Genomic DNA, 57,671 nt, shown 5'->3' on the forward strand with positions numbered 1-57,671 from the left:
CTACCGGTTATAATAAATATTCACGGCGGACCGGAGGGGCAATCGGACCCTTCATTCAGCTCTACCATTCAATTCTTTGTAAATGAGCTGGGTGCAGCTGTAATCGAGCCGAATGTACGGGGTTCGTCGGGTTATGGGAAAACATATCTCGATCTGGATAACGGCATGCTCCGTGAAAATTCGGTCAAAGATATAGGTGCACTGCTCGACTGGATCGCGTCTCAGCCAGAACTCGATGCTGAGAGGGTGTGTGTAATGGGCGGCTCATACGGCGGTTATATGGTGCTTGCTTCGCTGGTACATTACAGCGATAGAATAAGGTGCGGGATAGACGTTGTCGGGATAAGCAATTTCGTAACATTTTTAAATAACACAAGTGAGTACAGGCAGGACCTTCGCAGAGCGGAATATGGCGATGAGACAGACCCGGAGATGATGAAATTCCTGGAGAGCATCTCTCCAAATAAGCACGTAGATAAGATCACGAGCCCGCTCTTTGTGATACAGGGATTGAATGACCCGCGTGTTCCCGTAACGGAGGCAGAGCAAATGGTGCAGGCTATGAAAGAAAACGGACGGGAGGTGTGGTACCTAATGGCAAAAGACGAAGGTCACGGCTTTAGTAAGAAGTCGAACAGGAATTTTATGATAGCAGCTGAGGTGATGTTTTTGGAGAAGTATCTTTTGGGTAATTAATAATCAGATCGCAGTTTTCTTATTTGTAATATCGTTAATTTTCTTTTCCAGCCATACTTTATCGCCCGTGAGGTTAAGGGTATTTATCCTGTCCAGCAATTCGTCCGCTCTTTCTTTGTCCGGATCATCCTTCAGTTTTATCAGGGAATTTGTGAGATTAATAAAGTTTAACCCTTTTTCGCGTGTTATGTCGGTTACTTCCTTATGGGAGGTGACGAGATGCCTGAATGAGTTAAGCTGTGAAATAACAGCTTCATCGTACCCTAGCTCATAGAACGATTTTACGAGCAGATATTTCATGTCAACTTTGATCATCGAATAGTCTGTTTTGATCGATCGCAGGGCTTCAATGGATTTTTCATACTCACCGCGCTCGAAGTTAATCATAGCCATTCCAAAATCCGCAAGCTCTTTATTTTCCTTATTCAAATACTTTTTATAATTTTTAATATAATCGTACGCCCAGTCTACCTCTCCAACTCGTAATGCTACCAAGACAGTATTTCGGAATCTAAATGACGTAATGATCCTTCCCGGGGCATAATGACCCAGCTTGTATTTTCTCTCGAGGTCATAGAGACCAAAAAGATCTTTGTAAAAACTCCTGTCCCCACGGTTAATTTTATAAGTACAGACAAATTCCAGAGTGCCCATTAATTGTGACACCTCCGCGTTTTTGAGGACGGACATAGTTTTTAGTAACAGATTGTACAAATTGTGGTAATGCTCAGAATCATCCGGATTAAGGATACACATCATTCTATAGTAATAGAGGGTAAAAATACTTCCGTATTTAATATTATTTTGTTCGAGAAAATTGATAAGGTTCTGAAAATCGATCTTTTCAAAAAACACTTTAACAAATTCCCTATCTATATCGGCGTTTAAGGCGTCTTCGTTGATCTTCATGTTTACATAAATGTCATTAAGGCGGATGAGGAAGTAGTAGATAAGATAATTTCCTTCCGATGCAAGTGATTCGAATACTTCCTTTTGTCTATCCCTGTGAAGTTTGAATTGTACGTCTATCTCCTCGAGGGTGTGCAATTGTAAAAACAGCGCTTCATCGAGTTTTTCCTTTTGGAGGATATTTTTCAGGGCTTTTCTTTCCGAAGTAAAAAGCGCATCAAGTCTTCTCATGTTTGCCTCGCTGAGAAAATCCAGAGACTTTCTTATCTCATCGTTATTATACAGATCAATTGCAATAAATTCCTTTGCCAGCTTCAGCAGTTGTGAGCTTAGATTTCTCATGACCTGATCATTGTATTTCTCCCCAGAAAATATCTTATCATAAAGCTTTTCCTTCTTTATCAGATGTTCCGGGAAGTCGGGGTGATACTTCTTTAACTGGGCTGCAAGGCGGACAACACTCTTGTTGGAATTAAAATAAGGGGATGCAGTGAAATCGAGAAACCGTTTCATCTCCTCCTCCGACAGGGTTTTAAGTATTGATATGATCTTACTCTTATACAACCAAGCTGATTACTTTCAAAAAAATCTTAGAAAAGGCAAATAAATATAAAACAAAGATATAGCTTACTCATTGTAAAATATAATCAAAAATAGATTCTTTTTCATGGTTACAAATACAAAATATTTATAAACAATAGTTTAAAGTTACATTTTAAAAACTCTTTCAACAAGAAAAGTGTGTCTACCGGCTCTAAAGGTAAGATTTTCTCATATCCTGCGCGTGTTAAAAGCAAAATCGAGATTACATATCAGGATTCTCTTATTTGAGGCGTGTACCTTTGATGTCTTAGATTTGTATAAGTTCTTTTAACTAAGAAAATTCATGAAGGCAATCCTGGATTTATTTTGCCGGTAAAAAAACGATTCCGCGGAAACAGGGGTAAATAACTTTTAAACTGTTAAGCCTTCGACAGACCTCTTCATCGTTTTAAAGCCGGCTTTAAACTTGAACAGAGTTTAAATAAGAAGGCAGTTCAGGATAAAAAATTTTAAAAAACAAATGTTAAACAAAATCACAACGGAGACAACTTTCAAAATGAAGGCGATCAAATTTTTTTGCTTATTATTATTTATTTGTGTTAGTGGAATTGTAATTCCCGCAAATGCACAGAACAGGGTAGCACCCGACGGCGTTATTGAGTCGGAAATTAGCGATAATGCAATCCCTCCGAGTCCACGAGATCTCGTAAGCGGTGAAAACGCAGATATGATCTCACCCGAGATCACAAAGAATTTTTCTGCGCAGAATAATCAGACCGATGAATACGGCGGTTCTGTCGGAGGTAATTATTATATGCAGGGACTGGGCGCAAATGCTAACTTCCTCGAGATAAACCATGACATTATTTTTAATCAGAACGCCAATGGTTCAATCGATGCCTGGGTATATGTCCAAAGTACCGGTGTACAGATCATTACCGCTAAGGGAGCAACCACTGCAACAGTCAGCTTTTCATTTTTTATTGGGTCGGGCAAATTGGGACTAAGAATGGGTAACAATCTTGTATCCAGCGATGACGCAAATAACTTTCCATTAAATAAATGGACACACGTGGCTGTAACATGGACAAGTAATGGCGGCAATTTTGATGTAAAATTTTATATCGACGGAGCTCAGTCAGGTACGACGCAATTACTTACAGGTCCAATGCCTCTTAACACGGATAAAGTAAGGATCGGAAGTTCGGAATACAATTCGGGATCTTTCTCAGGCTTTATAGATGAAGTAAGGTTCTGGAACCCTGTGATCACACTAGCAATGATAAGAGCAAACCGTTTTATTGGATTAGGTGAAGACCTATTCTCTAATTTTGATGGAAGCAATTACGACGGAAGTTCATCATACACTGGTTTGCTAGCGTCCTACACTTTTAACTCGGCATTGCTTTCACTGGTGTTTGATAATATCGGTGGTCATAATGGTATTTTGAAGGGAGCCGCAAATCTAACTACATCCTCATACGGTAACCCAATGCCATATAACAATGCTCTGTATTTTCCATCATCAGGCGGAAACGACAACATTGTGAATATAAGAGATACGACGACTTTCAATTCCTTTATTACCACTGATGGTACAATCGAAATGTGGGTGAGATTTAATTCTCTGCCGTCAGCGACAACACATTTGATCTCCAAAGGCGGAAGTTCACCAACGAACTCTTTCCTTCTTGGAGTGAATAGTTCGGGCAAATTATTCTTTAATATTGCCGGTAATGCTGTAACTTCGACAGGTCCTTCAATACCTGCATCAGACTGGACCCACGTGGGAGTATCCTGGAACGATCAGGGCAGTAACTTTTTGGTGAAGTTTTTTCTTAACGGTGAATTAAACGATAGCTTGATATTAAATGCTGCAAATCTCCCAACAAATTCGGATCCTATCAGGCTGGGTGTTTCCCAGGCATTTCCCGGCGGATTAAGCCCGGTCAATGCTTACATTGATGCTATCAGGATATGGAATGAAGATCTATCATTAGATAGTTTGAGAAGGTTCGTATTTGCATCATCTTCAGCATTAGAAGAGACTGTTACTAACAGGCTTTTAGCTGCATGGGATTTCGACGGTACATTAGTACCGCGCGGAAGATTTTCTACAATGCGCGGAACATTCACCACCGCTACATCTAATACATGCAGATTCAGCGCATACACCAATGAAGCATCGGTAACCGGTCATGTTTTGGATCTTGATCTTTTTGGACATCCAACAACAATAAAAAGACCGGGAAATTTCGGGTCGGTATTTCCATATGGTTCATATATTCATCCTGTTTTCACAACGCTTCCGGATAACGATCCAAACGGAGTTTCAGATGTTATAACGGTTGGACCGTCTTTCCCTGATGAAAATGTTAATACAGTTGAGCTTTTTCTCTCGCTGGAAGGTACGAGAGTGAGCGATATTTCGGTGACATTAACCGCTCCTAACGGGCAGACAAGAACGGTTGTAAACAATCACGGCGGTACTAACAATAATATCTTAACATTCTTCTTCGATGGCGCTACAGCTAATTTAACGTCACCTGAATTTCCGGCTCCATGGAGTCACGGGGTTAAGCCCTCAGAATCATTCGGCAACTTCGGTAACTCGCAAGCAAGAGGAAACTGGACCATAAAGGTCAGTGACGGATCAGCAGGAGTTGAACATACATTTTTTGGATGGGGTATAAGGCTTAACGGTTTGAGTACAGTTGGCATTCAGCAAACTACATCAAATATACCGGAAAGGTTTGAACTGTCGCAGAACTACCCAAATCCCTTTAATCCATCGACTGCAATAAATTTTGCTCTACCAAAAAGCAGTTTAGTAAAGCTGAAAGTATATGACATAGTGGGGAGGGAAGTAGCAACTCTAGTTAATGAAGAACTGAGCCCAGGAGCATATGAATATACTTTTGACGGATCACAGCTTACCAGTGGAGTATATTTCTACAGAATCGAGGCTGATGGATTTACGGAGATAAAGAAAATGATGCTTGTTAAGTAGAAATTATTTTACATTCCCTTTGTTTCGAAAGCCCCTTAAATGGGGCTTTTTAATTTACAGTAGCTGATCTGCTTTTTCAAGAAGCCATTTACGAGAGGCTATACTCTCCTTTTGGATCTTTCTCTTTATATCCGATACTTTTGACTTTTTGGGGTTTGATTTCTGTTTAGCGAGGTTAGTTACAGCATTAAGAAAGTTAAGATGCGATGCTCTTGTTGATGGAGCAATATTCTCGTTAGAGTTGATAAACTGCCGGAATGAGTTCAGGGCAGAAAGAAGTGTTTCGATATAATCGAGTTCATAGTAAAGCTGGATTGTCAGGACTCGCATGTCAAGCTTAGCGATATACATGTCAGTCGAAAAATCCCTTAGGTTTTCAAGTGCGTTTTCATAATCTTTCTTTGAGAATAATAAATAACTGCGAGCGATATCGGCAATTACTTTACCGTCAGTTGTGAGATGTTTTTTATAATCATTCACGAAATTATCTGCCCAATCATATTCTTCCTCCCTATAAGCACACAGGAAAATATTTCTGAATTTCATTGCCGTAATATGCGACATGCCTCCAAGTAATAGTATCTTATGTTTGATAGCCAATCTATAAGCATCGTACATTTCGGTATTAAACTTCGTTTTGCCCCGGTTTATTTTATTTACACAGTATGTCTCGATAGAAGTAAATATCGTATAGAGTTCTTCATTATTAAGTGTATCCAAACTTTTTTCGAAAAATTCTCTTAGTTTGAAATAATATTCTTCTTTTTCCGGATACATTATACAGAGAATTTTGTAAAAGTAAATACCGGCAATAGAAGCAAACTCAATATTTTTATTATCAACATATTTGCTGATCTTTTCAAGGTTTGTATTTGAAATAAATTCCTCGACCAGATTCACATCGAATCGAGCATTATAGGCATTTTCGTTTACCTTTATATTATTATAAAGAATAGACAGCTGAACAAGGAAGGAGAATATATAATATTCTCCCTGCTTCAATATCACCTCGGGTACTTTTTGCTGTTTATCTCTGGTAAGTATGAAATTAATTCTTTCAAGTTCCATCCTGTACAAATTATAGAACCTCGGATCAGGAACATTATTTGTAGATAAAAATTCTTTTTCAAGTAATTTTAATTCGGATTGATAAATATTATCCAGCTTTTTTAGGCTTAGCTTTCGCAACAGATTGAAGCTCTTTTCATGTTCATTTTCTTCATAGAATTCTATAGAGAGAAAATTTTTCGACAGTTTTAACATCTGTGAACTTAGATTCTTCAATGTTTGCTCATTGTATTTTCCGCTTGGGAAGATCTTTGCAAATATATTTTCCTTCAATAGTCCCGGTGAAGTAAAAGCAGGATAAAAGTTTTTAAGAACATTGAAAAATTTGACCAGGTTTGTTGATTTATTAAAATATGGGGACGATACAAAATCACCGAAGCGTTTCAGCTCGTCACGATCGAGTGTTTTCAGAAAGTCTATTATCTTACTTTTATGCATTTCCGGCTGTTACTTTTCTATTTCAAAAATCTTAAACAAAAGCAAATAAACTACTATACATTAATAGCTTACATTTAGTCCATTCCCAGAAAACCCTGAAATAATTGATTTTGGCGATTACTTTTCCAGATATTTTTACTCTCTGAATATAGTTATTACTTTTCTAAAAAAACCTAATTAAAAATTATCCACATTTTAGAAGCAAAGATAGCATTATTTTCAAAACACTAATAAACCATCCGGTTTTAGCTAGTACTTTCATACTCACTTCATTTTGATTGAGCAGTATAGTCATCCTAGTTTTGTATATAAGTTCTTACAAAAATTTTTTGAAGGCATCCGATATTTATTGTCGGCTAGACGGTACCGCGGAGCAGGGTATGTTCACTAATTGAACATCTGCTTGCCTTCGGCAGAACCTGCAATCGTTTAAGCCGGCTTTAAAGTGAAGGCATCAGGATGAAAAATTTGAAAGTAAAATTAAAATGGAGAAGTCAAAAATGAAGGCAAGTTTTATAATAAGTGTTTTGCTAATGATGTTAATCTTAGGGAATAATGGTTATTCTCAGGATTCATATTTGCCGGACCTTGGAGGTCCAAATTCCGACGGCAGAAAGTCAAACTTATTGCCGGAGGGTAACCTAAATACACCCCGGTTTACTGATCCAATATATTCTAATCTGCCAGAGACAGATGATTTTGGTGCGGATGGATATAATAAATGTCTTACGGGTTTAAACGGTTCTGCTAACTACGTCGAAGTAGATAATCAAGCCGTTTTCCAGCAAACAGTAGATGGTACCATAGAGGCATGGGTTTATATCACCAACTCGACAAATTCCAGCTATATCATGGCAAAGGGCAGTACGCAGGCAACGACTGCATTTTCTTTTTACATACAGGGAAATACATTAAAGCCAGGTTTGCGAATGGGAAACAGTTTGGTATTAGCCGACAGCAGTGTAAAACTCAATGAATGGTGCCATGTATCTGTAACATGGATCGATGTCGGAAGTGATTACCAGATCGAATTTTATATTAATGGTTACGAAGCCGGAAGCCCTTTACTAAACACATCAATGCCGGTAAATACGGATAAAGTAAGGATCGGCGGAGCACAATATGCAAACGGGACATTTTACGGTAAACTGGATGAGGTAAGGTTCTTTTCAAGAAATAAGGATTACACGAGTACTGTAAGAAGGAGATGGCTGGGAATAGGAGACGAGCTGTTATCTAACATTACGGGTTACAATCTAACTTCAGCAAAAGACTATGAAGGACTTGAAGCATCATGGACTTTCAATTCAAGTTTCGGAGTGTTCGTATTTGAAAATATAAGGGGTCTTACCGGTACGATGATTGGAACAGCGGCAACGGAGAAAACTGCTTTTGACCAGCCGCTGCCATATAATTATTCACTAAATTTCCCGCAGGGCAACAGCGACAGCAGCCGAGTAACGATCCGCGATACAACCGAATTCAGCAACTTTATTACTACGGACGGTTCAATAGAGATGTGGGTTCGTGTGCTAGATTTTCCAATGCCGGGATCGGTTCATTTAATTTCAAAGGGTAATACTCCGGCAAACACTTCATTTTTGCTGGGGATTAACACATCGAGGAAACTTTTCTTCAATATTGCAGGAAATGCAGTTGTATCGACAGGGGATTCGCTCCCTACATTTTACTGGACACACATAGCTGTATCATGGAAGAGGAATGGAAGTGCGTATGATGTTACATTCTTTGTTAATGGAAAGCAGACAGATACTCAGACTCTAAACAGCCCCGTGATGCCGATTACAACAAACTTTATTCTTCTCGGCAGATCAATCGCGTTTCCGGGTGGATTTAGTCCCGGTCCTATGGAAATGGATGAGTTAAGGATATGGAACAATGTTTTGAATGAGGAACAGATCAAGAAGCAAATGTTTGCATCCAGCAGGGCGTTGAGCAATAATACCAATCTTTTAGCGGCATGGAGTTTTGATTGTAATTTGAATTGTTACGGCAGATTTAAAACTATGCGTGGAGTATTCGGGCAGGGATATTTAAGCTCATGCTATTTTAAGGGCTATATTAATGACAATACAGCCGGTGGAATAAATGAGCCGAGAGCATCCGTATCAACTACACTGAGAAGAGGTGAAACAATTAATTCTGTTTTTCCGGACGGATTCTATGTTAAGCCGTCATTCAAATTAATTCCCGATAACAATATAACAGGTGTGTCGGATACTATTATTGTTGGAGACAGTTTTCCGGATGTGGATGTAACTTCGGTTGAATTGTTTTTAAATATTTACCATACAAAGATTGGACAGGTAAATGTCAGGCTGGTAGCCCCTGACGGAACGATAAGAGAAGTTCTCGCAGGTGACGGGGGTGACTACATGAATGTGATGACTATCTTCCAGGATAATGCCGAAAACAATCTCAGCGGGGTTAGACCGCCCTGGAGTTCCTCAGTAAAACCGGGACAGGTATTTGGAAATTTTGGTGGCTCACCATGCAGAGGTAAATGGATATTAAAAGTTGTGGATACAACGACACCAATATTCGGTAAGTTACTAGGCTGGGGAATCAGGCTAAACAACCAAACCACCGTTGGGATACAAAACGTCTCGACCGAGATTCCGGGAAAATATGAATTAGGTCAAAACTATCCTAACCCGTTCAATCCATCGACCGCGATCAAATTTAGCTTACCAAAGAACGGGCTTGTTAAACTTAAAGTATATGACATGCTGGGCAGGGAAGTAGCTTCCCTTGTTAATAAGGAGCTGACTGCTGGGTCTTATGAATATACATTCGACGGGGCAAAACTTTCGAGTGGGGTTTATTTCTACAGGATCGATGCAGGAGATTTTTCAGAAGTCAAGAAAATGACTCTTATTAAGTAGATATTACAAGACTCCTGTTGTTTTAAAAAGCCTTCTGCGAAAGTGGAAGGCTTTTATTTTTTGGTAAAGTGTTTACCTGTGAGAATTACAATAAAAGGAACTGCATGCAGGGCAAGAGCAAGGAGAAGAGCTTTGAGTTTAAAATCCCCATGAACATTTAAATAGGTGATGACGCTTAAGGGGATATACAATAGAGCTCCGGTTATCAACCCGGGGAAATATCTATGTAAACGAATTGATGTGAGTACATGCAGTATTCCATTTATTCCGACCAGGAATATTGCCGAAAGAGCTATAATCGGGAGTTCATTATGCCAAATTAAGACAATGAATACTAATGTGAAGAATAGAATATTTATTAGTAGGATCTGTGAATTGGAAATATTAAATCCAAAGGATGAAACCATTGCTTTGAAGTTCTTTGCAAAACCACCCGGGAAGACAAATTCTTCTAAAACATGAAGTATCGCACAAATAGTAAGTATCAAATAAAGATTAGAAAGTATAAAGCTCATAATATTAGCAACTTATGAGAGTTGTGGTGAGCGAAAACCAATTTCTTTTGTTTAAATATAGAATATTGAGCTCACAATTCCATTGCATTTATTTAGTATAACTAGTAATTTACCAATTCGTGTAAAAACGCATTAAGCTTATATTTAACAGAAATGAAGACAGCAATAGCAAATTCAGTCAGAACGACTAAATTTTCAAAAAGGGATGAAAACCCAGAGAATTGGTTTCTTGTCGATGCAGAAGGTAAGACACTTGGAAGGATGGCAAGTGAGATAGCAAAGAGGATCAGAGGAAAGATGAGTCCTAGATTTACTCCTAACAGCGATGCAGGTGATTGGGTTGTAGTTGTAAACGCAGAAAAGGTAAAAGTATCTGTAAAAAGAGAAGAACAAAAGGAATACTTAAGGCATACATTATATCCGGGTGGACAAAAGAGTGTATCATATAAAGAAATGCTGCAAAAGCATCCCGACAGGATAATCAGGCTTGCTGTGAAAAGGATGCTTCCGAAAACAAGACTCGGAAACAAATTAATCAACAAATTAAAAGTTTACAAAGGACCGGAGCATCCGCATAAAGCGCAGAACCCGGTTTCCATAGAGTTATAATAGATATAATACATGGCAACAAATTATACATCAGCAGTAGGACGAAGAAAGACAGCGACCGCGAGAGTTCTTCTCACACCCGGAAGCGGGAAACTTGAGATCAATGGTAAGGAAGCAAAAGACTTTCTGAAGAATGACGGGCTATATGACGACATGCTTGTTCCGTTCAGGGTAACGGATACTCTCGGTTCATTCGACGCAAAGATTATTGTAAACGGCGGAGGAGCAACCGGACAGGTAGGGGCAATCAAGCTGGGCATTTCGAGAGCTCTTGTAAAGAGCAATGAAGAGCTGAAGCCCGCGCTTAAGAAAGAAGATCTTATGACCAGGGACCCGAGAATGGTGGAAAGAAAGAAATACGGACGTCCGAAAGCAAGGAAGAGATTCCAGTTTTCAAAGAGATAATATATCTCTTATATTATATAAGATTTTTTCAAAAAACATATTTCCCGATCCCAGCTTACCCGTGTTCCGGTAGAAACCGGGATGTAAGCGGGAGATGACGGAGATAGAAGCCTGCCCCGATATTGGAGGCGGGAAAAACAAAAGCCTACATCTCAATTAGTTTCCCCATGCTCTGCATACGGCAGGGTGATTTCATACACAGAGATCGGCTTTTATGTAAACAATAAAAACATAATGGCTAAAATTCAAATCGAAGACCTTTTATTAGCCGGGGCTCACTTCGGGCACCTGACTAGAAGATGGAATCCGAAGATGAAGAAGTATATCTTCATGGACAGGAACGGGATCCATATCATTGACCTTAAAAAGACTCTGTCCTTACTGGAAGATGCATATAACTCTATAGTGAGAATATCTTCTGAGGGGAAAAAGATGCTTTTTGTAGGAACAAAGAAGCAAGCGAAAGCTATCATCCGTCAGCAGGCTGAAAGATGCGGAGCATTTTATGTATCTGAAAGATGGCTGGGCGGTATGCTCACTAACTTCAATACGGTTAGGAAAAGCATAAAGAAGCTTTCGAATCTTCAAAAAATGGAAACAGACGGCTCCCTAGACAATTTCGTAAAAAAAGAGCGTCTGATCATGATGAGAGAAAAGGAAAAACTCGAAAGAGTATTAAGCGGTATCTCAGATATGACCAAGCTTCCGGGCGCAATATTCCTTGTTGATGTTAAGAAAGAACATATTGCGATCGATGAGGCAAGGAAGCTGAGAATACCTGTGTACGCGATAGTGGATACAAACGTAGATCCTGATCTTGTGGATTACCCGATCCCTGCGAACGATGACGCAGTAAAATCCATCGAGATAGTAACTCGCGTTATTGCTGATGCGGTTATAGAAGGAACAGAGATTGCTAGGACAAGAAAGATGGATGAGTCTGAAGAGATGAAGGAGAAGATGGAAGTTGCCGGGGCAACAGAAGGCAGTGAAGAATCTGCAGGATAAATTTATTAAAAAACTCTAAATACGAATAATTCTAAATGGCAATTACAGTAGATCAAATTAAGGAATTACGTGCAAAGACAAGCGCGGGAATGGCTGACTGCAAGAAAGCACTCGAAGAGTCAGACGGCGATATGGAAAAAGCTATCGAATATCTTAGAAAGAAAGGCGCGGCACTTGCTACAAAGAGAGCGGATAAAGCGGCAAATGAAGGCGCAATTAAGTCAAAGATAAGCGGTGATAAATCAACAGGTGTTATTATAGAAGTGAACTGCGAAACGGACTTTGTTTCAAAGGGAGATGATTTCCAGAAATTTGCGGAAGACATCGCTCAAGCTGCGCTGGATAATACTCCCGGCTCGGTAGATGAATTATTGAATACGAGCGTAAACGGTCTAACCGTTCAGCAGAAGATAGATGAAATGATGGGTAAGGTTGGCGAGAAGATCGAATTAAAAGATTTTAAGACAGTGAAAGTCGATGGCGGGTTTGTGAGCGAATATATACACTTCGGTAGTAAGCTAGGTTCACTCATTGGAATAAAGGGCCAAGCAACTGATGACGCAGTCGATATCGGCAATAAGATAGCCATGCAGATCGTTGCAATGAACCCAATTGCAATTAATAGAGCGGGAATTACGGATGATGTTATTGCAAAGGAAAAAGAAATCTATACTACTCAATCACAGAACGAAGGCAAACCAGAGAACATTATCGAAAAGATTGTAAACAATAAGGTAGAGAAGTTTTACCAGGACAATACTCTTCTCGAACAGGAATACATACAGGATCCCGACAAGAATGTACAGGGATTACTGGATGAATTTGAGAAGAAGTCAGGCAATAAACTCGAATTGGTCGAGATGGTAAGACTCCAGCTCGGATAATTTTAAAAAAATCTCATTTGGATTTAAAGTATAAGAGAATACTTCTTAAATTAAGCGGTGAAGCACTGCTGGGTACACAGAACTTCGGAATTGATTCCGGTGTTGTGGAGCATATTTCCGATGAGATAGCCGGCATTAAAGAATCAGGCATCGAGATTGGTATAGTGATTGGGGGCGGTAATATTTACCGCGGATTATCAGCAGCACAGCAGGGGGTTGACCGTGTGACGGGTGACCAGATGGGTATGCTGGCGACGGTGATAAATTCACTTGCACTCCAGAATGCACTCGAAATGCGTAATATATATACCAGGGTTCAGTCGGCGATAAAGATGGATGAGATAGCAGAACCTTTCATTCGCAGAAGAGCAATAAGACACCTCGAGAAGAAGAGGGTGGTTATATTCGCGGCAGGGACGGGAAGCCCGTATTTTACTACCGATACCGCGGCGGCACTCAGAGCAATAGAAATAAAGGCAGACGTTATTATTAAGGGAACGAAGGTGGATGGCGTATATGATTCCGATCCTGAGAAGAACAAGGATGCGAGCATGTTCGATACACTTACATATAATGATGTACTTGAGAAGAATCTTCGCGTGATGGACATGACAGCGGTGACCTTATGTAAAGAAAATGACCTTCCCATTCAGGTATTTAATATGAATGGTAAGGGAAACCTTGCTAAGGTCGTATCCGGTGAAAAAATCGGTACAATTATTTCATAATCAAAGAATAGCATTATGATTAAGGATATTTTAAAAGAAGCGAATGCCAGGATGGAAAAGGCAGTGGAGCATGTAAAGGATGAAATGATGAAGATCAGGACAGGTAAGGCGAGCTCCAATATGCTGGATAGTGTAAAGGTAGATTATTACGGGACACCAACACCAATCAGCCAGGTAGCAAACGTTAATACGCCGGACTTTCATACAATTACTGTTCAGCCATGGGATAAAACGGTAATTCCTGCAATAGAGAAAGCGATCATGGCTGCTGACCTGGGACTTAATCCTGCAAATGATGGAAATCTTATCAGGATTCCTATCCCCCCATTGAACGAAGAAAGAAGAAAGGAAATGGTGAAACTTGTTAAAAAAGCAGGTGAAGAGGGGAAGGTTGCAGTAAGAAATATCAGGAGAGATGATATGGAAAAGCTTAAAAAGTCCGAGAAAGAAGACCATGTTTCTGAAGATGAGAGAAAGCATGCTGAGACAGAACTGCAAAAGCTGACCGATAACCATACAAAGGAAATCGATAACCTTGTAGATTCAAAAGAGAAAGAAGTAATGGAGGTTTAAATAAACCCCGTACGCGATGCGCCATTTTTGGTTTATCATTTACAATTCATTCGTGATCCCGGCATTATGGCTGGGGTTTAAGATATACGGGATTTTTAATTCTAAAGTACGAGAAGGTTTTAAAGGAAGAAGGGATCTATTCAGGAAACTGAGTAGATCCCTTTCGCATTTGAACGGAGAAGGAAGACATATACTAATTCATTGTTCATCTTTAGGTGAGTACCAGCAGGCAATTCCACTCATGGAGGAAATGGAGGGGAAGGGCTTTGTTATAACGGTAAGCTTCTTTTCACCGTCCGGATATAAGAATTCTAAGATACCTCACGAGAATATCGTTAAGACGTATCTGCCATTCGATTCGGTTAAAAAGGTTAGAAAATTTCTCGATGCGGGTAAATTTGATGCCATAATATTTATGCGGTATGACCTATGGTACAATCTTGTATATGAAGCGAAGAGAAGGGGGATAAAGCTTATAATCGCCAACGCCAGGCTCGATGAAAAGGATGTGTTTTGGAAACTCCCGGTATTTAAATCCATGAAGAGGGCTCTCTATAATATGATCGACGTAATATTTGTGATTGACGAAGAGGATAGAGACAGCTACTCTAGATATCTGGATACACAGAGGACTGAGATCAGGCTGGTTGGTGACTCTAAATATGAAAGGGTATACGCCGCATCGTTGAACAAACAGTATGATGATGTAATTCCTTCCGAGATAATAAAGGATCGAAAAGTTTTTGTTATAGGAAGCTCATGGAAAGATGATGAGGATGTTATTCTCCCGGTTGTAAACAAAATAATGGAATACGAGAAAGACCTGCTTACATTGCTTGTTCCGCATGAACCCAAAGAGAAGAAGATTGACATCATAGAAAAGACCATCAGGGAAAAGTATGAAAATATTAAAAGTATACGGTACTCTAACATAGAGAATTATAACAATGAGAATCTTATTATTGTGGATAGGATCGGCATATTGATGTCATTATATTCGATAGGATATGTGAGCTATGTAGGAGGTGGACTAAAATCAGGACTTCATAACATATTGGAACCTGCTATATTTAATATGCCGGTGTTTTTTGCCAATAAGGTGAAAAACTCCGATGAGGATGTGATATTGCTTAAAAGCGGATGCGGGAAAGTGGTGGAAGATCAGAGGACTTTTTACAGAAATTTCCGCAATGTACTGAAAGATAAGGAATTGCATGATTCGATGGCCAGGGGATGCAGGTTTGTATTCGAGGGCAGCCTTGGTACCGCAAAGAAAATCGTAGAAAAAATTGTATAATAAAATAAATAGTAATGTTTGACAGAAATAAATTCATAGATGAATCGCTGATTGAAAGTTCAGAAGTGAAAAAGCTTATTCTGGAAAAATGCAAAGATGACATTAATAATGCATGTGATGCCGTGAGAGATGCAATAAAAGACGGCAAAAAGATTCTTTTTTGCGGGAATGGGGGAAGCGCGGCAGATGCCCAGCACCTGGCTACGGAATTCATGATAAGGATGTCGCATGACATTAAGCGTCCGGCGATCGGAGCAATAGCATTAACAACCGATACATCAAATATAACAGCAGGCGGGAATGACATTGGGTTTGAAAATATTTTTGCCAGGAACGTGGAAGGACTTGGAAATGAAGGTGATATTCTGGTAGCCATATCTACAAGCGGTACATCTCCTAATGTGCTGAAGGCAGTCGAGATGGCGAAATCAAAGAACATGACAACAATTGGCTTCCTTGGAAAAGATGGAGGAAGGCTTGCGAATATGGTCGATATACCGATAGTTGTGCCGTCTGAGAATACACAAAGGATACAGGAAGGTCATATTACAATAGGTCACATATTATGTGAAGCTGGCGAGAGGGAAGTCTACGGAAATTAGAATCTGTCTATTTCATCACAACCATTTTTCTAATTTCTGAGGATGCGTTTGCTGTCATTTTATAGAAATAAACTCCGCTGGATAATCCATCCGCATTAATTTTAATTTCGTATACCCCGGGATTTTTATATCCATTAAGCAGAGTCTTCACTTCTCTTCCCGATATATCATATAAAATTATCATTACATCCGAGGCGACAGGTATCGAAAACTTAATATTCGTTTCTGGGTTGAACGGGTTGGGATAATTTTGTCCGAGTGAAAATCCTGCAGGAAGTATACTTCCCGGCTCTATGCCGGATATTGTTGAATCGGTAAAGATGTTCACACCAATAGATCCGCTGATAGAGCCAACGAGGATCTTATTCTGGTAAGTTAAGACAGGTGTGCATGATCCCGTAAGATTAAAATTAGTAAATGAGGTTCCGCCGTTTGTCGATTTGTACGCGCCGCCGTTTCCGGTTAGGTAGATATTCCCTGCAAGATCGAGTGTAACTCCGCGCGTAGCAGAGAGCGCATTACCCAAAGTGCTCCAGGTTAAGCCTTTATTTGTTGACTTATCAACGTTGTAAGGTGATGTAGTCGTTACCATATATAGGGAACCATCTGTATTCTGAAACAGGCTGTAACCGTTCTTACCCGAATTAAGATTCGCGCTGAAAGTCGCTCCGTTATCAGTAGAGCGGTAAAATCCTATACCTGTACCTGTTCCCGAACTTACTCCCACGTAAACTATATTGGAGCTGTCTTTATCGACAAGAACAGGGAGGACATTTAACCCTGTTAACCCGGTTTGTGTGAAATTTGCTCCGGAGTTAGTACTTCTGAAAAATCCCATCGATGTTGATACGAATACATAGCCGTTGGACCCGCATGCAACTCCCTGAGGCTTCTCGCTATTAAAAGCTGTGGTGCTTAAAACAGTGAAATTTGCGCCTCCGTTTGTAGATATCAAAAGCCCATCGGAGTAATTGGCTACAAAGATATTTCCGTTATCATCGAAATCGATTGCCCACATAGTATTGCCTGCACCGGCGTATATTGTGTCCCAGCTATCTCCACCGTTAGAAGATCTCCATATACGTGAATTAGCTCCAGTGAGACCGCCTGCATATATATTGCCCTGATCATCCTTTGTCAATGACCATACGCTTCGTCCGTTTAGTTTTTGTACCCAGGTTTGGGAATTTGCAGTACTTGATATAAGTATGATTGCAAGAAGGGTATATATTAGTCTCATGCCACTTATCTTTATTTCTGAACTGGTAAAATATAATAAAAAAGCTTATACCAATTAAGGTATAAGCTTAAAAATTTGTATGCATAAAGTCTTATTGTCCTGCGGAGTACATATCCTTAGCCCAGTACGGATAGTAAGAGTCGTCTCCGTTAAGGGTTTTAGCGTAGAAATAGTAATCGAACTTACCGGTCATCGGGAGGTTATCCACAGTCGCGCTATATAGACCAGAGTTATTTCCGTCATTCATCGGTTCGATGAGCTCCATAGAAACTTCGGTAAATTCATCACTTCCATCCTGTTTATAATAAAACTTAACACTATTCGGGTCTATTACATCTTTCGATGCGAGGTAAGTTGACATTGTTTTATCAGCATGTGAATACTGAGGCTCATTGCTCCATATCATTCCATAATATAACGCAGCGTCATAAGCATTTATGACACCCCAGCCGGTAATATTATTTGGATTATTGGGGTTACTTGCTGTATTTCTGAGGGCATCACGAACTTGCATCGGGGTCAGCTCAGGATGAACTGATAATATAAGAGCCGCAACTCCTGCTGTTATTGGAGTGGAAAAAGACGTTCCATCTGAGAATCTATAACCGTCCTCTTTTTTATCACTCATAGCTGCAACATATACCCTTACTCCGGGAGCAACGACATCGGGTTTTGTTCGTCCATCGCTTGTTGGACCATTTGATGTGAAGCTTGCTATCTGGCCGTCGGTAGTTACCGCTCCAACAGAAATAATTGAGTCGCCGTCTGCTGCTGACCCAAGTGATGGAATAGCTGTCTGGTAATAATTACCCATTGCATTTACTACAACGATGCCAAGATATGCGGCTCGGTCGCCGGCTATGGTTGTAATGGCAGTATTGCCATCATAGTTTTCGTATTTGTATGTGTTCTTATCATATGGAGGATCGTAATCTTTGTAAATGAGTGAGCTGGTTATAACGTCTACTCCATAGGCTTCAGCCCACTCGGCAGCTTCGAGCCAAAAATCTTCTTCCATCGGAACCTCACTGCTGACGTATTCGGTCTTTGCAAGGAGTATCTGTGAATCAAAGGCAGGACCGATCAATTTACCCGGAGCGTAACCCATCATTGATGAGAGAGTTGCTGTACCATGTCCCCCCTGGTCAAATGAATCTTTATATTTTTGTACTTTTTCTCTTGCTGTGTTTTTATCCTTATTAATAAAATCATATTCATCTATTATAAGCAGGTTCTTCAGTGCCTCGTGTGTTTTCCATTCGAAACCGTCATCGAAGCTTGCTATAAGTACACCTCTGCCTGTAACACCCATGTTATGTAATTTTGGGACGTTTACAGACTCATTTTGTTTTAACGAAGGACCATAATCATATTTATAGAGATTTGTATCAGTTGGCTCAATGTATTCAACGGATCTCAACCCGTCATAATAGGTTTCTTCTGTCATTGAGACGTCCTGCTTTATCATTTTATTTACTATCTGCAGGTGATCTACATAATTTAATTTCTTAATCTTATTTACCTGCGATTCGGTGAGGTATGCGCTTACTCCGTTTAGCCATCTTGACTTAGCAATAATCTCGACACCCATACTCTGGATACCGCTTACATACCGCTGATCAAGAGGAAGATCCATATAATCTATGAGATTGTTTTCGTCGAGAACTTTGAGCCTGCGTTTTATTGCTCTGTCCGAGAGAAGTGATTTCCCGGTTTCATATGCGTCAGATCCGGGCGTGATCTTTTCACCGGGTTTGTATTGCCCCTTATCTTTGAATATTATCCAGTATTTTGCGTCGGGGGTTTCGTCTGCTTGTATATTTGCCGAAAAAAACAGCAAAATAGCAAACAGAACAGTAATTCTTTGGATATATCTCCTCATGATTCTCCGAATTAAAGTTTCTGTTTATACTTATATAAAGAGAAACAGTTCAATAAAAGTTTAAAGAAAAAAAGGGGACATTTCGCGGAGCGAAATTATCCCCTCTATTTTTCCCCTTTGATTTAGCATGCCGCTAAATTACTCTTGTGTGTAGTTCTCTAAGTAATGAGCAATCCTCATCACGAATTGACCGCCGAGCGCTCCGTCAATAAGCCTGTGATCGAAAGATAACGTAAGGTACATCATAGGCCTTATCACGACGAAATCTCCCTCTTCTGTGGAGAGAGCCATAGGGCGTTTTTTGATAGCACCAACTCCCAGAATTGCGACCTGGGGCTGGTTGATTATCATTGTGCCAATTATGTTTCCGAATACGCCGAAATTGGAAATTGTGAATGTACCTCCCTGTATCTCGTCGAGGGTAAGCTTCTTGACGCGAGCTCTTTTTCCGAGATCATTGATGCTTCGTGCAAGCCCAACAAGGTTCTTGCCGTCGGCATCATGAATGACAGGTACTATAAGTCCACCATTTTCCATTGCGACTGCCATACCGAGGTTAATTTTATTTCTCATTATGGCTTTGTACGGCGCGGACGAATCGTCTATAATTGAATTAACAAGCGGGAAGTCCTTCAGAGCTTTTATTACTGCCTCAGCTATGAAAGGCATGTAAGTAAGCTTGAATCCTTCCTTGCCTTCAAACTCTTTGTTCATTTCTTTTCTCACCTTATCGACACGGCTCATATCCACTTCAGCAATTGCATTAACATGAGGTGAGATATTGACCGAAGCAACCATGTGCTCAGCCATTTTTTGCCTTACATTATCAAACTCCATCATGGAAAGACCTTCTTCATTATAATCAACTTCGAACTTTGGAAGTTCAACCTTCTTTTTCTCGGGTGCAGGAGCTTGTTGTTTGACTTCTACTTTCACTTCTTCTTTAGGTGCCGGAGCTTTTACGTCACTTTTCGTTCTTCTTTCGAGGTAATCGAGGATGTCTTTCTTTGATACACGTCCTTCTTTCCCAGTTCCGGGTATGCTTTCAAGTTCTGCAAAACCAATTCCGTTTTCTTTAGCAATATTCATTACGAGAGGTGAGTAGAATCTGCTTCCGGATGAAGCACTCATCTCGACTGGTTCCGGTTTCTTCTCTTCGATGACTTCAATTACTTCTTCTTGTTTAGGTTCTTCTTTGGCTGGCTCTTCCTGTTTTACTTCCTGCTTTTCCTCTTTTTTTGGCGCCTCACCGTTACCTGTATCTATTTTAGCAATAACTTTCCCTACTTCAACTACATCGCCTTCATTATACATTAATTCTGTTATGGTACCGCTTTCGGGGGAGGGAATTTCAGTATCTACTTTATCTGTGGAAACTTCGACTATTGTTTCATCAACATTAATTGTATCGCCGGGCTTTTTGTGCCATGTAAGTATCGTTCCTTCGGTGATCGATTCACCCATTTTCGGCATGATTACATCAGCCATCGTATTAAATCTCCGGTTTTATAAGTTTTTCAATAAAAGCTAAAATAAATATATATTTTTACCGATTCAATTCAGTAAAATTAACCTTTATAAGTATCAAATAATGAGCTAATTGATTCGTTTTTATTTGTTCGCCTTATTGCCTGGGCGAATATTTTTCCTACCGAGATCACCTCTATTTTCGGGGAAGGTTTTTTTAGAGGTAATGTATTGGAAATCATTAGTTTGCTAATACTGGATTTATTTATCTTATCGATGGCATTTCCGGAAAGAATAGCGTGTGTACAAATGCCGTAGATCTCCTCTGCGCCTTGACCTTTAAGAGCTTCCACCGCATTTACAAAAGTACCGCCGGTGTCTATAAGGTCATCTATGATAAGAACGTTCTTTCCTTCGACATCACCGATAATGTTCATTACTTCAGCCACATTCGGTTTTGGACGGCGTTTATCAATTAGTACAAGTTCGGTATTTAGTTTCTTTGCATAAGCCCTCGCCATTTTAATCCCTCCAACATCCGGTGATGCCACTACGAGGTTCTTTAAGCCATTCTTTTTGATGTGCTTAAAAAATACACGTGAACAGTAAAGGTGATCAACGGGAATATCGAAGAATCCCTGTATCTGTGGTGCATGCAGGTCCATGGTAATTATTCTTTCGGCTCCTGCTGTTACGAGCATATTAGCCACAAGCTTTGCCGAGATAGCTACGCGGGGTTCATCTTTCCTATCCTGACGTGCATAACCAAAATAAGGTATTACAGCATTTATCCTGTTTGCAGATGCTCTTTTCGCAGCGTCTATCATTACAAGAAGCTCCATCAGGTTTTCAAACGGTGGGTTTGTGGATTGGACGATGAAGACATCCTGTCCGCGGATATTCTCATTATATTTCATCCAGATCTCGCCGTCCGAGAAGGTCTTAAAATCTGCTTTACCGAGAGTTAACTCCAGGTGTTTTACAATATCTTTGGCAAGATATTCCGATGCTCTGCCGGAAAAAACTTTGAGATTTGACATTAATTATTTAGAAGATTTCCTAATGTAAAGGTTTTGTAAATTATTAAAATATGGCTTCAATTTCAATTTACTTATATTTTAATGGACAATATCAGGAAGTTTTAAATGGCTTATTTATGAGTGACTTATTAGGGGGAGGATTTCATTCAATACTCTATGTATCCCAATACCTGCTTCAATCCGACATTCCTCCACAACCTCATGGCAGTTATTACGGCAGAATTCACTTGCCACTTCAATATTATGTGCCTTATCTCCTAATGCACCCCAGCGCTTTACTCTGCACATCGCATTATGGCAAAAAATGCTTACTGTATTCACTCCCATTGCGGAAGCCAAGTGCATAGGACCGGTAGAAGATGAAACAACAACATCACATACTGATATCAAACCGATTAATTCTCTTAATGAAAGAATATGACGGGAAAGATCAATTATTCTATCGCTGTTAACAGATGCAAGTTTTTCTGAAAGAGTTACTGTCATTTCCGGGGCGGTGAGGATCAATTTTGTATCAGGTCCACTTCTTTCAAGAATTTCTTTTGCAAGTTCGAAATATTTATTCTCGCTCCAGTTAGGGGAGGAATGCCCGTAACCGGTATGAATTATAATTTTTTTATCAGTCTTGTAAACATTTCTCCCGGTAAGAAACTCGTGTGCTGTGTCTTTTTCTTCCGGTGTTACGAAAATCTCCGGAGTTAGATCGTCCGTTTCTACACCGATCCTTCGCGCAAGATCCATACAGTAATCTGCCTCGTGTCGGAGGGGAGTGTAATCATTGCGTGAGACGCTTTTCATGAAAGTTATAACTTCGTATAGTTTACGCCCTACACCTATTCTGTTTTTTACTCCCCCCAGGAACATTTGATAGGCGGGTCTTTTCATTGGCCAGGTGAGAAGTCCGTCGGTGAACTTATGCTTGCGGATTTGTCTTACGGTTTTCCAGAAATTTTTATCAGGTTCGTCGATTATTATATCATCCAAATGCGGATTATGGAGGAGTATGTCCGATGTGTACTTGCTGACAAGGGCGGCGATGAATGAGTCAGGATATGTTCTTTTCAACTCCCGTATCATGGGAGTTATCATCACCACGTCGCCGACCCTGTCGGTTCTTGCAATAAGTATTTTTTTCAAATCAATACTAATTTTCCGTCAAAAGCGGAGATGGGAGTTGATCCCGTGTCTGTATATAGCTTTCTGCTTTGTATCTCTTTGCAATAAATAAGAATACTATGGATGTAATGAACATTAGCCCAGCAAAGAACCAGAAATATTCTGCTCCATCGAGTATATATGTCCCATCACTTCTTTCTATGAATGAATTTACCAATGCGGCAACCAAGTTACCCAGTGAAACAGATAATAGCCACAATCCCATTATAAAAGATTTCATACTGTTTGGTGCCTGTGTATATGAGAATTCTAAACCTGTAATAGATACCATAACTTCCGAAGCGGTCAGGATAATATAAGCAAAGAACTGCCACAGAATACTCGGCGTGGCTCCGGCGTCTATCTGCATTTGGGCTATTGCGATCAGCGCAAAAGAGAATGCGGCTATAAACATCCCGATCATTATCTTTCTAATCGCTGTGAGTTCAAAAATCTTATTCAGAAGCGGATAAACTGCGTATGTAAATAAGGGGATAAATATCATTATGAGGAGCGGATTAATAGCCTGTATCTGTGACGCCAGCAAGTCAAACTTTACAAACCCAAGATTAACGTGTTTATCCATATCTTCTGCCTGCAGTACCCATGATGAACCGGTCTGATCAAAGAGCGACCAGAATATTGCAATAAAAACATACATTACACTAAGGTTGACTATTGCTTTCTTCCCGGCTGGGCTAAAGACATCCGATTTATACTGTTTCCAGCCTACAGGTGGTATCGCAACAAAGACTTTCCGTCCCATCCAGAATACTATAGTAGCGATGAGCATGAGCAGTCCGGGAACACCAAAAGCAACGTGAGGTCCGGCTACCTCCAGCAGGTATGGGGTGAGCAGAGTCGATATAGCTGCACCAAGGTTTATTGAAAAGTAAAAATATCCAAATATTTTTTCTATTAGTTGTTTGTTCTTTTCCTCGAACTGGTCACCGACGTGAGCCGAAACACAGGGCTTTATACCGCCGGAGCCCATGGCGATGAGTGTAAGTCCAATAGAGAGACCGAGTGTTGTATCGTCCAATGCAAGAGCAACATGACCCATAACATATACTATGGATAATGTGATTATCGTCTTATATTTCCCCCAAAATACATCGGCTACTATTGCTCCAATGATAGGAAAGAAATAATTTGCCATCGAGAAGTAGTGGTACCATGCTTTTGCATCAGTATCACTCATGGTATCTACAACACCGCTACTATTCATCAGATATTGTGTCATGAAAACGACAAGGATCGCTTTCATTCCATAGTAGCTGAACCTTTCGGCAAGTTCATTCCCTATTATGTAGGGAATACCTCTAGGAAATTTATTGGATTGTTCGCTCACGTGGAAATCCCCGTAATTTTTAACAGTATATTGATTTTAAAATAATTAAAATTTTATATTATTAATAGCTATCAATTCATTAAATTTGGCAATTAAGCTATCTTTTGCCAATTCTACCATGCACAGGTTTCCAATCGGGCATTCGAGAAGATTACAGTAAAGGCAGTCGAGGCCTTCTTTAACGACTGTGAGATTCTTATCACCATAGGGTCCTTGCAGTAAGGGGTTTGTTGGTCCATATATGCCGAGTGTCGGGACACCTGTAGCAACTGCCAGGTGGAGGGGACCTGAGTCGTTTCCTATGATTGCGTCGCACCTCTCTATTATTGCTCCAAGATATTTTATTGGACTATCGGGAATGATAAAGGATTTATCTTTAAATACGGCATGAATCTCTTTAGCCTCCTTTTTTTCTTCATCATTTCCCCAGAGTAGGACTATATTAATATCATACATATTTAGTATCATTCGGATCAGTTCGATATAGTCATTCATCTTGTAACGTTTCGCTTCCCAGCCACCAGTTAGGGATATCCCTAGTATGGGTTTTGAATCGATGTTATTACTCTTAATAAAATCCTCCGCAAATTCTCTGTGGACAACATTGAGCGGTAGCATGAGCTGTTTCGAAGTGATAGGGATGTCCATTTTCCGTAATGCATCGAGATTAAAGTCGACGTTGTGGACTTCACCGCCTCTTCCTTTCATTTTAATATTATATGCATAGCTTCGTCCCCTAAATTCGAAACCAAAGCGGTACTTTGCTCCGCTAAGAAAAGTTATAAGTGCTGTTCGGGGATTACAATATAGATCTATTATTAGATCATATTTTTGTTTTCGGATGTTCTTTATAAGGCACCATGATTTGTCTTCAGTCGGGTCGTAGGTAAAGACGCGCTTCAAGTATGGATTGTCTATGAGTACATCTCTGCCTTTTCTCAGGGTGAGTACATATATCTCAGCATCCGGGAAGTAACTTCTGAGATTTGGAAAAACCGGCGTGGTGAGAAGCAGGTCGCCTATTCCCCCGAATTTGATTATTAGTATCTTTTTGACCCTGTTCTTATCTATTACCACTTAATGATGCTTCGGTTAGATGTTTTCGAATATAATAAAGTTATTTTCGGTGATATTTAATGGAATTTCCTTATCCCTGAACATTTCTCTTTCCGGGAATTCACATTCTGTATATAGAAAGCATATACTGCAAAGCGGGTTATTTGCTCTGCATATATTTCTACCAAATTTAATGAGGTTATTATGGAAAGTGGGCTTTTTGCCTTTCGGGATCCGGTCTTTAATCTCCTCGAAGGTCTTCTCGGCGGTATTTGTATGTACGAGTCCGAGCCGATTCAATATACGATGAACGTGAGTATCGACCGGGAATACATCCCTTCCAAGGGAAAATGCCAGCACACATGAAATGGTTTTTACTCCGATCCCATCATATTGCAAGAGCTCGTCATAAACCTTATCATCTTTCATTTTCTTCAGGAAACTCAGGTCCAGTTTGCCATACTTTTCCCTCATTTGTTTAAGCATCACTTTGATCTGCCTGGCTTTTGTATTAGCAAGTCCGCATACCTTTATAGCATCTTTTATTTTGTTAACCGGGGCATCTGCTACGTCGTCCCATGTGGGAAAGGTATTTTTAAGGTTAACAAATGCGCGGTACGAGGTTTTATCGGTTGTGTTTTGGGAAAGCTTTGTTGCAATAAGGAGGTCGAGTATCGTTGGTTTATTCGTTTTCTTCTCGTCACGTTTATCGTTAAAAAACACTTCGAGTTTTGCTACTACTTTATCTAACTTCTTATTTGACATTATTATTCATTAATTCACGAATCACGCTTACTATTCTTTGGGCGGATTTACCGTCCCAATATTTAGGGGAAGTTCCGGATTTGTATTTACCGGATTCTATTTTTTTGATGTTTTTTATTATTGCGTTCTTATTAAGCCCAGTTAGGGTGTTTGTACCTTCATCAACAGTGACAGGTCTTTCAGTATTCTCACGAAGGGTAAGGCACGGTATCTTTAACGATGTCGTTTCCTCCTGAATGCCGCCTGAATCAGTTAGAACGTATCTAGCATTCATCATCAGGCTAAGGAAATCCAGATAGCCGAGCGGTTCGGTTATGATGAGATTTGGCACGGCATTAAATTTCCTGCGAAGCTTATACGTCTCCATCATCTTTCGTGTCCTCGGATGGACCGGAAATACTATCTCGGTATTTTTGTTCAGTGCATTTATTGATGTAAATATATCCAGTATCTTTGTCAGCCCCTCCTTTGTGTCCACATTCGATGGCCGGTGCAGTGTTACCAGCGTGTAGTCATTTTTTGAAAGAGCCAATTGATTTAGAATATCGGAAGCTTCAGTTTTTCTCATATAGGATTTCAGCGAATCTATCATTGTATTCCCTACGAAGAAGACATTGCTCTTTTTTACTCCTTCGTTAGTTAGATTTTCCATTCCGCTTTTCTCCGTGACGAAAAGGTAGGACGAAATAGAGTCCGTGACTTTTCTATTTATCTCTTCCGGCATCGTGTTGTCAAAACTCCTCAACCCCGCCTCTATATGCGCGACCGGAATCGGCTTTCCGTTTTTTATCAGGAGTTTAGCGCATACTATAGCGGCTGCCATTGTCGAGTTTACATCACCATATACAAGTACTAGATCCGGTTTTTCTTTCAGCAAGACTTTTTCCAGTCCTACCATTATTTTTGCTACTTGCTCCGAGTGTGGAAGGGAACCTATCCCAAGATAAATATGAGGCTTCGGCAATTCCAGCTCCTTAAAAAATACATCGGACATAGCTTTGTCATAGTGTTGTCCGGTGTGAACAATTCTATGATTTAGCTTTGACTTATATCTCTGGAGTTCTTTGTGGACGGGAGCCATTTTCATAAAGTTTGGTCTGGCTCCCACTACCGAAAGGATCTTTTTCACTATAATTACCGGGTTTATTAATCCAATTTATAAAAAAAATGCATTAGTTAATATATAATTATACTGAATATAACCTATTAATTGGATATTTTGACTACTAATCTACGCTTTAGCTTTGAAATTCACCGATTACAATGCCTGCCTGGACTGGCTTTTCGGGCTTGAAAGGGCCGGTATTAAATACGACCTGAATAATATTACCTCACTTCTCGAATTTCTAGGTAATCCGCAGGACTCTTTTAAGGCAATTCATATTGCCGGAACTAACGGCAAAGGCACGGTTGCCTCGATATTAAACTCTATGCTAATCCAGGCAGGTAAAAGCACGGGTCTGTACACGTCTCCTCATATACTCGATTTCCGGGAGAGGGTACTTGTTAATGGAAAAATGATCTCGAAGAAGTTCGTGATAGAATTCACTAACAGGCTCGTTCCTCTTATCGAAAAGATCAAACCCAGCTTTTATGAAGTGAACACGGCTATGGCTTTCGAGTATTTTAAATCAAAAAAGGTAGAATACGGGGTTGTGGAAACAGGGCTTGGTGGAAGATTAGACTCTACAAATATTCTTACTCCGATTTTATCAATAATTACTTCTATATCGATTGAACACACTGACTATCTCGGTGATACAATAGAAAAGATAGCGTTTGAAAAAGCAGGGATAATCAAAAAAGGAGTACCATGTGTTGTTGGCAGATTAAACCAGGCGGCTATGGATGTTATAAAAAAACGGGTAGAGGAAGAAGATGCACCATTGACGGTGGCACACCGTTGCGTTAAGGTAGAGATTAACCGATACGATAACAACGGATTTACTTTTAGCATAGATAATGGGGAGAAAGAACTTACCGGACTGAAATTTCCTACACAGGGCGACTATCAAAAGCATAACATAGCTACCTCATATGCCTCGATGAATATTATTTCTAAGAACGAAAATATTAAACTAACCGATAAAATAATTAAGAAAGGTTTTGCCAATATTATTTCCAATTCTCTTTTTCACGGCAGGTTCCAGTTTATACGTCTTCGCCCAAAGGTCATTATTGATGTTTCTCACAATCCAGAAGCATTGGCAAACCTTTGCGAGAGCTTAAAGAATGTTAAATATGAAAAACTCTATGTTCTTTTTGGTTTGCTGAAGGATAAGAATTTTAAGACCTGTATTGGTCAAATTGAAAAACTAAAAGGAGATATTGTTCTGACAAAGCCTGATTATAAAAGAGCAGCTGAACCACTTGAATTATTCGACCACGTTACACAAAAAAATAAATGTGTCGTTATCGATGATTTCTCACTTGCTGTACATTATATAAGTGATAAGATAAATAAGGGTGATCTGTTATTGGTAACAGGTTCATTTTTTATGGTAAGTGATTTTCTGAGACAGGTTAATAAATATTATAAGTGGGATTAATAAGCTATATTTGTAAATATGAATATAAATGATATAAAAACAGTTGGTATTCTGGGTTCAGGCACAATGGGATCCGGTATCGGTATCTCCTGCATAATAGCGGGTTACAAGGTTGTTCTTTATGATATTTCCGATGAAGTCCTGGGGGTAGCAGGACAGTCGGTACTTAAGAACATCAATAAAGCCATCGAAAAGGGCAAACTGGATGCTGACAAGAAGAATGAAGTACTGGATAGAATGGATTTTACGAAAGAATTCTCTGATCTGGCAAAGGCAGATTTTGTGATCGAAGCCGTTCCTGAAATTATGGACCTAAAAAAAGACATTTTCAAGAGGTTGGACAGCACATGTAATCCTAATATAATTCTTGCTACAAATACATCATCGCTTTCTGTAACCACCATCTCTACTGCTGTGCAGAACAACAGGGAGAGGGTGGTCGGTATGCACTTCTTTAACCCGGCTAATATAATGAAACTGGTCGAGGTTATACGGGGTGACTTTACTTCCGATGAAGCAGTCAATGCAACTATTGAGCTATCGAAAAAGATTGGCAAGGTACCTGTAAATGCTAAGGATACTCCTGCCTTCATTGTCAACCGAATAGCAAGACCGTATTATGGGGAATCACTAAGGATGTTGGCAGAAGGAACAGCCGGATTTGAAAAAATTGACAAAGTGCTGAGAACATGCGGAGGTTTTGCAATGGGTCCGTTCCAATTAATGGATCTTATAGGAATTGATGTGAACTTTTCCGTAACAAAATCTGTATTTGAAGCATACTTTGACGAACCCAAATACCGCCCAAGTTACATACAAAGAAAAATGGTTGACGCAAATCTTTTAGGAAGAAAGACTAAAAGAGGTTTTTATAAATATGATTGAAATTGATTGAGCAGACATGAGCAACGAAAGTTATTTAAGAGATATCCTTTCCAAAAAATCTCTCCGAATTACTCAGCCCAGACTTGAGATATTACGAGTTCTAAAAAAATGCCACAAACCCGTGACGATCGCTGAGGTGCAGGATATGCTGGGGAAGACAAAGATTGACCAGGCTACAATTTACCGCACAATGGATTCATTTCTTGGTAAGAAGATCGTGGCTACTTATGATTTTAAAGATAACTTTACCCGTTATGAACTTACCGTTGATAGAGAGCATCATCACCATGTTGTATGCAGAAAATGTGGCAAGGTTGAAAATATCGAAGACTGTTTTTCTTACGAGATAGAAAAAGATTTGAAAAAGAAAGGTTATAAAGACATTACTCATTATATGGAATTCTTTGGGATTTGCGAAAATTGTAAATAAGCCCGAATGATCAAAGCAATAATATTCGACCTTGATAATACGCTTGTAGATTTTATGCTGTTGAAAAATAACGCTGTCGAAGCCGCCATACATGCAATGGTAGATGCAGGTCTGGACATGAATTATAGCGATGCAAGGGAGATAATTGCTGACATATACGATAGGGAAGGCATGGAATACCAGCAGGTCTTTGATCAATTCTTACTGGGAGTGTATGGAAAAGTTGATCACAGAATACTCTCCGCCGCGATTGTCGCTTACAGGAAGGCTAGAGAGGCGGCGTTAAAACCATACCCGGGAGTTTTTCCGACATTGATCGAGTTGATTAAAATGGGAATTAAACTTGCTGTGGTAACGGACGCACCTGCTAAAGAAGCCTGGCTGCGGCTGTCATACCTTAACTTTCACCATATTTTCGATTTTGTAGTTACGTTCGATGATACAGGCGAGAGAAAGCCCTCGACTGTACCATTCAAAAGAGCTCTGGAACTCCTGGGGTTAAGCGGGGACGAATGCCTCATGATAGGGGATTGGGTAGAAAAGGATATTGTCGGGGCAAAAGCCGCCGGTATTAAAACTGTGTTTGCCCGCTATGGCGATATTTTTAAGACCACACATCCAAATTCAGATTATGAGATAAGTAAAATATCGGAATTGATAGAAATAGTAAGAAAGGAAAACTCGTGATACTTGGCATTGGTATAGACATAATTGATATCAAACGGATAAAACGCCTTATTGAAGAATACGGCGAAAGATTTTTTCAAAGGATACTTACAGAAAAAGAGATCGAATATTGCAAATCATTTTCAAAGCCCGAACTTCATTTTGCTGGCAGGTTTGCATCTAAAGAAGCTTATTCAAAATCTATTGGGACAGGTATTTCAAAGAGTTTTAAATGGAAAGACATAGAGATATTAAACGATGAGAGAGGAAAGCCGTATATTATACACAAAGCAGATAACGAATTTTCAGAGAATAAATATCACATTAGTATTTCACACACGGACGACTATGCCTGTGCTGTAGTTACCCGCGAGGAGTAACTACTCATACCTTGTCACACTAAACACACCTTCCTGGTTATTTATCTTGTCTATAATCTTATTCAGTTGTTTCAGGTTTTTGATGTTTAGTATAAACGTACCCTCGAACATCGACCCACGGTTATTTATTACTACGTCCTGTATATTAATATTGAAGTTTTTAAGTATTGTGTTAGTTATTTCGTTCAGCATACCGGGGCGGTCCTCGCCAATTATCTTTATTCCACCGGTAAAGTCGTTCTCGCCGTCTTCGTTCCAATTTATCTCTATTATCCTATCAGGATCATGAAGAAATAGATTCACAATATTTTTGCAGCTTTTTCGGTGTATTTTAATCCCTTCACCTTTTGTGATGAATCCAAGCACTTCATCACCGGGTATCGGGTTACAGCACTTTGCAAATTCGTAATGCAGTCCTTTGAGGTCCCGGTCTGACTGCCCGTTTTTAAGACTTATGCCATTTGCTCCGGAGCGGGCTTTTTCGACAAATCGCTGGTATACCGCTTCCTCGCTATATCCGTTTGTGAGTTCAGGTTTATGTTCGGTTGTAGGTTTGAGCCTTTCTTCAAAAGCTTCTATGACTTCGTCTGCCTTTTCTTCATTCCTAGATACAATATAATAGAAGTTTTGCAGATCTTTGAGTTTTAGTCTGTGTATCAGCTTAAGAAGAGTGTCATCATTAATATGAACTTTCTTCTTTTTGATCTTTTTGAGCCATATCTCTTTTCCTTCATCTGCCCCTTTTCGTTTTTCAGCATTGAAAAATTTTCTTATATCGGACTTTGCCTTATGCGTTACAACAAACTTCTCCCAATCGCGTTTTGGCAACTGGTTTTTGGATGTGATTATCTCTACCTGGCTTCCGCTTCTGAGTTTTGTGTCAAGGTTGACGATCTTTCCGTCAATCTTCGCGCCTATACAATGTGTTCCGATCTGCGTATGTATTTCAAATGCAAAATCGAGAGCAGTTGCACCCGCTGGCATTACTTTAAGGTCACCCTTCGGAGTAAAGCAGTATATCTCATCCTGGTATAGGTTTAGTTTAAAGCTTTCCAGCATCTGCTCGGGTGCTGATTCATCTTTTGCAACAGAATCAAGCGTCTCACGTATCCACTTTATCCAGTTTTCTAGCTTCTCGTCTTTTGTGTTGATATTCTCTTTGTATTTCCAGTGAGCGGCGATACCTTTCTCGGCAACTTCGTGCATTTCCCTTGTGCGTATCTGGACTTCTACCATTTTGCCTTCATTACTTACCAGTGTGGTATGGATGGATTGATACCCGTTTTGTTTTGGAAGGGAAATGTAATCTTTAAATCTCTCCGGCACAGGTATGAAAAGTTCCGAACATATTCCATATGCGGCAAAACAATCATTCTTGTTATTTGTTTCGAGGATTATTCGGATAGCAAAGAGGTCGTAGATTTCCTCTACGCCCTTATTTCTTTGCTCGATCTTTTTATAAATGCTGTATATGTGCTTTGCCCTGCCATAGATCTCAAATTTATATCCCTCCTGTATCAGTCTCTGTCTTATAGGCTCAATAAACTTCCTGATAAATTTTTCTCTCTCACGTTTTTTTTCTTTTAGCTTCTTAGCTATCTCATCGTATGTCTTTCTTTCAAGATATTTAAAAGAAAGATCTTCAAGTTCTATCTTTACTTGTGAAAGACCGAACCTGTGCGCGAGTGGAGCGTAAATTTCCAGTGTCTCCTGTGCCATTCGAATCTGCTTTGGATTTGACAGATACTCTAGAGTTCTGAGATTGTGAAGCCTGTCAGCGAATTTTACAAGCATAACCCTGATGTCCGATGTCATGGACAGCAGAAGCTTTTTATATGACTCCACCTGGTTCTGTTCATAATTTTCAAATATACCATCCATCTTGGTTGCGCCATCTACTATCTCGGCAACTTCCTCACCGAATTCAGCTATTACATCCTTCATCGTAAAGTTGGTATCTTCTACTACATCGTGAAGCAGAGCCGCGGCGATCGATACGTCATCCAATGGAATTTCTTTAGCGACGATCATAGCTACCTCATAGGGATGGGTAAAATACGGCTCCCCGGATGCCCGTTTGTCGTTTTTATGGGCTTCCATCGAAAATTTGAACGCTTTTGTTATCAGGCTGTCATCTACCTTTGTGTGCAGGTTTTCATGACATGCAGTCAAAAGCTCATCCAGCTTCTTTTTATTATAATTGCTTAGCATAAGAACTTACCTCATAAATCAAAACAAATTTTTGATCCGCTAAATTCCTTTAAGACATACCTATATTAGTATAATGTCGGAATTTATTAAATAATATTCAATCTTTTTTAAAATAAAAAAGCCCGGCAGGAGGCCAGGCTTTAAATTATTGGAGATTAATAACTTATAAGCGCTCTACAATTACGCTTGAAGTTTGATCCTTATCCGTAGTCAGTGATTGACTTCCCTGGGAGAGTGTAACCTTTGCTTTCAGATCGGTTTGCGTTTGTTTGCTCTTAATACATCCTCTGCTTAGATTGTATATAATTGTTCCGCTTCCCTTTGCTTCCAGATTATCGAGTACCGCTTTAGTATTTTTTTCAGTTATTTCTTTCTTTATTACTTCAGTCGAAAGTGAAGCGTCGATAATGATTAAAATATTTCCGTTCTCTTCTTTAATATCTGTGATCTTATATCCGAGTATATTTTTTACAGGGAATACAGAGAGTTGAGTCTCGTATGAAGAAGTCCAGCTTGAGTCTTTATAGACCTCATTACTGTCAGGGAATTTTTGGAATTGCTGTTGGAGGACTGCTTTCATTGATTCCCCAATGGAATTTTGAACGACCGATTTATCGTTTGGAGAGAGCGTATCGCCAAGTGCTTTATAGATATTCTCGTATATCTTTTCCATTCCGTAAAGATCTAGCACTGTTCCTTTGTCCGAAACCCTCATATAAAAAGGTGTTCCAATAGTAGCATTGAATTGAATGAAGTCCGGATAGTTGTAAATCGAATCCTTTACGTTCGAATTGTATATTATTGTTACAGTGGAGTCAGGTGATTGTATCTTTGATACTATCTGAATACTATCATACTGCATTCTATATGAGACTGCATTATCTTCAACTCTATCTACAACCTGTGAATAGTAATAAGAAATTTCCTGCTCAACAGTTATCGATCCCTCTTTTTCGGAAGTACCTTTTTCTGTCTCACTTTGCTTAGCCACCATCTTATATCTCAGAGTATCCTTTTCCTGGGGTTTTATAAGTAGTTTTACTTTTTCACCCTTGTCGTCCTTTATAAGTAGGTCGGAGTTTTTCCCCGATGATTGATTTTCTTTTGTACTGTCGCCACAGCTCATCATTGTAACCAGTGATACAGTCAGTACGGCTGCCACTGCCAAAAGACCCAGATTTTTTATCATTAATTATCCTTTTATTAATGTTAGTTTGCCTAAATAAACATCAAATATACCACTTATAAAACAGACATTCAAAGCAAATGGAGTTCCATTCACATGAATGCTCTTAATAGATGTTTTTACTGTATAAATGCACAAAGTTTCTCTATTAGTGGTTTGAATTTTGATAAATAATAAAATATCTTTGTAGATTGTTTTTGGGCATATTTCATATAAATTGCTCATTTTTAGGGCGATTAGCTCAATTGGCTAGAGCACCTCGTTTACACCGAGGGGGTTATAGGTTCGAGTCCTTTATCGCCCACTAACCTAAGCCGTCACGTTCGAAGTTCGTCATACGCTTCGAACATTTTTTTATATGAAGCATTTCTTCGCTCATGAAGAATTACATCATTTTCGCCACTGCTATTCTGGCGGTATTTATAATAAATCTCTTCTCCGACTCGATCGATCCTTATTATCTTACGATAATAATTTTCATCGGGATCAATATTATACTTGCGACCAGCCTAAATCTAATTAATGGGTACACCGGGCAGTTTTCATTGGGGCATGCCGGCTTTATGGCTATCGGTGCATACACCTCTGCTGTTATATACTGCTACTTTGCTCCCTTCTTTATAGGTACATTCGGCGAGGGTTCTTTTGGAAATTCCATTACCTTTATTATAATGCTTATTATAGGGGGAACCGCTGCTGCTATCGTCGGTCTATTGGTTGGTATCCCGTCCTTACGCTTAAAAGGTGACTACCTTGCTATCGTTACACTGGGATTCAGTGAGATAATCAGGGTGATTATACAGGGAATGGATCTGATTGGTGGCGCACAGGGATTTAGAGGTGTGTACATTTATCAAAACGGTACAAAGAGTCTTAACATGGTGCCTGAGCTTACCGATATGCCTAACAAGTTTTACGCTATAGAAGGATTCACTAATTTCTTCTGGGTATTTCTTTTGGCGATCCTGTGTATTTTTGTAATTGGTAATATGATTAATTCAACCTATGGGAGAGGATTCCTTGCTGTAAAAGATGATGAGATCGCTGCCGAGGCAATGGGAATCAATACGACAAAGTTTAAAGTGACAGCTTTTGTGACAGGTGCATTCTTTGCGGGAATAGCCGGCACTCTATTTGCGTTTTTCAATAAGTACATAAACCCCGAAGATTTTAACTTCCTGCGCTCGGTTGAGATCGTAGTGATGGTTATACTTGGTGGAATGGGAAGCATGATAGGGGTGATAATAGCCGCTATTATACTGACAATACTACCGGAACTATTACGTCAGGTGGCGGAATACAGAATGATAATATATGCACTCTTATTGATAATAATGATGTTGCTGCGCCCACAGGGATTATTTGGTGTAAAACTCAGGCCGGGCAAAAAACAAAAAAAGAAATCCGATGCCGAAGTTACTTGAGATAAATAATGTTACGATGAAGTTTGGCGGACTTACTTGCGTGGACAGACTTTCTACTCATGTGGGGGACGGTGAGCTTATTGGTATGATCGGACCAAACGGCGCAGGAAAGACGACCGTTTTTAATATGATCACTGGCGTCTATGACCCTACCGAGGGTGATATTTTGTTTAAAGGAGAAAGTGTTGTTCCCAAAAAACCTTTTGAGGTTTCGGCAATGGGCATAAGCAGAACTTTCCAGAATATACGGCTTTTCCCTACACTTTCATTGAGGGATAATGTAAGAGTATCTTTCGGCAAAGATCTTAAAGCAGGTTACTTTACATCTATAATCAGGCCACCCGGCTTTAAACGTGAAGAGAAAGATATTGAAAAGAAGATCGATGAGCTTCTGGAAATGTTTAATCTTCTCGATGTAGCAGGTGAATATTCCAACTCGCTCCCGTACGGAGACCAGCGCAAGCTGGAAATCGTAAGAGCGCTTGCTACGTCACCGCAATTGCTTCTTCTCGATGAACCTGCCGCCGGTATGAATCCTGTCGAGAAGGTAGACCTAATGAACCTCATTAAAGAGGTGAAAGAAAAATTTAAACTTTCCATATTGCTTATCGAGCATGATATGCAGGTTGTGATGGGTATCTGTGAACGGATATTCGTTCTTGATTATGGTGAAAAGATAGCGGAGGGTCTTCCTCAGGAGATACAGAAAGATCCTAAAGTTATCGAGGCATACTTGGGAGATACAACTACAACAGCTGGAGGTGATGGCGATGCTTAAGATCGAAAATCTAAAAGTGAACTACGGTGCCATCAATGCCATAAAAGGTATTAACGTAAATGTCGAGGAAGGATCGATAGTTACACTCATTGGTGCGAATGGAGCGGGAAAAACAACGATACTTCGAACGATTTCCGGTCTTGTGAAAGCCGATTCCGGCACGATTAGATTCCAGGATCAGGATATAACCAATACTAAACCCAATAAGATCGTGCAGATGGGTATTAGCCAGGCGCCCGAGGGCAGATTAATATTTTCCAATCTTACTGTGAAGGAAAATCTGGAAATGGGTGCATATACCAGAAAAGATACCAATAATATTAAGGATGACCTTGAATTCCTGTTTACGCTATTCCCGCGTCTTAAGGAAAGGCTCAAACAGCTTGGCGGGACGCTCAGCGGGGGCGAACAGCAGATGCTTGCTATATCCAGAGCGCTAATGTCTAAGCCGAAGCTATTACTGCTTGATGAACCGTCGCTAGGTATTGCGCCTATTCTTGTAAAGACTATCTTTGAAAAGATAGTCGCACTCAACAAAGCAACCGGCGTCACAATATTACTTGTGGAGCAGAATGCGAACCTGGCTCTGGCCAGCGCCCATTACGGCTATGTTCTGGAAACAGGGAAGATTATTCTTGAGGGAAGCGCAAAGGAGCTTGCTCAGAATGAAGAAGTTAAAAAAGCATATTTAGGAGAATAAAATAAATACAATGAAATACGCAGAAAGAATGTCAAATCTTGGTACCGAAACGGCGTTTGAGGTACTGGCAAAAGCAAAGAAACTTGAAGCCGAAGGGAAAAATATAATTCACCTTGAGATTGGTGAGCCGGATTTTCCTACTCCCAAAAATATATGTGATGCTGCGATTAAATCTCTACAGGCGGGCGATACACATTATACTCCTTCGAATGGCATCCTAGAGCTTCGCTCGGCTATAGCTAACTACATGACAAAAACCAGGGGAGTCGAGTTCGATGCGGACGAAGTAGTAGTTACTCCGGGAGCTAAGCCGATTATGTTTTTTGTTATTCTTGCTCTTATTGGGAAAGGCGATGAGGTCATTTATCCTAATCCCGGTTTCCCAATTTATGAATCCATGATAAACTTTGTCGGAGGAACCCCCGTTCCGATCAAGCTGGAAGAAGAAAGAGGGTTCGCATTCGACCCGGAAAAATTGAGGGAACTGATCAGCAATAAGACAAAGTTATTGATTATTAACACTCCACAGAATCCAACAGGCGGTATTCTGACAAAGGAAGATATCCAGAAAATTGCAGAAATAATAAAGGATACAGAGATAATTGTATTGAGTGACGAGATATACAGCAGGCTTATTTTTGAAGGCGAGCATTTTAGTATTACACAGGTTCCCGGGTTTAAGGAGAGAACAATAATCCTCGACGGTTTCTCAAAATATTATTCGATGACCGGCTGGCGCGCAGGATATGGTGTGATGGAGAGGGAACTTGCCACGAAGATATCCCGCTTGATGACGAATAGCAACTCATGCACTAACGCTTTTGTACAAAAGGCTTGCATCGAAGCACTTGAGGGACCTCAGGATGCTGTAGACGAAATGAGAGAGGAATTCCGCGCGCGAAGGGAAATACTTGTTGAGGGGCTTAATACAATCCCCGGTTTCTCATGTATTATTCCAAAAGGTGCTTTTTATGCATTCCCAAATATATCAAAGACAGGATACAAATCATCCGAACTAAATGACCATCTTCTATACAATGCAAATGTAGCGGCGCTTTCCGGAACTGCATTCGGTAAATACGGTGAAGGTTATCTGAGGTTTTCTTATGCAAACTCACGTGAAAATATTAAGGAAGCTATAAAAAGGATAAAGGATGTTCTCTAAAACCTCACGCCGATAGAGAAGTAATAATATTCCCACGAAGGAATGTCTTTGTCCTTCTCCTTCATCGTCTGTGAGAGAAAAGTAAAACCGTTTTTTAGAGCGAAATTTAATATGCCGTTAAGAACCTTATCAGTTATGGTAAAGTAATTAACGGCATTTTCTATTGCTGCCAGGCTGAGTGTTTCTAATAGTAATGAAGGTATGTTCTCTTTTATTTTTTCTAAGGGGATATAGACATGTCTTTTCCTTATTGCATATATACTGACTCCTTCAAAAGGTTTTATAAACATATCAGGCGCTACATAAAGATCTACTCTGTTATTATATAGTCCCCCGAATTTTATGTTACCGTTTAACGACTTGATAGGATTAAAGTGAAATTCTTCCTTCCGCTCCCTTTTTGTAAGCGACTCACTAAGTGTATTGGTCATTTGGTCCCGGTAATTTAAAAATCCCTTTTCCTTTTCGTTATCTGTGTCGAGTGCTTTATTTTTTAATAATGCTTTCTTTTGAGCGTTGGATTCAGTATGGCTAATCTCATTTCCTTCCTCAGACACATTTGAAGGGATCCGTGGTTGTGTACAGGCTTCGCCATAAAAGAATATGAAACCTGTCAATATAATTATTGAAAGCTTCACCTTGTGAGATTTGTTTTTACGGGAGTTCGCTAAAAGGGGGCATATACAATGCTATCTAAGTGTAGGGAATTCAATTTCAAAAGTAAAGAGGTAAATGAGTGTGCTTAGAATATTTTACATTAGGATTATTTGAAGTATATTGAGCAATGGTTGATTGGGATGACATATGGGACCCGGCTTCATGCCTCATTTGCACTATTGTGGGATATAAAAAAGATGAACCTGCAACATGGAAAACTTTTGTAGGGTTGATTCTTTTTTTTATTGGGCTCATTCTTATCATGACGATTCTCGCTATTATAATTAACCACTAGATAATTTTAGCACTTATAAGGTTTTTCATTTGTATTTTCCCCCTTTATTCACTTCTAATAAAAATTTAAATTGACTATTATACATCATTAACTTTACCGTTTAATCGACGGATTATTAGTTACTTATGAGTAAATTTATCCTCATTGTAATACTGATTATTGCCGGTAATTTATATTCGCAAACCATACCGGAGCCGGAACGTGAAAGAACTTACGACGTTAAGCATATTTCTATGGATTTACGTTTTAACTGGGACGAAAAAAAGGTTATTGGGATGGTTACCACTACAATTGCTCCTCTCTCAAATGGAATGACTTCCTTTGAAGTAGATGCGATTGCGTTTGACATTATTGGTATTGAACGGGTTTCTAACTCTAACTTTGATGGTGTCCCTCAAAAGTTAATGGATCTTCCACTAAGGTATGACTATGATGGAAAAAAAATTGAAATATATTTACCTGAATCTATAAACAAGGATGACTCTTTTGAGTACGTGGTTATGTATTCCTGCAAACCCCAGCGTGGATTGTATTTCATTTACCCGACAGAACTTAATCCCTCCTTGCCATACCAGATATGGACGCAGGGAGAGAGCGAGAATAATAAATACTGGCTCCCTATCTATGATTATCCAAATGACAAAACAACGACTGAAATGTATATCACCGTTGACGATAAGTTCACAACCTTATCCAATGGCTGTCTTGATTCGGTTTATGCGGGAGCTGATGGAAAAACAACTTACCATTGGATACAGGATAAACCGCACTCTACTTACCTCATTATGCTTGGTGTTGGAGAGTGGGATATCGTAAAAGATTATGCTGACGGACTCGAAGTAATGTCCTATGTTGATAAAGATCGTCTCAGCGACGGTGAATACGCCGTGCGAAACACTGCTGAAATGGTGAAATTATTCAATGATAAATTTGGCTACATTTATCCTTGGGCTAATTATAAACAGGTCATTGTAAAAGATTTTATTTACGGTGGTATGGAAAATACCACCGCTACCGTTCTAAACGAAAGAACCTACTACGACCCCGATATCGAAAATGATTATGGAGCTGATAACCTTATATCACATGAACTCGGGCACCAATGGTGGGGTGATCTTATTACTTGTCGTAATTGGTCCGAGCTTTGGCTTAATGAAAGCTTCGCAACATTTAGCGCGGCGCTATGGAATGAAGCATACAAAGGGAAAGATGAGTATGATTACTACCTCCTTCGCAATAGCGATGATGCAATGAAAGTTGATTCCACAAAAAAGCGTTTGCCAGTATGGGAAGGCTTTGGAGATATTACCGAAAACACATACGATAAAGGCTCCGTAATGATTAACTCTTTCCGGCACGTGCTTGGCGATTACCTCTTCTTCGCTTCTTTATCTACATTCCTGCATGATAATGAATTTAAACCTGTTGAAACTCAGGATTTCATTGATGCAATAAATAAGACCGTCAACGCCGATCCTAATCTTGATCAAATGCCTAAGGACTTTACCTGGATGGTTGACCAGTGGATCTGGAAAGCCGGCTACCCGGAGTTTGAAGTATCACACTCATACAATAAGAATTCAAAGGAGGTGGTGCTTAACATTAAGCAGGTACAGAAAACTGACACTCTTACGCCGTCATTCCAGGTTCCGGTTGATGTTCGCATTTATGGACAGGGCAATGACACGATTGTTCCGATCTTCATTTCGGGTTCTGACATAACATGGACGATTCCTTTCCCTGTTCAGCCTGAGTTCGTCCAGTTCGATTACGGAAATAAGATAATGGACAAGACAATATATGTGAAGTTTAAGGAAGTATTTAGCTCGCTGGATAATAATAGGAAAACCGTTTATTATAACCCGGTTCTTCAGTTTAAGAATAGTGAGAACGCTATTGATAGGATAATGGCAATTAGAAGGGAAGCGAATGAATTAATTTTGCCTTCTCAAATTAAAAATATTAGAGGCTATGATTTTAATGATTATAAAGTATTTTATGAGGACAAATTTTGGGGAACAAGAAAGGAAGCTATTGATTTTTATACTTTTTTGATGACGAATCCGAATATTAAATATAAAATTTTACCAAAGAACATAATAATTGTGGACGGTAAGAAAGAATCTGGCTTTAAGCAAATTTTCGATTTCATCCGCACCAAATACAACACCGAACCAAACTCCCGAGTCAAACGCGCTATGCTCGCTGCACTCGGTAAGTCAAAAGATAAAGAGGACATTAAGTTCATCAAAGATGCCATCGCATCCGCCACCAACGAATACATAATCTCCGACGGCATCAAAGCTCTCGGGGAAGCGCTTCCGAAGGAGCAGGTTTACGATGCTGTCATGCCGTATATTTTTAAACCGTCCCACCGATGGATAATTACAAATGCCGTTGTCGAAGTTCTCGACAGCGCCGATAACGGCGCGCCTGACCCGCGTATAAAAGACGCACTAATTAGCGTCGCATTCGGTAAAGATATCGAAAGCCGTACAAGAACCAAAGCTCTTACTGCGTTACTCGATTACGCAAAAGACCCTGAAGTTATGGAACTTGCGAAGCGGTATGTGGATTATAATTTTAGGGAGACCAAGCAGGCTCTGATAAAACTGCTCGGCAGATCGGGAGATAAATCTCTCATCCCGTTCCTTCAGGAGATGAACGGAAAAACGACGGATACTTCGATCAATAAATCCATCGAAGATGCAATAAAAGAATTGAACGGATAAAAAGAGGATATTTAAATGAGAAAATTATGGATTGTAATGCTGGTGTTATTGAGTGCAGCGCTTTTTTCATGCACAAAAGAAAGTGATGAAATAAGCGAGAATAAAAAGGACACAACACTAAAGAATTCTGCAGGCATTACTGCCGGCGGCATGGAGTTTAAAGTTGAATATAACACCCCGCGTCGGGTATATTCGATAGACAATAAAGATCTCGATAACGACGGTGATGATGAAATAATAGTCCTGAGCGTGGATAAAGATGAAGCCGGCGATCAGTATATGGACTATTACAATTTTGATATGATGCAGGTGTTCACGATGGATTCTGCGCGAAAGAATTTCGTTAAAATATCGACTGACACTATCGATTACGGTGAGGAACTTATCTATGAAGACCTTGAGAAAAATTTCAAATACCAGCTTCTTGTAAAGACCAATACCGGCGGTAACGATGTGTATGCCTCTAAGGGAATGTTCGTCTATGACCTTAAGCCGGATAATAAGCTTGAAATGATTAAATATATGGAGCTGGGTGATCCTGAGATCAAAGATCTGAACTCTGACGGCAACAAGGAGATCGTTGTCACTAATTCATACTGGGGTATTATGCCGAGACCGGATATAATCTACTATACGAGCGATATATACGGAATGGAGGGTGGAGAATTAAAAAGAAAGAATGGGGAGTTCAAAAAATACTATGATGAGAAGATTGACGCTGCGCGAAAAAGATACGACGACGAGAAATCCCGCTTGCAAAAGGGTGAAAAGATAAAACCGTCCGAATATCCGCTTTATGCTGCCACTGTAGAGATGTTTGTCAATTATATGTCGGCTGAAAACAACCCCCCAATAGCCGCATTTTGGAATTCGGAGAAGGATTTTATTAAAAAGAATATTTCGGAAGAGCAATATACAGATCTCGAAAACTTTGTTACGAGGATTACTCCCGTTGTCGAAAACTTATGATGAAATAATTTGAGTAAAGCTCTTTCAATAGTCATTGTTACGTGGAATAGCGGTGATGAAATAATTAACTGTCTGGAATCCATTTTTATGGAGGATCAGCCTGACCGTGAAGTGACAATTGTTGATAACGCTTCCTCCGATAATACAAGGAAGATCCTTGATGGATATAAGGATAAAGTGAGAGTTATTTTAAATGAGACTAATACCGGCTACACAAGAGCATGCAACCAGGGGATCGAAGCTTCAACCGGTGAGTTTGTTCTTTTGTTAAATCCGGATACGCGTATTATTGGAAATGCTCTTGAGGAGTTAGTTTCGTTCTTAAGCCGCCATAAAACTGCCGGAGCGTCTGCTCCCCAGCTTTTAAATGAAGATATGAGCATCCAGCATTCATGTAGGACACTTCCTACTTATTGGGATATGTTTTGTGAGATGTCGCTGTTATCCGCTATCTTTTCTAGGAGTCCGGTTTTCTCGCGATGGAAGATGGGCTACTTCGACCATGACTCTATGCGGGAGGTCGAACAGCCTATGGCGGCGGCATTGCTTATTAGAAAAAGTACGCTCGATAATATCCGCAATATGGATGAAAGGTATCTAATGTTTTTCAATGACGTGGATCTTTGTAAAAAAATAATTGACGGCGGAGAGAAAATAATGTTCTACCCGGGATCTCGTATCATTCACGCAAAAGGAAAAAGTGTTTACAAAGATCACAAAAGAATGATCGGTATATGGAATGATGACTGCCTGAAATATTTTAAAAAACATCATAATAATTTTATACTGTATCCGCTATTAGCTCTGGGGATACGTTTCACCGGATTTTTTAGAATGTTATTTGCAAAATCAAAATAATATAAATGAAAACCGCTGTTGCGCAAATTTCTTCTTACCTTGGTAATCTTGAAAAGAATGTTGATAAACATCTTGAATACTGTGACCGGGCAATTAAAGAGAAAGCCGACATAATTGTCTTTCCCGAACTATCGCTGACGGGTTACACGCTCAAAGATATAAATTATGAAATTTGTGTTAATCCTTACACTTCTGCTAAACTTGATAAACTTCGTGAAGTAAGCAAAAAGATTTCCATTATCTGCGGGCTGGTTGAGGAAGGAGAAAATTCTGCGGTATACAACTCGGCGGCATATATAGAGGATGGTGAAGTGAAATTCACTCATAGAAAAGTTTATTTGCCTACATACGGTATTTTTGAGGAACTTCGTTACTTCACGCCGGGGCAGACCTGCAAAACCTATGACACCAAGCATGGGAAAATTGGCATACTTGTTTGTGAAGACCTGTGGCATCTTTCACTCCCGCTCACGCAGTCTCTTGATGGCGCGCAGGTTATTTTTGGAATAGCCGCTTCACCGACAAAGGTTGGTGCGGATATGACCGACCTTCTTACCGATACTACTTCGCTTGAGATAGGAATACTGGAACATGTATATAAAACCTGCGGAGTGAAATACAATTCCTTTAAGGAGTTCATGGAGAGCATCACTGCGGATTCTGATGAGATTGTAAAGATAAAGAACTATTACGTAAACTCTGATCATCACAAAACGTATGCGCGGCTACTTTCATTGTTCATCGTATTCTGTAACAGGGTAGGATATGAGGACGGAGTTAATTTTTGGGGAGGAAGTGAGGTCGTAAATCCGTTCGGGAAAGTGCAAACACTAGCTAAATTCATAGACGAAGACCTAATTTTCTCTGAGATTGACCTTTCCGAGATTACCCGGGCACGTAGACTTGCAGGGCATTTTTTCGATGAAAACATAAACTTAACCATCCAAAATCTTGTTAAAGTTAGGGATAAGGAGTAATAAATATACGATTTTGTGGATTTAATTAAAAATTTATAATGATTATCTTTGATGTTGAGCATAAAATGACAGCGCGAGAATAAATAATGGTATCAGATTTATCAAATAGGGAAAAGGAAGTTTTACTTTACATAGTGGAGAGTTTTATAAAATCCGCGCTCCCCATTGGCTCACGAAGCATTTCTAAGGGAACGGACCTTAATCTTTCTTCCGCTACTATCAGGAATGTAATGAGTGACCTTGAGGAGATGGACCTTCTTAAAACTCCTCATACCTCCGCCGGCAGGATACCAACGGATAAAGCATATAGGTATTACGTGGATACGTTGATGAATGATCAGCGACTGACTGAGAAGGAAAGGAAGTTGATAGAGTCCCAGATTTTTGAACAGAAGCATTTGCTCCTAGAAAACGAGGACATATACATTGAGACTTCCCGCATCCTGGGAAAGATATCTCACCAGCTTGCAATAATAACTAAACCTCTTCTCGATAACGCTGTATTTGAACGTCTCGACATTGTCGAATTATCGTCCACAAAAATTCTTGTTGTTATAAATATCCGTTCCGGGTATGCAAAGACTGTTCTTATAGAACTGCAGACTGAGGTTAAAAAAGAAAAGCTTGAGGCTGTAGCGCGGTTCCTTAATGAGAGACTTCAGGGATTGACACTCAAAGATATTCGCGAGACCTTCAACGAGAGGGTTGAGGATTACCGCTATTATGAACCCGAACTTTTCAAAGTACTGGTAAACTCAAAAGATGAAATATACGGAAGCGGTGAAACCGGTACCGTCTATATCAGTGGTACAGGCGAAGTCATAAACCAGCCGGAGTTTGAAGACCCGCGGAGTTTCAAAAACATTGTTACCCTTGCCGAGGATAAGGAGCTTGTAGTGGAGATATTTCGTGACAGCTCGGAGAGAAATGACGGGATTATAATTTCCATTGGGGAAGAAAATCCGGGTACGAAATTGCAGGATTACAGTATTATCCGGACAACATATAATATAAACGATATGAAGGGAAATATTGGCATAATCGGACCAAAGAGGATGAACTATGCCAAAATGGTTTCCTTACTTAATTATACATCCGATCTAATTAGCAGAATAAAATTTTAAAAAGTGAGGTGCAATAAATGATTAAAAAAGAACACGACGAAGAACAAATGACCCCGACAGGGGATGAGACAAAAGATGAGCTGGGCTTTGAGCATACGAATGACGAGATAAGCGATGCTGAAATGAATGGGGGAGATTCCGTTGAAGCGTTAAAAAAAGAGGTGCAAAAACTTAAAGAAAGCCTCTTACGAAATGCCGCGGACTATGAGAATTTCAAAAAGCGTAAAGAATCTGAAGTTTGGAAGATCCGTGAATACGCCTCGGAAAAGATAATTAAAGAACTCTTTCCAATTTACGAAGACCTTTCACGCTCGATAGAATCTGTTAACAAGGGCGAAACCAACGATGTTGAAACTCTTAAAAAGGGTCTGCAGGCTATATTCGAGAAATTCAAAAATGTACTTACTGCTGAGGGAGTTGAAGAGATTGATTCGCTTGGAAAAGAGTTTGATGTGAACTTGAGTGATGCGATAGCTCAAATACCGCGCGACGATGTCCCGCCGAATACAGTGGTTGAAGTGATTGAAAAGGGCTTTAAAATGAAAGATAAGATTGTAAAACACGATAAAGTGCTGGTTTCGAAGAAGCCGGATTAAAATTTTAATTGAGAAGATAAAAACTTAATGACAAATAGAGATTATTACGAAATACTGGGAGTAGAAAAACAGGCATCGGTTGAAGAGATCAAAACTTCATATAGAAAGCTTGCTATGAAATATCACCCGGATAGAAATCCCGGAGATTCCGAAGCAGAAGTGAAATTCAAGGAAGCCGCGGAGGCCTACCAGATACTTTCTAATCCGGAGAAAAGACAGAGATATGACAGGTTCGGGCATCAGGGAGTGAATGGTAACGGAGGCTTTAACGACATCAACGATATATTTTCACACTTTGGGGATATATTCGGTGGAGGAAGTATCTTCGATGAATTTTTTGGCGGATCATCCCGCAGACAGCGCCGTGAACCTGGCATCAGAGGGAGCGATTTAAAGATCACTGTTAAACTCACACTCGAAGAAATTGCGAACGGTGTAGAGAAGAAATTAAAAATTAAGAAGCTCAAAACCTGTGAGACATGTCATGGAAGCGGTGCTAAGAATGGAAGCTACCAGACATGTACTAATTGCAACGGCACCGGTGAGGTAAGGCACGTTACCCGGTCTATCCTCGGACAGTTCGTCAATATCTCCGCATGTAACGTATGTAACGGCGAGGGCAGGATCATAAAGGAGAAATGTCAGGAATGTCATGGAGAGGGAAGAGTTAAATCCGAATCGACTATTAAAGTAAAGATACCTCCGGGAGTATCGGAAGGAAACTATATCCCGCTTAGAGAGCAGGGCAATGCAGGGGCGAGAGGTGGAAGGTCCGGTGACTTGCTCGTGTTTATCGAGGAGCAGGAGCATCAGTATTTTCACAGAAACGGCGACGATGTTATTTACGAGCTAAATATAAGTATCGCTGACGCAGTTCTTGGAACTACTGTGATGGTTCCTACACTTTCTGATGAACATAAGCTTAAGGTCGAGCCGGGTACTCAGCCCGGCACAGTAATTAAATTAAAAGAAAAAGGTATAAGACACCTAAATGAGTTTGGTAAGGGTGATCAACTTATATATGTTAATGTCTTCATCCCATCTAAGGTCACATCAAAAGAGAAACAATTATTGAAAGAGCTTTCGGACTCGGAAAATTTTAGTCCCGAAAGATCAAAAAAGAAAAATAAGGGTTTCATCAAATCCATATTTGGATAACTTTAGTTACCATCTTTTATATCAAAGCGGATCGGAATTTACCATCCGCTTTTTTATTTATGTTAAAGAATCGTAATTTGCTTTAAGATTTTTTAACAATTGCGTCATGGATACACCTTAAATTCATATAAAAATATACACTTCCCATTTTATAATTACGTAATATTCCGGTAACATAAGTTACACTCATTTAATTTTTTGTTAATCATGCCTAATTATTTTAAGGTTTACTATACAAAGCAAAAAAATGAAAATGAGCTCATTTACAAAGGTTTTGTTCTTATTAATTGCCGCACTCCTGACCAACAGTGTGGCTTTTTCACAAGGAATTACCGGTAAGGTGACCGATGCATACTTCTCCGATCCGTTGCCGGGCGCGATCGTGCGTATTCCGGAAGTAAATGCCGGCGTAGAAACTGATCTTGACGGTAATTATGAAATAACCGGTATTAAAGCGGGTACTTATACTGTCGAGGTATCTTATGTGGGATATACAACTGTGAAATTTACTGATGTAGTTGTAAAAAGTGATGGATTGACAAGGCTTGACGTTCCTCTTAGTTCGGACGACGGGATAACTACCGATGAGATTACGATCGAAGCTTCGACATCTACCGCTAATGAACAGGCGATGTTGTTAGAACAGAAAAATGCTGATCAATTGCAGGATGGTATCAGCAGTCAGCAGATCAAAAGGGCTCCTGATAGCCAGGCATCTGATGTTCTTAAAAGGGTTATCGGTGTAAATATTGTTGATAATAAATTTGTTTATGTTAGAGGAACTTCTGAGAGGTATAGTAATACCACACTTAACGGTGTCGAACTTCCTAGTACTGAAACAGATAAGAAATCATTCACATTCGATCTCTTCCCTTCCAATTTGCTTGATAATATAATCATTGCAAAATCTTATACAGTTGATAAACCTGCTAATTTCAGCGGCGGTTTGGTTCAGCTTAATACAATTGAATTTCCCGAATCGTTCACATTGAAAATGTCGACATCCGGGGCGTACAACTCAAATACTACAGGGGATGATTTTAGTAGCTATGATGCCGGTGAAAAGAAATTTCTATTTTTTAACTTGGGTATAGACAATGGTGATAGAACTCTGCCTTCTTCGGTTCCGTCATTCCGTGTAGACAGATTAACCTTAAATAAGCAGCAGATAAAATCCATTGGGCAGTCATTTAGAAATGATTGGGGACAGAATGAAAGCTCAGCTCCGCCAAATACCGGGCTTCAGATCTCTATGGGTAATAAAATGGATGTCCTTGGAAATCCGTTCGGGTATTTTGGTGCATATACTTATGGAAGCGGATTCCAGAATATGGATATACAGAGATGGGAGTATCAGCAAAGCGGTGACTTGGAGCAACAATACAGTGGTCTAAATTCACAATACTCCGTTAGATGGGGTGCTATTGCGAATATGAGTTATAAAATTGGTATTAACAGTAAGGTTAGTTTTAAGAACTCATATGTTCTTAATTCAAAGGATGAGACACAGTTCCTGTCCGGATTTAATGTACCGCAGGATTATGATAGACATTTATACCTTACCAAGTTCTCTGAAAAAACAGTCTTCTCGACGCTTGTCGAAGGATCGCATTATATCGATGCTTTGAATAAGATGAACTTTACATGGAGAGGATCCTATTCTGAATCTACTTCTAACGAGCCGGATCGCAAGACTATGCAATACCAAAGACAAAGAGGCACAGATGATCCATTTAATGCGGGTATTGCAGTAACAAATAACCCGAATACAAACAGCGGTGGCAGGTTTTTCTCGGAATTACATGATTTCAATAGGAGCTTTGAAGCTAACATTGAAATGCCTTTTCATGTCATTAAGAGTATTGATTCAAAGACCAAGCTAGGTGTTTATGCTAACGGAAAGCAGAGAAGTTTCGATGCAAGACTCTTTGCTCCGTATTTTACTTCGGCAACGAATATTTTCGAAAGAAATAGGATAAACTATTTACCGATTGACTCGATTTTCGTGCCTGAAAACTTTGATACAACGAAGCTCTATATAGGTGAGTTTACACGTCCGTCCGATAATTACCAGGCTGAGGAAAATAATTATGCCGGTTATCTGATGTTTGATGTCCCTATTGAAAAGTTCAGAGTCGTTATCGGTGCAAGACTTGAATCGAATGAGCAGATCCTTACCACTTTTCAGGATGATGGAACACCTCTTAATGTTAATCTTAAAAATAATGATATCCTTCCTTCGGTTAATATGATTTTTGCTCTTAATGATAAAACAAATATAAGAGGTTCTTACTTCCAGTCGATTTCGAGACCCGAACTCAGGGAACTTGCTCCTTTTGGGTATATTGACTTTAATACTAATATTTATGTCTTTGGTAACCCAAATTTGAGGCGTACACTTATTAGAAATTATGATCTTAGATACGAGGTCTTCCCGGAAGCCGGAGAAATAATGTCCGTAAGCCTTTTCTATAAGCATATTGACGCACCGATAGAAAAGATTTTTGATCAATCTTCAGGTAGTGACTCTAAATCCGCAACATTTGACAATGCCGAAAGCGGAGCAAATAATTATGGTATCGAATTTGAAATAAGGAAAAATTTAGCCTTTATAAGCAAGACCTTGAGCCTGTTTACTTTCAATGGCAATTTCACTTTAGTGAATTCAAAAGTTGATATTTCAGGTTTAGGCGGTTCGGAAAATAGGACCGAGAGAAGACTCCAGGGACAATCACCATATACAATAAACGTCGGGCTTTACTATGATAATCCAAATACAGGTACAAGCGCTAATCTTCTCTATAACAGAGCCGGTAAAAGGATTTCCGAAGTTGGTATTAATGACCTGGGTGACGTTGAAGAAAACGGAAGGAATCTTATAGATCTTTCAATCTCTCAGAAATTCTTAACCAGGTTTAGTGGTAAATTCACGATCGGAAATCTGCTTGGCGAAGATGAAGTTTACACTCAGGATGTTCTTGGTACTGAGCAAACAGTAAGGATTTTCAAGAGAGGTACTAATGTTTCCTTGACGTTGGGCTATGATTTTTAGTACTTATTTTATTAGTATTTGACTGTTTACAATTCCTTAAAACACACGAAACATTATAGTAAAGTCATAATCTTAACTTTGAACAAGTTTAACAAAAACAAAAGGAGAGTTTCCTTAATGAAAAAGTTTTTCATCTTATTAGCCGTTTTTTCCATGATGGTATTATCTAATGTATCGTTTGGTCAGTGGAGTGATACTTTGCAGGGTAATATCACAGGTACGGTTACGCTCAGCGAGCACAGATCTTATCTGATGCTTGGTGAAATTGTAGTTCAAAGCGGTGGTACGCTTGTTATTCCTGCCGGTACATACCTTTATGGTGATGCACCAACAAAAGCTTCTATCATTGTTTTGAGAGGCGGAAAGATCTATGCAAAAGGAACTGCAAGTGACCCGATAGTATTTACTTCGAGGAACCCTGTTGGATCAAGAGCTGCAGGTGATTGGGGCGGTATTGTTATCCTAGGTAATGCTACAATAAATACTAACTCAGGTGTTGATACAGCTGCTATCGAAGGATTTTCAACTAACTATTACTATGGCGGAAATAACGACGATGACAGCTCAGGTTGCCTCAGCTATTGCCGTATCGAGTTTGCGGGTATTGCTCTTGCACCAAACAATGAAATTAACTCACTTACAATGGGTGGTGTCGGAAGAAAAACACAGATTGATCATATTATGGTGAGCTTTGCGGGTGATGATGCTGTTGAGTGTTTCGGTGGTACTGTAAACGTTAAATACTTCGTCGCTGCGTTCGGTGTTGACGATATGTTCGATACTGATAATGGGTATAGGGGAAGATTCCAGTTTGGTCTTGGTATAAGTGACCCCAATATTGCTGATGTCAGTGGTTCTAATGGATTTGAATCCGATAACAATAGTGCTCCAAACTACAATAATCCTAGAACATGGCCCTTCTACTCAAATATGACTCTTGTTGGTCCAAAGGAATATGATACCACTACTGTTGATCCTAACTTTAAAAGAGGCGCTCATATCAGAAGGAATGTTAAGACAAGCCTCTGGAATACAGTTTGGATGGGATGGCCGACAGGTACTTTATTTGATGGTACTGGTGTTTTCAATGCTTGTACAGGTGATACACTTAAATATAAAAGCAATATAATTGCAGGATGTCTCAAAAATATTGATACTGCTGGTACTTCGACCACTCCTTTCAACGCAAACGCATTTGTATTTGGAGCCGGTCAAATGACTGATACTTTTGCTACTACTCAGGAAGTTATGTTAAACAGCCCATACAGTGGTCTTAATAACCATAATTATAGTATTAACGACTTTATGCCTCAGGGAGGTTCTCCTGTATTCAGTAACTTCATTGATGCTAATACTATTGATCCATTCTTCACTTCAACTAATTACAGAGGCGCATTTGGTTCAGGTTCTAACTGGTTAGACGGCGGTTGGATAAACTTCCGTCCTGATACTGTTGACTACAGTGTAGGAATTAATCAGATCTCTTCAAACGTTCCTGAGAGATACACTCTTAGCCAAAACTATCCAAATCCTTTCAACCCGTCTACTGTTATCAACTTCTCACTGCCGGTTAAAGGATTCGTAACTCTAAAGGTTTATGATGTACTTGGACAGGAAGTTGCTACACTGGTAAATAATGTTTTAACTGTTGGTGAATATGCATACGAATTCGACGCTTCAAGATTATCTTCCGGTATCTACTTCTACACCTTAAAAGGTGAGAATTTTGTAGAGACCAAAAAAATGATGTTGGTTAAGTAACCTTTCGTAAATAGCTGCTCTACAAAGCCCTGTTCAGAAATGAACGGGGCTTTTTTTATTTTCCCTTAATACAAAAACACCCCTCTTTATTACTCAATGTTAATTCAATATCACAATTGTTTTACAGTTCGTTTAAACTTGATGCGAAGAAGAAATTCCTTAACATTCAACTACATGAGTTTACATGTTTATCTCATTTTAATATTTACATCGGTAAGGCTCTCTGCAAACACTCCTTTTAAAATTAATTAATCTGTCCGTTACCTTTATTAAATACTCCATGACGATTTTGAGGTATTCTATAAATCTTAAAGGAGTTTAAATACATGGCAAAAAAATTTTTATTGCTTATTGTACTTTTTGCCGGCGCGGGCTTCTTTAATTCTTCGATGGCACAGGATACGGAATCTCCACCGGATTCCACTAAATATTCTACCGAAACCATCGAAATAAACCGTGCCGTTGACCGTGAAACTCCCGTCTCCTTTAGCAATGTAAGTCAGGAACAAATTGAATCCAGAACATACAGCCAGGATGCTCCTCTGCTTGTTAGAAACGTTCCGGGATTTTATTCCTATTCGAGCGACGGAGTCGGAAATGGTGAAGCTAAGCTCTATATTAGGGGGTTTACACAGGAATATGTACAGGTTCTTATAAACGGAATTCCCACAAATGACCCCGAATCAAATGCCGTTTACTGGTCTAACTGGGGATCGGTTTCCTCGAATGCCGGATCATTCCAGATCCAGCGTGGCGCGGGAAGTTCATTATACGGCGCCGGTTCTTTTGGCGGTTCGTTTAATATAGTTACTCAGCTTCCGAGCCTTACACCTTTCTATGGTCTTGAGTTTGCTGTCGGTGATCCGACCAGCACGCGATATGGAGTGAAACTGGGTACAGGTTTGCTGGGGGGTAAGTTCTCTTCTGAACTAAATATCCAGAGAAAAGTTGCTAACGGTTCACGTACGGATGGCAGGTACGAAGGCTTTAACTACTATACTTCGAATGCCTTCTTTCCGACGTCTAATCAGGTGTTTAAGCTTGTTCTTCACGGAGCTCCGCAGGAACATGGGTACTCATGGAGTCAGAATATCGCTTACTTCAAAAAATATTCCTATGGCGCTAACCTTGCTCCTTTCCTGCCAAATACTATAGTAGACCAGCTTCCGCCTAACGCTACTACCGGCGATGCAAACTATGGTCTTACCGACGGTGTTAGAGAACTTGATGGACCAACCTATACCAGCCTTGCTCACAATTTTTTCCACAAACCGCAGCTTGAATTATCTCACGCGATTACTCTGAGCAATAAGGCTATACTAAATTCAACATTCTTCTATTCTATCGGACGCGGCGGCGGCTCGAGCCTTAATAGCTCCGGTACGGTTTTCCGTCTTAATAGGGGTGTTGGAAGCAACGGTATGACGGTTGATACACTCGTTGTTGATAAGCTGGGTCCTGATGGATTCGTTGACGACCTTAGCGTTGCAACAAACACCTACCTTGCTAATGCTTTCCAGAGAACAAGTTACTCACTGCACAGCCAGTTTGGTTTGCTTTCCAGCTATACACAGCAGGTCAGCAATAAATTCCAATTTACTGCTGGTGGTGAATTCAGAAGTTGGACAGCAGATCACCCGGGTTATTTTACCAATATGTACGGTAATACAACAAGGACTTTCCGTTATTCCAGGAGGGATACTTCCGGTAATCTCGGTACTTTCAACCGTGTAGTTTACCAGGGTGACCTTGACGGACCAAACGACGTAGGTGATCCGTTCAGTTGGAATATAACGGATGCTAACGGTACATATAATAATCAGTACAGAAATTATAGGGGAGAGACACCACAGTTTACTCTGTTTACTCAGGGAAATCTCCAATTTAATAAGGTGAACTTTATGGGCTCGCTTCAATACGTATGGTACAAATACAAGATCACCGAAAGAATGCCTAGTGAAAATGCTATCGGTCAACAGTTAACTCAGTCACAGGTTTCATCACTGGGAATAACCCAGGAAGGCGCTATCGGGGATAATTTTTATATGAAGGATAATAGCGGAAACTATTACGAGTTTCCTTTGGTAAACGCCGAGAGAAGTCGTGGCTTCTTCCAGCCTAAACTTGGTGTGAACTATAACATAAATAATAATTGGAATACTTTTGCCAGTTTTGCGCACGTTGAAAGGTTCGTAAACCTCAGCGTTTATTATAACTCCGGCAGAATTAATCCTGATGCGGAAGACGAAAAGTCAAACCAGTTCGAAGCAGGTGTTGGCTTTGGTAATGAAAATGCTGCTTTAAAGCTCAACGGATACTACATGATCTGGGACAACAAGTCCACTACTATTACAGATCCATCCAAAGCTGGAGAGCCGGGCTATGACAGAAATGGAAATAAAACCGAACTCATTGGTTCCTCGATAAATAAAGGAATAGAGTTCGAAATGAATGTATCAATTGCTAAACTGACTAAGATTCCCGGACTCGGGGTACGCGGATCGTTTACTTATATGGATAATGTATGGAGCGATATACTTCCTTCCGTGGAAACCAATCCGGATGGAACAAGGAGAGCCTTTAATACTGGTGCTCTCGATCAAAATGGTAACGTTGATACGTTGTATTATGATGAGTTAGACGGTACACCCGTTGCCAGCGGACCTCAGCTTATCAGTACACTGAGCTTGACTTATAACCATAAGAGCTTCTTTGGTAATATTGATCTAAGCAACTATTCTAGGAATATCCTGCTTGACGGCGGTACATATATGGCTGTCGATGGTGAATTCGTCGGAACTAATGCCGCGGGACAGCAGCTCTTCCAATCCGAATACAGTGATCAATTACCATCTGCTACTATTCTCGATGCTGACGTTGGTTATAACTTTAATTTCAATAAATATCTTAAAGGAAGTATTACGTTCCAGGTTTTAAATATCTTTGACAGTGAATGGCTCTCCTCTTCTGATAACTTCGGTGTAATACCGGGCTTGGGCAGAACATTCAGAGGAAATCTTACTATTGGTTTATAAGCCGTAGTCTCCACATTCTTTGTTACCACCTTTCAAATGAATACGTAGACAGCCTGCTTCGGTGGGCTGTTTGCTTTATATGTTTATATATACTTTACAATTCCTTAACTTAGATTAAGTAAATTTGCCAATGGAAGTTCAGCAGGAAGCTCATTCGGAACAAAATATTCGTGACGTTGATACCGTTATTATTTCAGATGTACATCTGGGCTCACCTGTGTGCCGTGCAAAACGTCTCGTCGAAGTCCTCGAGGGCTTCCGCTTCAACAGGCTTATCCTAAATGGCGATATCTTCGATGATGTTAATTTTAAACGCCTCAGTAGCGCGCACTGGAAATTCCTCTCCTACATCCGCAAAATATCTAACCCCGAAAAGAACATCGAGGTCGTGTGGGTCGAAGGCAATCATGACGAAGGACTTGCCGAAATAATTTCCGTTCTTATTGGTATTCCCGCTTACAAAGAATACGAATGGGAGCATGCCGGTAAAAAGATACTTGCCATTCACGGCCATCAGTGGGACCGCTTCCTAAATGAGAACGTTTTTATCAGCAAAGTCGCCGCTGCGTTTTATCTTTACACGCAGAAGTTTGGAAAGGGGAGACAGAAGATATCGCGCTTCCTTAAGCGCAGGAGCAAGAGATGGCTCCGGCTCACTGGTAAAGTCGCCGGGGGAGCGATAGACCACGCTAAGTTCAAAGGTGTGAACGTTGTGATTTGCGGGCATACACACCACACTTTTCAAAAAGAAGATAAAGGAATAATATACTTTAATTCCGGGTGCTGGACTGATGTACCCTCGTCATTGGTAGTTATAGAGCATTCTGGAGAAATAAGGATCGAGGATTTTGATTAAAATTTCCTAATTATTGAAACTTTCCCGGGAAATTACGTACTATTAAATGAAGCTAGGATAGGTCAAAAACCTTCCAAAAAACTACGTTAATTTCCTCTTGTTTTAGTTGAATGCCCGCCTCAAATGGCGGGCTTTTTATATAAAAATTTTTTTTTCAGGTATTTGAAACTTATTCTCTGATACGTCCGTACATTAGATAAAATCGTTCTTTTCACACACATTTTTTCCCTTTGTTTTAATTGTAAGGATACCGCCTTGAATCCCATCGAGGCGGTTTTTTTTATGTTTAAAAAGCTCCTGTTTTTCCCTAATTTCAAGCAATGCAGATAATTCTTATAGGAATAGGAGGTTTCCTGGGAGCTATATCCAGGTTTCTTCTATCCAGATTCGTCAATTCAGCCGTGACGAGTTTTCCCTACGGAACGCTCGCCGTAAATGTCATTGGCAGTTTTCTTCTTGCCCTCATATTGTATGGATTGTCCTTTGAAAAGCAAATTTCCATTAATCTCCGTGATCTTCTTGCTATTGGCTTTATGGGATCCTTTACGACAATGTCTGCATTTTCATACGAGACCATGCGCTTTATTGAGCTGGGACAGGTTTTCCCGGCAGTAATAAATGTAGTTTTAAATGTAGTGCTTTGCCTGCTCGCGGTTTTTCTCGGCAGGGAATTGGCTTTAATTATATCCAGGTAAAATGCAGAAAGAATCCGAAGCAAGATTGTTACGTATCTTTATTGGTGAAAGCGATAAGTTCGAAGGTAAGACCCTTTATCAATATCTGGTTGAATACCTTCGTAAAAATCATTACTCCGGTGTGACCGTACTTCGCGGCATCAGCGGGTTCGGCAAAGACAGCAAGATCCATACATCAGACATTCTTACTCTTTCATCTGACCTCCCGATCGTCATTGAGATCGTTGATACCGTAGAAAAAATAGATGCTTTAAAGAAAGTGTTTGATGAGACTAATATGATTGGCAGCGCATTGATCACTGAGGAAAAAATAAAGATCATTCAATACGGAAGGAACGAATAACTACCTTCCTGCCTTCAGAAGCTCATTGATATTCCCGTACAG

Annotated in this window: 49 protein-coding genes and 1 tRNA gene (2 of these 50 only partly in view); 34 read left to right on the forward strand and 16 right to left on the reverse strand. The window is 39.8% G+C overall.

The features are described 5' to 3' along the window. Positions 1-696, forward strand: the 3' portion of a protein-coding gene (locus H6614_01540) for a S9 family peptidase (GenBank protein ID MCB9242340.1). It extends 1,239 nt beyond the left edge of the window; only the last 696 of its 1,935 coding nucleotides appear in the window; the start codon falls outside the window, past its left edge; its stop codon occupies positions 694-696. A gap of 3 nt (positions 697-699) precedes the next feature. On the opposite strand, the gene H6614_01545 is transcribed toward H6614_01540, so the two are convergent. Beyond that, positions 700-2,118: a hypothetical protein gene (locus H6614_01545; GenBank protein ID MCB9242341.1), complete on the reverse strand. Its 1,419-nt coding sequence runs from the start codon at positions 2,116-2,118 to the stop codon at positions 700-702. 586 nt (positions 2,119-2,704) lie between these two features. Here H6614_01545 and H6614_01550 point away from each other — a divergent pair. Beyond that, positions 2,705-5,158, forward strand: a complete 2,454-nt coding sequence (locus tag H6614_01550) for a T9SS type A sorting domain-containing protein (GenBank protein MCB9242342.1) — start codon at positions 2,705-2,707, stop codon at positions 5,156-5,158. A gap of 54 nt (positions 5,159-5,212) precedes the next feature. On the opposite strand, the gene H6614_01555 is transcribed toward H6614_01550, so the two are convergent. After that, positions 5,213-6,664, reverse strand: a complete 1,452-nt coding sequence (locus H6614_01555; GenBank protein MCB9242343.1) for a hypothetical protein — start codon at positions 6,662-6,664, stop codon at positions 5,213-5,215. Positions 6,665-7,149: 485 nt separating this feature from the next. Between H6614_01555 and H6614_01560 the strand changes: the two genes are divergently transcribed. After that, positions 7,150-9,570, forward strand: a complete 2,421-nt coding sequence (locus H6614_01560) for a T9SS type A sorting domain-containing protein (protein MCB9242344.1) — start codon at positions 7,150-7,152, stop codon at positions 9,568-9,570. Positions 9,571-9,623: 53 nt separating this feature from the next. Here the strand turns inward: H6614_01560 and H6614_01565 are convergent, their stop codons facing one another. After that, positions 9,624-10,085, reverse strand: a complete 462-nt coding sequence (locus tag H6614_01565; protein ID MCB9242345.1) for an HXXEE domain-containing protein — start codon at positions 10,083-10,085, stop codon at positions 9,624-9,626. A gap of 153 nt (positions 10,086-10,238) precedes the next feature. Here H6614_01565 and rplM point away from each other — a divergent pair, with 153 nt between their 5' ends. From rplM to H6614_01605, 8 genes are all read left to right on the forward strand, one after another. Next, positions 10,239-10,694 carry a 50S ribosomal protein L13 gene (gene rplM / locus H6614_01570; GenBank protein MCB9242346.1) on the forward strand — a complete coding sequence of 152 codons (456 nt, stop codon included), beginning with the start codon at positions 10,239-10,241 and terminating at the stop codon, positions 10,692-10,694. A 12-nt stretch (positions 10,695-10,706) separates the two neighbouring features. Next, on the forward strand, positions 10,707-11,099 hold the full coding sequence (gene rpsI, locus H6614_01575) for a 30S ribosomal protein S9 (protein ID MCB9242347.1): 393 nt from the start codon (positions 10,707-10,709) through the stop codon (positions 11,097-11,099). 234 nt (positions 11,100-11,333) lie between these two features. Next, positions 11,334-12,107 carry a 30S ribosomal protein S2 gene (gene rpsB / locus H6614_01580; protein ID MCB9242348.1) on the forward strand — a complete coding sequence of 258 codons (774 nt, stop codon included), beginning with the start codon at positions 11,334-11,336 and terminating at the stop codon, positions 12,105-12,107. 35 nt (positions 12,108-12,142) lie between these two features. Next, positions 12,143-12,991 (forward strand): elongation factor Ts, encoded by an 849-nt coding sequence (locus H6614_01585; GenBank protein ID MCB9242349.1) that lies wholly within the window; start codon positions 12,143-12,145, stop codon positions 12,989-12,991. A 17-nt stretch (positions 12,992-13,008) separates the two neighbouring features. Continuing rightward, the gene (locus H6614_01590; protein MCB9242350.1) at positions 13,009-13,719 is read left to right on the forward strand and encodes a UMP kinase; all 711 of its coding nucleotides are present in this window, start codon (positions 13,009-13,011) and stop codon (positions 13,717-13,719) included. A 15-nt stretch (positions 13,720-13,734) separates the two neighbouring features. Then, the gene (frr, locus tag H6614_01595; GenBank protein MCB9242351.1) at positions 13,735-14,292 is read left to right on the forward strand and encodes a ribosome recycling factor; all 558 of its coding nucleotides are present in this window, start codon (positions 13,735-13,737) and stop codon (positions 14,290-14,292) included. Positions 14,293-14,308: 16 nt separating this feature from the next. Next, complete coding sequence (locus H6614_01600) at positions 14,309-15,589, forward strand: hypothetical protein (protein MCB9242352.1); 1,281 nt, start codon at positions 14,309-14,311, stop codon at positions 15,587-15,589. A 14-nt stretch (positions 15,590-15,603) separates the two neighbouring features. Next, complete coding sequence (locus tag H6614_01605; GenBank protein ID MCB9242353.1) at positions 15,604-16,191, forward strand: D-sedoheptulose 7-phosphate isomerase; 588 nt, start codon at positions 15,604-15,606, stop codon at positions 16,189-16,191. Between the two features lie 7 nt (positions 16,192-16,198). On the opposite strand, the gene H6614_01610 is transcribed toward H6614_01605, so the two are convergent. The 9 genes from H6614_01610 to wecB all read right to left on the reverse strand — a co-directional run bounded on the left by H6614_01610 (position 16,199) and on the right by wecB (position 27,276). Further along, complete coding sequence (locus H6614_01610; protein ID MCB9242354.1) at positions 16,199-17,431, reverse strand: T9SS type A sorting domain-containing protein; 1,233 nt, start codon at positions 17,429-17,431, stop codon at positions 16,199-16,201. A gap of 91 nt (positions 17,432-17,522) precedes the next feature. Beyond that, positions 17,523-19,313 (reverse strand): S8 family serine peptidase, encoded by a 1,791-nt coding sequence (locus H6614_01615; protein ID MCB9242355.1) that lies wholly within the window; start codon positions 19,311-19,313, stop codon positions 17,523-17,525. A 138-nt stretch (positions 19,314-19,451) separates the two neighbouring features. Beyond that, positions 19,452-20,801, reverse strand: coding sequence for a 2-oxo acid dehydrogenase subunit E2 (locus H6614_01620; protein MCB9242356.1), 1,350 nt, complete (start codon positions 20,799-20,801; stop codon positions 19,452-19,454). 80 nt (positions 20,802-20,881) lie between these two features. Next, positions 20,882-21,820 carry a ribose-phosphate pyrophosphokinase gene (locus H6614_01625; GenBank protein ID MCB9242357.1) on the reverse strand — a complete coding sequence of 313 codons (939 nt, stop codon included), beginning with the start codon at positions 21,818-21,820 and terminating at the stop codon, positions 20,882-20,884. A gap of 114 nt (positions 21,821-21,934) precedes the next feature. Continuing rightward, on the reverse strand, positions 21,935-22,957 hold the full coding sequence (locus tag H6614_01630; protein ID MCB9242358.1) for a glycosyltransferase family 9 protein: 1,023 nt from the start codon (positions 22,955-22,957) through the stop codon (positions 21,935-21,937). 7 nt (positions 22,958-22,964) lie between these two features. Further along, positions 22,965-24,242 carry a POT family MFS transporter gene (locus tag H6614_01635; protein ID MCB9242359.1) on the reverse strand — a complete coding sequence of 426 codons (1,278 nt, stop codon included), beginning with the start codon at positions 24,240-24,242 and terminating at the stop codon, positions 22,965-22,967. Positions 24,243-24,371: 129 nt separating this feature from the next. After that, complete coding sequence (locus H6614_01640) at positions 24,372-25,403, reverse strand: glycosyltransferase family 9 protein (protein ID MCB9242360.1); 1,032 nt, start codon at positions 25,401-25,403, stop codon at positions 24,372-24,374. Between the two features lie 15 nt (positions 25,404-25,418). Beyond that, positions 25,419-26,147 carry an endonuclease III gene (locus H6614_01645; GenBank protein MCB9242361.1) on the reverse strand — a complete coding sequence of 243 codons (729 nt, stop codon included), beginning with the start codon at positions 26,145-26,147 and terminating at the stop codon, positions 25,419-25,421. Beyond that, a complete protein-coding gene (gene wecB / locus H6614_01650; protein MCB9242362.1) occupies positions 26,137-27,276 on the reverse strand; it encodes a UDP-N-acetylglucosamine 2-epimerase (non-hydrolyzing) in 1,140 nt (379 codons plus the stop codon). The genes H6614_01645 and wecB overlap by 11 nt, the downstream gene beginning before the upstream one ends. Positions 27,277-27,391: 115 nt before the next feature. Between wecB and H6614_01655 the strand changes: the two genes are divergently transcribed. The 5 genes from H6614_01655 to acpS are packed head-to-tail and all read left to right on the forward strand — an operon-like array spanning position 27,392 to position 31,057. After that, entirely contained in the window at positions 27,392-28,696 is a 1,305-nt protein-coding gene (locus tag H6614_01655; GenBank protein MCB9242363.1) for a bifunctional folylpolyglutamate synthase/dihydrofolate synthase, read from the forward strand. 18 nt (positions 28,697-28,714) lie between these two features. After that, the gene (locus H6614_01660) at positions 28,715-29,581 is read left to right on the forward strand and encodes a 3-hydroxybutyryl-CoA dehydrogenase (protein ID MCB9242364.1); all 867 of its coding nucleotides are present in this window, start codon (positions 28,715-28,717) and stop codon (positions 29,579-29,581) included. A 16-nt stretch (positions 29,582-29,597) separates the two neighbouring features. Beyond that, positions 29,598-30,011 (forward strand): transcriptional repressor, encoded by a 414-nt coding sequence (locus H6614_01665; GenBank protein ID MCB9242365.1) that lies wholly within the window; start codon positions 29,598-29,600, stop codon positions 30,009-30,011. A 6-nt stretch (positions 30,012-30,017) separates the two neighbouring features. Beyond that, positions 30,018-30,698 (forward strand): TIGR02253 family HAD-type hydrolase, encoded by a 681-nt coding sequence (locus tag H6614_01670; protein MCB9242366.1) that lies wholly within the window; start codon positions 30,018-30,020, stop codon positions 30,696-30,698. Further along, a complete protein-coding gene (gene acpS, locus H6614_01675) occupies positions 30,695-31,057 on the forward strand; it encodes a holo-ACP synthase (protein ID MCB9242367.1) in 363 nt (120 codons plus the stop codon). Before H6614_01670 ends, acpS begins: the two co-directional genes overlap by 4 nt. Here the strand turns inward: acpS and H6614_01680 are convergent, their stop codons facing one another. Together H6614_01680 and H6614_01685 are read right to left on the reverse strand one after the other, a co-directional pair. Continuing rightward, positions 31,058-33,268 carry a bifunctional (p)ppGpp synthetase/guanosine-3',5'-bis(diphosphate) 3'-pyrophosphohydrolase gene (locus H6614_01680; protein ID MCB9242368.1) on the reverse strand — a complete coding sequence of 737 codons (2,211 nt, stop codon included), beginning with the start codon at positions 33,266-33,268 and terminating at the stop codon, positions 31,058-31,060. A gap of 163 nt (positions 33,269-33,431) precedes the next feature. Next, positions 33,432-34,457 carry a hypothetical protein gene (locus H6614_01685; GenBank protein MCB9242369.1) on the reverse strand — a complete coding sequence of 342 codons (1,026 nt, stop codon included), beginning with the start codon at positions 34,455-34,457 and terminating at the stop codon, positions 33,432-33,434. A gap of 227 nt (positions 34,458-34,684) precedes the next feature. On the opposite strand from H6614_01685, the gene H6614_01690 reads away from it, so the two are divergent. The 5 genes from H6614_01690 (at position 34,685) to H6614_01710 (ending at position 38,521) form a co-directional block, all read left to right on the forward strand. Further along, positions 34,685-34,758 (forward strand) — tRNA-Val (locus H6614_01690). A gap of 73 nt (positions 34,759-34,831) precedes the next feature. Further along, positions 34,832-35,878: a branched-chain amino acid ABC transporter permease gene (locus H6614_01695; protein MCB9242370.1), complete on the forward strand. Its 1,047-nt coding sequence runs from the start codon at positions 34,832-34,834 to the stop codon at positions 35,876-35,878. Next, on the forward strand, positions 35,862-36,656 hold the full coding sequence (locus tag H6614_01700; GenBank protein ID MCB9242371.1) for an ABC transporter ATP-binding protein: 795 nt from the start codon (positions 35,862-35,864) through the stop codon (positions 36,654-36,656). The genes H6614_01695 and H6614_01700 overlap by 17 nt, the downstream gene beginning before the upstream one ends. After that, on the forward strand, positions 36,643-37,356 hold the full coding sequence (locus tag H6614_01705; protein ID MCB9242372.1) for an ABC transporter ATP-binding protein: 714 nt from the start codon (positions 36,643-36,645) through the stop codon (positions 37,354-37,356). The genes H6614_01700 and H6614_01705 overlap by 14 nt, the downstream gene beginning before the upstream one ends. A gap of 10 nt (positions 37,357-37,366) precedes the next feature. Continuing rightward, on the forward strand, positions 37,367-38,521 hold the full coding sequence (locus H6614_01710) for a pyridoxal phosphate-dependent aminotransferase (GenBank protein MCB9242373.1): 1,155 nt from the start codon (positions 37,367-37,369) through the stop codon (positions 38,519-38,521). Here H6614_01710 and H6614_01715 read toward each other — a convergent pair. Next, entirely contained in the window at positions 38,518-39,159 is a 642-nt protein-coding gene (locus H6614_01715; GenBank protein ID MCB9242374.1) for a hypothetical protein, read from the reverse strand. The genes H6614_01710 and H6614_01715 overlap by 4 nt on opposite strands. A gap of 439 nt (positions 39,160-39,598) precedes the next feature. On the opposite strand from H6614_01715, the gene H6614_01720 reads away from it, so the two are divergent. The 13 genes from H6614_01720 (at position 39,599) to H6614_01780 (ending at position 57,629) form a co-directional block, all read left to right on the forward strand. Next, entirely contained in the window at positions 39,599-42,205 is a 2,607-nt protein-coding gene (locus tag H6614_01720; protein MCB9242375.1) for a M1 family metallopeptidase, read from the forward strand. Positions 42,206-42,220: 15 nt separating this feature from the next. Further along, a complete protein-coding gene (locus H6614_01725; protein ID MCB9242376.1) occupies positions 42,221-43,174 on the forward strand; it encodes a hypothetical protein in 954 nt (317 codons plus the stop codon). Positions 43,175-43,183: 9 nt separating this feature from the next. Continuing rightward, positions 43,184-44,032, forward strand: a complete 849-nt coding sequence (locus H6614_01730; GenBank protein ID MCB9242377.1) for a glycosyltransferase family 2 protein — start codon at positions 43,184-43,186, stop codon at positions 44,030-44,032. A 5-nt stretch (positions 44,033-44,037) separates the two neighbouring features. Beyond that, positions 44,038-45,009 carry a hypothetical protein gene (locus tag H6614_01735; GenBank protein ID MCB9242378.1) on the forward strand — a complete coding sequence of 324 codons (972 nt, stop codon included), beginning with the start codon at positions 44,038-44,040 and terminating at the stop codon, positions 45,007-45,009. An 86-nt stretch (positions 45,010-45,095) separates the two neighbouring features. After that, positions 45,096-46,133: a heat-inducible transcription repressor HrcA gene (hrcA, locus tag H6614_01740; protein MCB9242379.1), complete on the forward strand. Its 1,038-nt coding sequence runs from the start codon at positions 45,096-45,098 to the stop codon at positions 46,131-46,133. A 17-nt stretch (positions 46,134-46,150) separates the two neighbouring features. Then, positions 46,151-46,729, forward strand: a complete 579-nt coding sequence (locus H6614_01745) for a nucleotide exchange factor GrpE (protein MCB9242380.1) — start codon at positions 46,151-46,153, stop codon at positions 46,727-46,729. Positions 46,730-46,756: 27 nt separating this feature from the next. Beyond that, positions 46,757-47,887, forward strand: coding sequence for a molecular chaperone DnaJ (gene dnaJ, locus H6614_01750; protein MCB9242381.1), 1,131 nt, complete (start codon positions 46,757-46,759; stop codon positions 47,885-47,887). Between the two features lie 253 nt (positions 47,888-48,140). Then, entirely contained in the window at positions 48,141-50,939 is a 2,799-nt protein-coding gene (locus H6614_01755) for a TonB-dependent receptor (protein MCB9242382.1), read from the forward strand. 117 nt (positions 50,940-51,056) lie between these two features. Next, positions 51,057-52,700 carry a T9SS type A sorting domain-containing protein gene (locus H6614_01760; protein ID MCB9242383.1) on the forward strand — a complete coding sequence of 548 codons (1,644 nt, stop codon included), beginning with the start codon at positions 51,057-51,059 and terminating at the stop codon, positions 52,698-52,700. A 326-nt stretch (positions 52,701-53,026) separates the two neighbouring features. Beyond that, positions 53,027-55,735, forward strand: a complete 2,709-nt coding sequence (locus H6614_01765) for a TonB-dependent receptor (protein ID MCB9242384.1) — start codon at positions 53,027-53,029, stop codon at positions 55,733-55,735. Positions 55,736-55,865: 130 nt separating this feature from the next. Then, complete coding sequence (locus H6614_01770; protein ID MCB9242385.1) at positions 55,866-56,591, forward strand: UDP-2,3-diacylglucosamine diphosphatase; 726 nt, start codon at positions 55,866-55,868, stop codon at positions 56,589-56,591. 320 nt (positions 56,592-56,911) lie between these two features. Beyond that, complete coding sequence (crcB, locus tag H6614_01775) at positions 56,912-57,286, forward strand: fluoride efflux transporter CrcB (protein ID MCB9242386.1); 375 nt, start codon at positions 56,912-56,914, stop codon at positions 57,284-57,286. Position 57,287: 1 nt separating this feature from the next. Continuing rightward, positions 57,288-57,629, forward strand: a complete 342-nt coding sequence (locus H6614_01780) for a DUF190 domain-containing protein (protein MCB9242387.1) — start codon at positions 57,288-57,290, stop codon at positions 57,627-57,629. On the opposite strand, the gene H6614_01785 is transcribed toward H6614_01780, so the two are convergent. Then, positions 57,630-57,671 carry the final stretch of an inorganic pyrophosphatase gene (locus tag H6614_01785; GenBank protein ID MCB9242388.1) on the reverse strand. It continues 633 nt past the right edge of the window, so the window shows 42 of its 675 coding nt (coding positions 634-675); its start codon lies beyond the right edge, outside the window — the gene reads right to left on this strand; its stop codon occupies positions 57,630-57,632.

The sequence above is a fragment of the Ignavibacteriales bacterium genome, from assembly GCA_020635255.1.
Classification (GTDB): Bacteria; Bacteroidota; Ignavibacteria; order Tepidaquicellales; family Tepidaquicellaceae; genus JAEYVS01.

Bases quoted from the DNA above. Each gene is read 5' to 3' on its own strand.
- H6614_01545 (MCB9242341.1), bottom strand. From the start codon at position 2,118: ATGAAACGGTTTCTCGATTTCACTGCATCCCCTTATTTTAATTCCAAC.
- H6614_01550 (MCB9242342.1), top strand. From the start codon at position 2,705: ATGAAGGCGATCAAATTTTTTTGCTTATTATTATTTATTTGTGTTAGT.
- H6614_01555 (MCB9242343.1), bottom strand. From the start codon at position 6,664: ATGCATAAAAGTAAGATAATAGACTTTCTGAAAACACTCGATCGTGAC.
- H6614_01560 (MCB9242344.1), top strand. From the start codon at position 7,150: ATGGAGAAGTCAAAAATGAAGGCAAGTTTTATAATAAGTGTTTTGCTA.
- H6614_01565 (MCB9242345.1), bottom strand. From the start codon at position 10,085: ATGAGCTTTATACTTTCTAATCTTTATTTGATACTTACTATTTGTGCG.
- rplM (MCB9242346.1), top strand. From the start codon at position 10,239: ATGAAGACAGCAATAGCAAATTCAGTCAGAACGACTAAATTTTCAAAA.
- rpsI (MCB9242347.1), top strand. From the start codon at position 10,707: ATGGCAACAAATTATACATCAGCAGTAGGACGAAGAAAGACAGCGACC.
- rpsB (MCB9242348.1), top strand. From the start codon at position 11,334: ATGGCTAAAATTCAAATCGAAGACCTTTTATTAGCCGGGGCTCACTTC.
- H6614_01585 (MCB9242349.1), top strand. From the start codon at position 12,143: ATGGCAATTACAGTAGATCAAATTAAGGAATTACGTGCAAAGACAAGC.
- frr (MCB9242351.1), top strand. From the start codon at position 13,735: ATGATTAAGGATATTTTAAAAGAAGCGAATGCCAGGATGGAAAAGGCA.
- H6614_01600 (MCB9242352.1), top strand. From the start codon at position 14,309: ATGCGCCATTTTTGGTTTATCATTTACAATTCATTCGTGATCCCGGCA.
- H6614_01605 (MCB9242353.1), top strand. From the start codon at position 15,604: ATGTTTGACAGAAATAAATTCATAGATGAATCGCTGATTGAAAGTTCA.
- H6614_01610 (MCB9242354.1), bottom strand. From the start codon at position 17,431: ATGAGACTAATATATACCCTTCTTGCAATCATACTTATATCAAGTACT.
- H6614_01615 (MCB9242355.1), bottom strand. From the start codon at position 19,313: ATGAGGAGATATATCCAAAGAATTACTGTTCTGTTTGCTATTTTGCTG.
- H6614_01620 (MCB9242356.1), bottom strand. From the start codon at position 20,801: ATGGCTGATGTAATCATGCCGAAAATGGGTGAATCGATCACCGAAGGA.
- H6614_01625 (MCB9242357.1), bottom strand. From the start codon at position 21,820: ATGTCAAATCTCAAAGTTTTTTCCGGCAGAGCATCGGAATATCTTGCC.
- H6614_01635 (MCB9242359.1), bottom strand. From the start codon at position 24,242: ATGAAAGCGATCCTTGTCGTTTTCATGACACAATATCTGATGAATAGT.
- H6614_01645 (MCB9242361.1), bottom strand. From the start codon at position 26,147: ATGTCAAATAAGAAGTTAGATAAAGTAGTAGCAAAACTCGAAGTGTTT.
- H6614_01660 (MCB9242364.1), top strand. From the start codon at position 28,715: ATGAATATAAATGATATAAAAACAGTTGGTATTCTGGGTTCAGGCACA.
- H6614_01665 (MCB9242365.1), top strand. From the start codon at position 29,598: ATGAGCAACGAAAGTTATTTAAGAGATATCCTTTCCAAAAAATCTCTC.
- H6614_01670 (MCB9242366.1), top strand. From the start codon at position 30,018: ATGATCAAAGCAATAATATTCGACCTTGATAATACGCTTGTAGATTTT.
- H6614_01680 (MCB9242368.1), bottom strand. From the start codon at position 33,268: ATGCTAAGCAATTATAATAAAAAGAAGCTGGATGAGCTTTTGACTGCA.
- H6614_01685 (MCB9242369.1), bottom strand. From the start codon at position 34,457: ATGATAAAAAATCTGGGTCTTTTGGCAGTGGCAGCCGTACTGACTGTA.
- H6614_01695 (MCB9242370.1), top strand. From the start codon at position 34,832: ATGAAGAATTACATCATTTTCGCCACTGCTATTCTGGCGGTATTTATA.
- H6614_01700 (MCB9242371.1), top strand. From the start codon at position 35,862: ATGCCGAAGTTACTTGAGATAAATAATGTTACGATGAAGTTTGGCGGA.
- H6614_01705 (MCB9242372.1), top strand. From the start codon at position 36,643: ATGGCGATGCTTAAGATCGAAAATCTAAAAGTGAACTACGGTGCCATC.
- H6614_01710 (MCB9242373.1), top strand. From the start codon at position 37,367: ATGAAATACGCAGAAAGAATGTCAAATCTTGGTACCGAAACGGCGTTT.
- H6614_01720 (MCB9242375.1), top strand. From the start codon at position 39,599: ATGAGTAAATTTATCCTCATTGTAATACTGATTATTGCCGGTAATTTA.
- H6614_01725 (MCB9242376.1), top strand. From the start codon at position 42,221: ATGAGAAAATTATGGATTGTAATGCTGGTGTTATTGAGTGCAGCGCTT.
- H6614_01735 (MCB9242378.1), top strand. From the start codon at position 44,038: ATGAAAACCGCTGTTGCGCAAATTTCTTCTTACCTTGGTAATCTTGAA.
- hrcA (MCB9242379.1), top strand. From the start codon at position 45,096: ATGGTATCAGATTTATCAAATAGGGAAAAGGAAGTTTTACTTTACATA.
- H6614_01745 (MCB9242380.1), top strand. From the start codon at position 46,151: ATGATTAAAAAAGAACACGACGAAGAACAAATGACCCCGACAGGGGAT.
- dnaJ (MCB9242381.1), top strand. From the start codon at position 46,757: ATGACAAATAGAGATTATTACGAAATACTGGGAGTAGAAAAACAGGCA.
- H6614_01755 (MCB9242382.1), top strand. From the start codon at position 48,141: ATGAGCTCATTTACAAAGGTTTTGTTCTTATTAATTGCCGCACTCCTG.
- H6614_01760 (MCB9242383.1), top strand. From the start codon at position 51,057: ATGAAAAAGTTTTTCATCTTATTAGCCGTTTTTTCCATGATGGTATTA.
- H6614_01765 (MCB9242384.1), top strand. From the start codon at position 53,027: ATGGCAAAAAAATTTTTATTGCTTATTGTACTTTTTGCCGGCGCGGGC.
- H6614_01770 (MCB9242385.1), top strand. From the start codon at position 55,866: ATGGAAGTTCAGCAGGAAGCTCATTCGGAACAAAATATTCGTGACGTT.
- crcB (MCB9242386.1), top strand. From the start codon at position 56,912: ATGCAGATAATTCTTATAGGAATAGGAGGTTTCCTGGGAGCTATATCC.
- H6614_01780 (MCB9242387.1), top strand. From the start codon at position 57,288: ATGCAGAAAGAATCCGAAGCAAGATTGTTACGTATCTTTATTGGTGAA.